Here is a 57671-nt window from a genome sequence, read left to right on the forward strand (position 1 = left end):
TACAAGAGGTGAACAATATGGACAAAATAGCGAAAATTCACGACTTACTTAACAAACAAGATTTAGATGCTTTAGTGATTTTATCAGATTATAACCGTAGATATATTTCTGAATTTACGGGGACAAGTGGTGCACTTCTCATATCAAAAAATGAGAACAAATTAATCACAGATTTCCGTTATATTGAACAAGCGACTAATCAAGCTACTAATTTTGAAATTATCAACAGAAGTGGAAGTATTAATGATGAAATTATTTCAATCATAAATAGTCAAAATTTTCAAAAAGTAGGTTTTGAAGGTCATTTAGTGAGTTATGATACATATCAAAACCTTAACAAAGCTACGGCTCAATTGGTTAGTATTGGAAATGAAATTGAACACATCAGAGAAATTAAGACTCCTGAAGAAATAGAGAAAATTAAAGTTGCCGCTAAAATTGTTGACGACACTTATAATTATCTTTTAGAAACAGTTAAAGCTGGAATGACTGAAAGGGAAGTAAAAGCGTTATTAGAAAGTAAAATGTTAGAACTTGGTGCTGACGGTCCTTCGTTCGACACTATTGTAGCTTCAGGTTACAGAGGCGCTCTACCTCATGGGGTAGCAAGTGATAAAGTCATTGAACAAGGTGACATGATTACTTTAGACTTTGGTGCATATTATAGAGGCTACTGTTCAGACATTACACGTACTTTCGCTATAGGTGAACCTGACGCAAAATTAAAAGAAATTTATGATATCGTTCTTAAATCTCAAATTAAGGCTATTAATGAAATTAAACCTGGTATGAGCGTAGAAGAAGCTGATGCATTATCCAGAGATTATATAGACGCACATGGTTATGGTGCAGAATTCGGACATTCTTTAGGTCATGGTATTGGATTAGAAATTCATGAAGGGCCATTATTGTCTAAAAATGCAAATGGTACAATTGAAGTAAATAACTGTGTTACTATTGAACCAGGTATTTATGTCGACGGTCTTGGTGGGGTACGTATAGAAGATGACATTTTAATCACTGAAAATGGTTGTGAAGTCTTTACTAAATGTACGAAAGACCTTATTATTTTATAGTAAGCGTATAATTGAGGAGGAAACTGAATGATTTCGGTTAATGATTTTAAAACAGGTTTAACTATTTCTGTAGATAATGGTATTTGGAAAGTTATTGATTTCCAACACGTAAAACCAGGTAAAGGTTCTGCCTTTGTACGTTCTAAATTACGTAACTTAAGAACTGGCGCTATTCAAGAAAAAACATTTAGAGCTGGTGAAAAAGTAGAACAAGCTATGATTGAAAACCGTCGTATGCAATACTTATATGCTGATGGCGACAATCATGTATTCATGGATAATGAAACATTTGATCAAACTGAGTTATCAGGTGATTACTTAAAAGACGAATTAAAATTCTTAAAAGCTAACATGGAAGTTCAAATCCAATCATACGAAGGTGAAACAATTGGAGTTGAATTACCAAAAACTGTTGAATTAGAAGTTACTGAAACAGAACCTGGTATCAAAGGTGATACTGCAACAGGTGCTACTAAATCTGCTACAGTTGAAACAGGTTATACTTTAAACGTACCTTTATTCGTAAATGAAGGTGACATTTTAGTTATCAACACTAGCGATGGTAGCTATATTTCAAGAGGTTAATAGTTAACTTTATTTTTTATAAACTCTAAGACATAATCTTTGTCTTAGGGTTTTTTATTTTCTTAAAAGTAACTAATTATTTTGAAAATGTACTTGTACTTCATTTTCAAACAAAAAAATGACACAAATTATCTCTAAGCGTTTGAATTGAAAATGACACATGCTTGAATTGGTTGTAACAGTCAAGTAAAATAGATTGGTAGATGAAAACAAAGTCAAGGAGTTATCCACTTATGAATTTTAAAGAAATAAAAGAATTAATCGAAATTCTTGATCAATCAAGTTTAACTGAAATTAATATTGAAGATAATAAAGGTAGCGTAGTTAACTTAAAAAAACAAAAAGAAACTGAAATCATTACCCCTCAATACGCTCAACCACAAGCACCTGTAGCTGCACCTCAACCTACAGTTTCTCAACCGCAAACTACAACAGAAGCTACATCATCAACAAGCTCTGAGAGTGCTTCTGATGCAGATGCTAACTATCAAACAATTAATGCGCCTATGGTCGGTACATTCTATAAATCACCGTCTCCTGAAGAAGATGCATATGTTAAAGTAGGCGATAAAGTATCTGATGATTCAACAGTTTGTATTTTAGAAGCTATGAAATTATTTAATGAAATACAAGCAGAGATTTCTGGTGAAATCGTAGAAATATTAGTAGAAGACGGACAAATGGTAGAGTATGGCCAACCGTTATTTAAGGTGAAATAATGAAAAAGATATTAATTGCTAACCGTGGGGAAATTGCGGTTAGAATTATTAGAGCATGTCATGATTTAGGTATTCAAACTGTTGCAATCTATTCTGAAGGAGATAAAGACGCGCTACATACTCAAATTGCTGATGAAGCATATTGCGTCGGTCCTACACAGTCTAAAGATTCATATTTAAATATTCCTAATATCTTATCTATAGCAACGTCTACAGGTTGTGACGGTGTTCATCCTGGTTATGGATTTTTAGCTGAGAATGGCGATTTCGCTGAATTATGTGAAGCATGTCAATTGAAGTTTATTGGTCCAAGTTATGAATCTATTCAAAAAATGGGTATTAAAGACGTAGCTAAAGCGGAAATGATAGCAGCTAACGTTCCAGTTGTGCCTGGTAGCGATGGTTTAGTTGAAACAGTAAGTGATGCTAAAAAAATTGCTAATGAAATTGGATATCCAGTGATTATCAAAGCTACTGCTGGTGGTGGCGGTAAAGGAATTCGTGTCGCTCGTGATGAAAAAGAATTAGAAAATGGTTTCCGTATGACACAACAAGAAGCTGAAACTGCATTCGGAAATGGTGGATTGTATCTTGAGAAATTCATCGAAAACTTCCGTCACATTGAAATTCAAGTGATTGGTGACCAATTTGGTAATGTCATTCATTTGGGTGAACGTGATTGTACGATCCAAAGACGTATGCAAAAGTTAGTAGAAGAATCTCCTTCTCCAATTCTTTCTGAAAAAACACGTCAAGAGATGGGAAATGCTGCTGTCAGAGCTGCTAAAGCAGTGAATTATGAAAACGCAGGTACAATTGAATTTATTTATGATTTAAATGACGATAAATTCTACTTTATGGAAATGAATACGCGTATTCAAGTAGAGCATCCGGTAACTGAAATGGTAACAGGTATCGACTTAGTTAAACTTCAATTAAAAGTAGCTATGGGTGAACCTCTTCCTTACAAACAAGAAGACATTTCAATTAGTGGTCATGCAATTGAATATAGAATTAACGCTGAGAATCCATATAAAAACTTTATGCCTTCTCCAGGAAAAATCACACAATATATAGCGCCGGGCGGATATGGTGTGCGTATTGAATCAGCATGTTATACAAATTACACTATACCTCCATATTATGACTCAATGGTAGCTAAATTAATCGTTCATGAACCAACTAGAGATGAAGCGATTATGACTGGTATTAGAGCATTAAGTGAGTATCTAATTTTAGGAATTGATACAACAATTCCATTCCATTTAAAATTAATGAATAACGATATATTTAGAAGTGGTAATTTTAATACAAATTTCTTAGAAAAGTATAATATTATGGGTGATACTGAGTAGGAGGTTAAATCAAATGGTAAAAGTAGCAGATTATTCAAATTCTAATTTAGGTAAAGTTGAAATAGCGCCTGAAGTTATCTCAGTTATTGCGAGCATCGCAGTATCTGAAATTGAAGGAGTAACAGGACACTTCGCCGACTTAAATAACACTAACTTAGAAAAAATCAGTAGAAAGAATTTAAGTAAAAATTTAAAAATTGAAGCAAAAGATGATGGTATTCACATTGATGTCTACTGTTCAATTAAACATGGCGTTAAAATCTCTAAATTTGCAAGTAAAATCCAAGCAAATATTTTCAATTCTATTAAAACAATGACTGCTATTGAACCTAAAGAGATTAACATTCATATCATGCATATTACTGCTGAATAGATTAGAACAAATATTAAAATAAGGAGTTTGTTATGAGTCGTAAAGAAGCTAGAAAACAAGCATTTCAAACATTATTTCAATTAGAAATGAAAGATACGGATTTGACTATTAATGAGGCAATTAACTTTATTAAAGATGATTACCCAGATTTAGATTTTGATTTCATTCACTGGTTAGTTACGGGTGTCAAAGATCATGAACCAGTACTTGATGAAACAATCGAACCTAAACTTAAAGATTGGTCAATCCAACGTCTATTAAAAAGTGATCGTATCATTTTACGTATGGCTACTTTTGAACTTCTTCATAGTGAAACACCTCCAAAAGTAATTATTAATGAAGCTGTCGAACTTACTAAACAATTTAGTGATGACGATCATTATAAATTTATCAACGGTGTATTAAGTAATATAAAAAATTAGTATTGAGTGATGTCTATGTCTGAATATCTAAGTGTTTCAACTTTAACTAAATATATTAAATACAAATTTGATCAAGATCCGCATTTAAAATCAGTACTTCTTAAAGGTGAGTTATCAAATTTTAAAAAACATTCAAGTGGTCATCTGTATTTTAATGTTAAAGATAAAGATAGTGTTATCAGTGCAATGATGTTCAAAGGGAACGCTTCTCAACTTACATTTGACCCTAAAGAGGGCGATGAAGTATTACTTGAAGCTAGAGTTTCAGTATATGAACGTCGAGGGAATTATCAAATCTACGTTAATAAAATGGAACTGGATGGTATTGGTAACCTCTATCAAAAATTAGAAGAACTTAAACAAAAGTTAGCTAAACAAGGCTTTTTCAATAAAGAATATAAAAAAGCGATACCTAAATACCCTAAAAAAATAGCAATTTTGACTGCAAGTACTGGGGCGGCTATTCGTGATATTCATTCAACAATTGATAGCCGTTATCCTCTTGTAGAGAAGATTTCAATTAGTACTTTAGTGCAAGGAGCCCAAGCTAAAAATGATATTATCGAAAAAATTGAATATGCCGATAGTTTAAATGTATATACTATTATTTTGGGTCGTGGCGGAGGTTCTATAGAAGATTTATGGAACTTTAATGAAGAAGAAGTCGTCAAAGCTATTTTCAATTGTCAAACACCTATCATCTCAGCGGTCGGTCATGAAACTGATTTTACATTGAGTGACTTTGTGGCCGATGTTAGAGCTGCTACGCCTACCCAAGCGGCAGTAATTGCCACACCAGATCAGTATGAATTATTACAACAAATTAAGCAGTATCAATTTTCATTAACGAAATTTATTAAACAATACGTTGAAAAGCAATATAAACATTTAGATTATTTAGCGTCATATTACAAATTTAAGCAACCATCATTACTATATGACCAACAAATTCAACGACGAGATGATTTAGAGAAACAATTAAGACAAAAATTATTATTAAGTATTGAAAGTAAGAAAAATAGCATAAAATTATTGCAAAATCATTTTAATTTAAAAAATTTCAATCGCACTATTTTACAAAATCAAAAAACAGTTTCTAGTCATCGTCATCGTTTAATAAATGTAACCACTCAAACTATTGAACATAGTAGAGTTAAATTACAAAATAAAGTAGAACAACTTAATAATTTAAGTCCTACTAATATCATGTTAAGAGGTTATACAATTGTTAATAAAAATGATAAAGTCATAACAAGTACACATGATTTAAAAGAAAACGACGAGATTACATTATCTATGAAAGATGGTAGCGTCAATGCTACTGTTAAGAAAGTTAGGTGTAAAGATGAGTAAAGAACAACAAAGTTTTGAAGAAATGATGCAAGAATTAGAGAATATAGTTCAAAAATTGGATAATGAAACAGTATCATTAGAAGAATCATTGAATCTATACCAACGTGGAATGAAATTATCTGCTGCTTGCGAAACGACTTTAAAAGATGCTGAAAATAAAGTAAATCAATTAATTAAAGATGAAACAGAGGGTGCCGATAATGAGTAAATTATCAACAAATGAATTAATTGAACAAATTAATACTTTACTTAATGAGAGAATTGAAGATTCTTCACTTAATACAAATTTAGAAGAAAGTATGCGTTATTCTCTAAATGCTGGCGGTAAACGTATTCGTCCTTTACTTGTTTTATTAACGCTTAATGTTTTAAATGAAGATTACAATAAAGGGATTCAAACAGCATTAGCGCTTGAAATGATTCACACTTATTCACTTGTACATGATGACTTACCTGCTATGGATAATGACGATTATAGACGAGGTAAACTGACAAATCATAAAGTTTATGGTGAATGGAAAGCTATACTTGCTGGTGATGCTTTATTAACTAAAGCATTCGAAGTCGTAGCAAATGATAAATTACTTAAGCCTGATGTAAAAGTAAAAGTCATCTCTCGTTTAGCTCATGCTAGTGGTCACTTAGGTATGGTAGGTGGTCAAACACTAGATATGGAAAGTGAAGAAGATAGCTCAGTAGATTTAACTACATTAGAGCAAATTCACAGAGCCAAAACAGGTGCATTATTACAGTTTGCTATTTTAAGTGCTGCGGATATTGCTGAAGTAAGCGACAGCACTTCAACTGCATTAGAAAAATTTAGCGACAATTTAGGATTAATGTTCCAAATTAAAGATGATTTATTAGATATCTATGGTGACGAACAAAAATTAGGTAAAAAAGTGGGTAGCGACTTAGAAAATAATAAAAGCACTTACGTTTCTTTATTAGGTAAAGATGGCGCTGAAGAAAAATTAGAATGGCATAGAAATGCAGCAATTGAAGCGCTAAATTCGCTTAAAACTCATTATGATATTACACCTTTATTAGACATAGTTGAATTATTTTATAATAGAGATCACTAAACGATAAAGTATAAATTTAAAATAAATCCTTCTAAGCATCTATTCTTAGAAGGATTTTTCAATTTTATAAAATAGATAGATTTGTTATAAATAAAAGGAAATATTGTTTTAATATGTATAAGTTTATACATTTAGATGTAATAAATATATTCTTACGAACACAAATCAACATGAAAATCAACCTTGAATATCTGATATGACAACCTTTATAAGTAGTTAACTTTAGTAGTAGTTCCAAAAGGGTTGTGTTAAAATCATTGTATAAATATTCGAAACTAGGAGTGTTCACAATGGCTAAAAAATCAGTGAGACATATAAAAATCCGAGAAATTATCTCAAGTGAACAGATTGAAACACAAGATGAACTAGTTAAGCGTCTTAATGAATATGATTTAAATGTTACACAAGCAACCGTTTCACGAGATATAAAAGAACTACAATTAATTAAAGTACCTACACCTTCAGGTCAATATGTTTATAGCTTGCCGAATGATCGTAAATATCATCCGCTTGAAAAACTAGGCCGTTACTTAATGGATTCATTTGTTAACATTGAAGGTACAGGAAACTTACTTGTTTTAAAAACACTTCCTGGGAATGCCCAATCTATCGGTGCTATTTTAGACCAAATCGATTGGGATGAAGTTTTAGGAACAATTTGTGGTGATGATACTTGTCTTTTAATTTGTAAAGATGAAGAAGCAAGTAATACAATTAAAACTAGAATTTTTAATTTATTATAAGGATGCGATGAATTCATGTTACAAACCTTATCAATAAAACAATTTGCTATCATTGATGAACTGGAAATCCAATTTTCAGATGGCTTAACTGTCTTAAGTGGGGAAACTGGTTCCGGTAAATCGATTATTATTGATGCAATCGGACAATTGATTGGTATGCGTGCTTCATCAGACTATGTAAGGCATGGAGAGAAAAAAGCGATTATTGAAGGTATATTCGATATCGATAATAGTAAAGATGCTATATCTGTTCTGAAAAGCTTAGATATCGACATAGATGAAGACTTTTTATTAGTTAAAAGAGAAATTTTTAGTTCTGGAAAAAGTATATGTAAAATCAATAATCAAACTGTTACCCTTCAAGACTTGCGTAAAGTCATGCAAGAGCTTTTAGATATACATGGGCAACATGAAACACAAGTATTATTAAAACAAAAATATCATCTCCAATTACTGGATGATTATGCTGAAGATAAATATTTAGATACTAAAGAAAAATATCATCATTTATTTAATGAATATAAAAATAAAACTAGAGAATTAGAAGAACTCGAATCAGCAGACCAAGCTTTATTACAACGTTTAGATTTAATGAAATTTCAATTTGAAGAATTAAAAGAAGCTTCTTTAAAAGAAGGGGAAACTGAGCAACTTGAAGTTGACATTCGTCGAATTCAAAACTCTGAAAAGTTAAGTTTGGCATTAAATAACGCACATGTCGCATTAACTGATGAACATGCTATTACTGATAGACTGTACGAATTTAGTAACCATTTACAGGCTATTAATGATATTCTTCCAGATAAATATAATAAATTAAAAGAAGAAGTCGACCAATTCTACTATACTTTAGAAGATGCTAAGCATGAGTTATATGATGAAATGTCTAATACAGAGTTCGATGAGCAAGTGTTAAATGAACTGGAATCTAGAATGAATTTACTTAATAATCTTAAACGTAAATACGGAAAAGATATCAGCGAATTAATCACTTATCAAGATAAACTTGAAAGTGAAATTTCTAAAATCGAAAATTACGAAGAAAGTACTTCACAATTAAAAGAAGAAATTTCACAGCTTTATAAAGAAGTAATCAGCGTTGGTAAAGCACTTTCTAAAGAACGTCGTAAAGTTGCACGTGAATTAAGAGATCACATCGTTAAAGAGATTCAAAATTTACAAATGAAAGATGCAAATCTTGAAATTTCTTTCCAACCTCTTGATAAACCGACAATAGAAGGTATAGAATTTGTAGAATTCTTAATTAGCCCAAATAAAGGTGAACCACTTAAAAGTTTAAATAAAATCGCTTCAGGTGGGGAACTGTCGCGTATTATGTTAGCGCTTAAAAGTATCTTCGTTCAGTCCAGAGGCCAAACAGCAATTTTATTTGACGAAGTAGATTCAGGTGTATCAGGTCAAGCAGCACAAAAAATGGCTGAGAAAATGCGAGATATAGCACAATATATTCAAGTTATTTGTATCTCACATTTACCTCAAGTTGCCTCTATGAGTGATCATCATTTATTAATTAGTAAAGCTTCTAATGAAGATCGAACTACGACTCAAGTAAAAGAACTTGAAGACGGCGATAAAATAGATGAAATTGCGCGCATGATTTCAGGTGCCAGCGTGACTGATTTAACGCGTGAAAATGCTAAGGAAATGATTGAACAAAATCGTAGAAAATAGTAAGGATTATGTTCAGAATTTATAAATTTGATGTAAAATAACTAAGTATAAATAATTTCAACTTATAAGAGGGTGTGAACTGAATCGTTTCACGCTCTCTATCTAAGTTTAGACAAGTTAGGAGTAAGAACATGTCTGAAAAACAATATGACCTAGTTGTGTTAGGTGGAGGAACTGCAGGATATGTAGCAGCCATCCGTGCCTCACAATTAGGTAAAACAGTAGCTATCGTTGAACAATCTTTGTTAGGTGGCACATGTTTACATAAAGGGTGTATCCCAACTAAAGCGCTATTAAAATCGGCTGAAGTGACACGCACAGTTAAAGAATCTTCAAACTTTGGTGTGAATGTGGACGACTTTACGATTGATTATTCAAAAATGATGGCAAGAAAAACCGAGATTGTTGAACAAATGCATAAAGGCGTCAATGCATTAATGCAAACAAATCATATTGATGTTTACAATGGGACTGGCCGAATTATGGGCACTTCAATCTTTTCTCCACAAAGTGGTACAATATCAGTGGAATACAATAATGGAGAATCTGAGTTATTGCCAAATCAATATGTATTGATTGCTACTGGTACGAGTCCTAGACCATTGCCATTCTTAGACTTTGATAACGAACATATTATTTCAAGCAATGACTTATTAGAGATGACGGAATTGCCTGATAGTATGGCTATTATTGGTGGGGGCGTAATTGGACTTGAATTCGCTTCACTTTTAATTGATTTAGGTGTAAAGGTTTCAGTTATTGAAGCGAATGAACGCATCTTGCCTACTGAGAGTAAACAAATCGCTAAATTCCTTAAAGATAATTTAGAGCAGAGAGGCGTAACATTTTTTGAAAATTGTCAATTAGATGAATCTTCAATTTCAATTAATACGGACAATGTATCAATAACGGTGAATAATGACCAATCTGTTGAAGCTGAAAAAGTTTTAATAGCTATAGGACGTATGCCTAATACATCTGACATTGGCTTTAATAATACAAAAATTAAAACAGATCATGCTGGCTATATCGAGGTTAATCATTTTCAACAGACAGAGGATGCACATATTTATGCTGCTGGTGATTGTATCGGAAAATTACAACTTGCACATGTCGCTTCAAAAGAAGGTGTGATTGCAGTTGAACATATGTTCAGTACACCACCAATACCGTTAGATTATAATTTAATGCCGAAATGCGTATATACTTATCCTGAAATAGCATCCATTGGGATGAACAATGAAATGGCTAAAACTCAAGGAATAAATACACGTACATATAAAGCATCATTTAACGCAATAGGAAAAGCAGTTATCGATGAAGAGGCAAAACAACGAGGATTTTGTGAAGTTGTCATCAATCAAGATAACGAAGAAATTATTGGTTTAAGTATGGTAGGACCGCATGCTTCTGAATTAATAAACGAAGCAGCATTATTACAGTTTATGAATGGTTCTGCATTAGAATTAGGTCTAACCACACATGCACATCCTTCCATATCTGAAGTATTAATGGAATTAGGATTAAAAATAGAAAATAGAGCAATTCACGTTTAACAGGGAGGAAAATATAGGATGATTGATTATAAATCTGTCGGCCTTACAGAAGAAGACCTCAAACAAATTTATAAATGGATGGATTTAGGAAGAAAAGTAGATGAAAGATTATGGTTGCTTAACCGCGCAGGTAAAATACCATTTGTAGTAAGTGGTCAAGGTCAAGAAGCAACACAAATTGGTATGGCTTATGCTATGCAAGAAGGAGACATTTCATCACCTTATTATAGAGATTTAGCGTTTGTCACTTATATGGGCATTTCACCACATGACACAATGCTAGCTTCATTTGGTAAAAAAGATGATATCAATTCTGGTGGTAAACAAATGCCCTCGCATTTTAGTCATCGTGAAAAAGGCATATTATCACAAAGTTCTCCAGTAGCGACGCAAATCCCACATTCAGTTGGAGCTGCTTTAGCTTTGAAAATGGATGGAAAATCAAATATCGCTACAGCAACTGTAGGTGAAGGTAGTTCAAACCAAGGTGATTTCCATGAGGGATTAAACTTCGCAGGTGTTCATAAATTACCATTTGTTTGCGTCATTATAAATAATAAATATGCGATTTCTGTACCTGATTCTCTGCAATATGCTGCAGAAAAATTATCTGATAGAGCTGCTGGCTATGGTATTTATGGAGAAACTGTAGATGGTAATGATCCTATTGCTATGTATAAAGCAATGAAAGAAGCTAGAGAAAGAGCTCTAAACGGAGAAGGTGCAACGCTAATTGAAGCAGTTACTAGTCGTATGACACCTCATTCTTCAGACGATGATGATACATATCGTACTAAAGAAGAACGTGAATCTTTGAAAACATTGGATTGCAATTTAAAATTTAAAGATTATTTATTAGAACAAGGCATTATTGATGAAGAATGGTTAAGTGAAGTTGAAGAAGAGCACAAAGCTATCGTGAATAAAGCAACTAAAGATGCTGAGCAAGCACCTTATCCTTCAGTAAATGAAGCGTATCAATATGTATATGACCCTGAAGGAGGTATAACTAATGACTAAAATGAGCTATATTGAGGCCATTCAACAAGCACAAGATTTAGCAATGGAACAAGACAAAAACGTCTTCATTTTAGGTGAGGATGTAGGTCGTAAAGGTGGCGTATTTGGTGCTACTCGTGGTTTACAAGAAAAATATGGTGCTGAACGTGTAATAGATACACCGTTAGCTGAATCAAATATCATTGGTACTGCAATCGGAGCTGCAATGTTAGGAAAACGTCCGATCGCGGAAATTCAATTTGCTGATTTCATTTTACCTGCAGTAAATCAAATTATCAGTGAAGCTGCTAAAATGCGCTATCGTTCAAATAATGACTGGCAATGTCCTTTAACAATACGAGCACCATTCGGCGGTGGCGTACATGGCGGTTTATACCATTCACAAAGTGTCGAAAGCATTTTTGCCTCTACACCTGGATTAACTATTGTTATCCCATCTTCACCATATGACGCTAAAGGACTATTATTATCATCTATTGAATCAAATGATCCCGTGTTATTCTTTGAACATAAGAAAGCATATCGTTTCTTAAAAGAAGAAGTACCAGAAGATTATTATACTGTACCATTAGGAAAAGCAGATGTTAAACGTGAAGGCGAAGATATTACTGTGTTCACATATGGTTTATGCGTAAACTACTGTCTTCAATCTGCAGATATTTTAGCTGCAGATGGTATTAGTGTAGAAGTGGTTGATTTACGTACTGTTTATCCATTAGATAAACAAACGATTATTGAACGAGCTAAAAATAATGGCAAAATTTTACTTGTTACAGAAGATAATCTTGAAGGTAGTATTATGTCAGAAGTTTCAGCTATTATTGCTGAGAACTGCTTGTTTGATTTAGATGCACCAATTATGCGTCTAGCTGGACCTGATGTGCCTTCAATGCCATTTTCACCTAATCTTGAAAATGAAGTAATGATGAATCCCGACAAAATCTTAGATAAAATGCGCGAACTTGCGCAATTTTAAGGAGGCAATATTATGGATATTAAAATGCCAAAATTAGGGGAAAGTGTACACGAAGGTACGATTGAACAATGGTTAGTCTCTGTGGGTGACCACGTTGATGAATATGAGCCACTATGTGAAGTAGTTACTGATAAAGTAACTGCAGAAGTGCCTTCTACTAGTTCAGGTATCATTACTGAGCTATGTGTAGATGAAGGTGAAACAGTCGAGATTAATCATGTGATTTGTAAGATTGAAAGTGCAAATGAAGCAGAGTCGAATGATAATGAAGACCAACAACTTAATGTGAATTTGAGTGGTGATGATCAACTTACAATCAATGATGAAAATAGCGATCAGCACGATAACTCAAATGCGCCTCAACAATCGCTTCAATCTCAGTCACAATCTCAATCGCAATCATCTGCACCAAAAAATAATGGTCGTTTTTCTCCTGTAGTATTTAAAATTGCTTCAGAAAATAACGTAGATTTATCATTAGTACCTGGTACTGGCTTTGAAAATAGAGTAACTAAAAAAGATATCGAAGCTTATATTAAATCAGGCCATAATAATACTTCTCATCAAACTCAATCATCTACGGCAAAAGATGAATTAAAAACTCAAGATGTCCCTGTTACATCTCAATCATCAACTCAAAATGACCAAGTCATTCCAGTAAAAGGTGTGCGTAAAGCAATTGCGCAAAACATGGTGACAAGTGTTACTGAAATTCCACATGGCTGGATGATGGTTGAAGTAGATGCTACTAATCTTGTAAAAACTAGAAATTATCACAAAAATAGTTTTAAAGAAAATGAAGGATATAACTTAACGTATTTTGCTTTCTTCGTAAAAGCAGTGGCAGAAGCACTTAAAGCAAATCCATTCTTAAATAGTAGTTGGGATGGCAACGAAATTGTATTGCATAAAGAAATCAATATTTCTATTGCGGTAGCTGATGAAGATAAGTTATATGTCCCTGTCATTAAAAATGCAGATGAAAAATCTATAAAAGGCATTGCTAGAGAAGTTAACGAATTAGCACTTAAAGCACGCAATGGTAAATTAACTCAAGAAGATATGTCAGGTGGTACATTTACTGTTAATAATACCGGAACATTTGGTTCTGTATCGTCAATGGGTATTATTAATCATCCTCAAGCTGCTATCTTGCAAGTGGAATCGATTGTCAAACGACCTGTCGTTATTGATGACATGATAGCGATTAGAAGCATGGTGAATTTATGTATCTCTATTGACCATCGAATTCTTGATGGCGTACAAACAGGTTGCTTTATGTCTCAAGTTAAACAACGTATTGAGAATTATTCGGTTGAAAATACTAATATCTATTAAATTTAATGAAAGAGTTATATAACTGCTAGACAAGCTATTTGAACTCTGATTATTAAATTAGTAGAATGACAATAACTAAAGAAATGATAGAAAGGTGATTCTCATGGACTTAAATTTTGATTTATATATGAATGGCGTGGTAGAGCAAGCACGTAATGAAATTGAATCTGCAGGTTATGAACAATTAACAACTGCAGAAGAAGTAGATAAAGTTTTACAACAAAACGGTACATCTTTAGTTATGGTTAACTCTGTTTGTGGTTGTGCAGGTGGTATTGCACGTCCTGCTGCTAGTCACGCATTACATTATGATAAATTACCAGATAGATTAGTAACAGTATTTGCTGGTCAAGATAAAGAAGCAATGCAACAAGCACGAGATTATTTTGAAGGCTATGCTCCATCAAGTCCATCTTTTGCTCTAATTAAAGATGGTAAGATTACTGAAATGATAGAACGTCATCAAATTGAAGGTCATGACGTTATGGATGTTATTAACCAACTTCAAAGTCTTTTCGAAAAATATTGCGAAGAAAGATAAGAGGAACTACCCATGTTAAAGTTAAATCCTTATAAGATTGGATTTAGAACTCTTAAAACAGCGGTAGGGATAACGCTAGGCGTTATCTTAGCGAAATGGATAGGGCTTGATAATTATGCTTCAAGCGCTATCCTTATTGTTTTATGTATTAAACACACTAAAGTACATTCTGTTCAGGCCATTGTATCACGAGTCGTTTCTTGTGTTTTGGTCCTCTTAATTGGCTCACTTATTTTTAGTTTATTAGGGCAAAATGCGGTAGTGCTTGGTTTAATCGTCTTATTATTTATTCCATTAACCGTTATGCTTAACGTTCAAGAGGGCGTCGTGACGAGTTGTGTTATATTGCTACATGTATTTAATGCAAAAACAATTAATCTACATCTAATCATCAATGAACTACTCCTATTGACTATTGGCTTAGGAATTGCATTTATATTGAATTTAATTATGCCTAGTCTAGATAAAAAATTACTTGATTTTAAAAGAGAAGTGGAATCAGGATTTAAAGAAATATTCAAATCCTATAGTGAAGCTTGTACCCATTATAATAATGATTTAGTTATGTCTTTTGAAAAGATACAACTAGATATTCGAAAAGCTAAATCAATTGCTTTTAGAGATGTAAAAAACCACTTTGGTCGTAATGAAAATTCGTATTATCACTACTTTGATATGAGACAAGAACAACTTGAGCTCTTACGTAGAATCCAACCTTTAATCCATCAGATTACAGTAGACGATCCTTTAATAGAAGATATAGCTAATTTGTTGGCTGAAATTGGTGAAAACGTCAATAGTAATGATTATACCGCTTTAAGGTTGCATTCTTTATATGAAATACGCTTATCCTTAGATGAATTGCCTTTACCAAAGACGCATCATTCTCTAAGATCACGCGCAAGTATGATGCAAATCCTTAATGAATTAGAAGAGTATTTGAATATCAAGTCTCAATTTGGTTCATTAAGATTACACAGTGAAATTTAAATTATTTACTTAAAAATAAAGGGTGAAATGTTGAATTTTAACATTTCACCCTTTATTTCGTACTTAATTTCATTAGTGCATTAATGGCACTAAACTTGTTAATAATAATGCTGCGACAACAGCAATTAACATTATGATAATAATCACTTTTAAAACTTTATTATTCAACTTAGCCGCTCCTTAAATTTCAAGTTTCCACTTAAGAACTTTAATTATAGTTAAATTATAGTATATAAATTAACCTTAAATGATTTTAATACAAATGGCAATCAATTTATTTTTGATATCGATGAAAGTCAGTTAAAATAATAATTATATGAGAAAGGGGTTTTTACGTATGGTAAACAGTCAACGCTTATTAAATACATTTTTAGAATTAGTTCAAATTAATTCTGAAACGGGTCACGAAGAAGTTATTCAACCCATTTTAAAAAAACGATTTGAAGATCTAGGTTTACAAGTAAAAGAAGATAATGCATCGGAGAAAGAGTGGTTAGGTGCCAATAATTTAATTTGTACATTACCAAGCACAACGACTAAAGAAGATGTTTCTAAAATTTACTTTACGAGTCATATGGATACTGTGGTTCCAGGTATTGATGTGAAACCGCAAGTTAAAGATGATGGCTATATTTATTCTGATGGTACAACTGTACTTGGCTCTGATGATAAAGCCGGGTTAGCAGCAATCATTGAAACAATTGAAGTACTAAAAGAAAATAATATTCCTCATGGCCAAATTCAATTTGTGATTACTGTTGGAGAGGAATCTGGATTAAAAGGCGCTAAAGAATTAGATCCATCTATGCTTGATGCTCAATTTGGTTATGCAGTAGATGCTAGCCAACCAGTAGGTACAACTGTAGTGGGCGCGCCAACACAAATGGTATTGAAAACAACTATTCATGGTAAAACAGCGCATGCTAGTACACCAAATGAAGGCATCAGTGCAATCAATATTGCAGCTAAAGCGATTAGTAAAATGAGTTTAGGTCAAATTGACGATTATACAACAGCGAATATTGGTAAATTCCATGGTGGCTCAGCTACTAATATTGTAGCTGACGAAGTAGTTATTGAAGCTGAAGCACGTTCACATAATGATGAAAGTATCGATAAACAAGTCGCTCATATGAAAGAAGTATTTGAAACGACTGCTCAAGAATTAGGTGGACAAGCTAAAGTTGAAATAGAAAAAAGTTATCCAGGTTTTAAAATTGAAGATGATAATGAAGTGACACAATATGCAATTAATAGTGCACATAAACTTGGTCTTAGTGGTAATACTGTTATTGCTGGTGGTGGTTCAGATGGAAGTATCATAAATACGTATGGCATTCCAACAGTCATCCTTGGCGTAGGATATGAGCATATTCATACTACTTCTGAACGTATAGCTGTTGAGTCTTTAAATCAATTAGCACAGCAGTTATTAAAAATCATTGAATTAGTCAGTGAATAGTTATTAGTTTAGTGAAGTCTTTTCAAGTTTTGTGATACAATACTATTGAAAAAATCGAATGAGAGAGGTAAGTAATATGACTCAACAAATAGGTGTAGTAGGATTAGCTGTAATGGGTAAAAACCTAGCATGGAATATTGAATCTCGTGGTTACAGCGTATCAGTATATAATCGCTCAAGCGAAAAAACTGACGAAATGGTGAAAGAATCAGAAGGTAAACAAATTCACCCAACATATTCTTTAGAAGAATTCGTTAATTCATTAGAGAAACCACGTAAAATTTTATTAATGGTTAAAGCTGGTCCAGCTACTGACGCAACAATTGACAGCTTATTACCTTTATTAGATGACGATGATATTTTAATCGATGGTGGTAATACAAATTACCAAGATACTATTCGTCGTAACAAAGCGTTAGCAGAAAGTGGTATTAACTTTATTGGAATGGGTGTATCTGGCGGTGAAGTTGGTGCGCTTACTGGTCCTTCATTAATGCCAGGTGGTCAAGAAGCTGCGTACAATAAAGTAAGTGATATTTTAGATGCTATCGCTGCGAAAGCTAAAGATGGCGCTTCATGCGTAGAATACATTGGTCCTAATGGTGCAGGTCATTATGTAAAAATGGTGCACAATGGTATCGAATATGCAGATATGCAATTAATTGCTGAAAGTTACGCAATGATGAAAGATTTACTAGGTATGTCTCATGAAGAAATTTCTAAAACTTTCAAAGAATGGAATGCTGGTGAATTAGAAAGTTATTTAATTGAAATCACTGGTGACATTTTCACTAAATTAGATGAAAATAATGAAGCTTTAGTTGAAAAAATTCTTGATACAGCCGGTCAAAAAGGTACTGGTAAATGGACTTCAATCAACGCATTAGAATTAGGTATTCCTTTAACAATTATTACTGAATCTGTATTCGCACGTTTCATTTCTTCAATCAAACAAGAACGTGTAAATGCATCTAAAGAATTAAACGGTCCTGAAGTTAAATTCGACGGTAATAAAGAGGAATTCTTAGAAAAAATTCGCAAAGCTTTATATATGAGTAAAATTTGTTCATATGCGCAAGGTTTCGCTCAAATGCGTAAAGCAAGTGAAGAAAATGAATGGAACCTTAAATTAGGCGATCTTGCTATGATTTGGCGAGAAGGTTGTATCATCCGTGCTCAATTCTTACAAAAAATTAAAGATGCTTACGATAATAATGCAGAATTACAAAATCTATTATTAGATCCTTACTTCAAAGGCATCGTTACTGAATATCAAGATGCGTTGAGAGACGTTGTTGCAACTGGTGTTCGCAATGGTGTACCAACACCTGGTTTCTCTGCAAGTGTAAACTATTATGATAGTTACCGTTCAGAAGATTTACCAGCTAACTTAATTCAAGCTCAACGTGACTATTTCGGTGCACATACTTATGAACGTAAAGATAAAGAAGGCGTATTCCATACTCAATGGGTAGAAGAATAAACCTCTTTAAAATATAAAAATTAATATATTTTGATGAAGTAGTAGCAATTCAAGTTACTACTTCATTTTTTATAATTAATTGTGCAAACGATTGCACAAAATCATTGACTTTGCATTAATATATTTTTAAGATAAATATATAGCTTATTTGTAAGCGCTTACCCATTTTTAACAGAAAGTGTGGTTTCTCATGAGGACAACCATTAAAGATGTAGCTTCTGAGGCAAATGTATCCATATCAACCGTTTCAAGAGTGATTCGTAATAATCCTAAGATCACTGAAGCAACTGCAAACAAAGTTAGAGAAGCGATGGATAAATTAGGATATATTCCAAACCAAGCTGCTCGAACATTAATTACAAATAAAACTTTAACAATTGGTTTAATTATTAAAAGTTCTTCATCAGATGTAAGGCAAAATCCGTTTAATAGTGATGTGTTAAATGGCATTCATCAAGAATGTAATCGTCACGGCTATTCAACCAAAATGACGGTATCTGAACATTCAAATGAGCTATTTACCGAAGTTAAACAAATGGTTCAATCGAGAAGTGTAGATGGTTTTATACTCTTATATTCTAAAGAGAATGATGAAATAGAAAGACTTCTTCATGAACATAGTCTTCCTTATATAGTTGTTGGTAAACCACTTAACTTTGATGATGTAATTCATATTGACAACGATAATATTAATGCTTCTCAACGATTAACAAAGTATTTATATGACTTAGGCCATAGACACATACTTTTTCTCAAAGAACCAGGAAATTTTGCGGTGACAAATGATAGGGAACTTGGTTTCAGAGATAGTTGTGAAGCATTTAAAATTCAATATGCAGTTGAAGAAGCAGAGTCACGACATTCAATACATAAGATTGTTGAACACTATTGCATTAAAGATCATTCCCTGAAACCTAGTGTGATTATTACTTCTGATGCGATGTTAAATCTTCAAGTTCTTAGTGTTTTATATGATTTTAACCTTCATATACCTGATACTATTCAAACTTGTACTTTTAATACATCTTTTTTGACTGAAAATGCAGCACCACCACAAACTAGCGTCTGCATTAACCCTGATTTGTTAGGTAAAGAAGCTGGCGCAACAATAATTAATTTATTAAAAAGTTTACCTGTTTCATTTTCAAAAAAAGAAATAGAAACACATTTAGAAATTAGACAATCAACTAAAAAGTTAGCAAAGGAGAATGAAGAATGACTAAAAATTGGTGGAAAGAAGCAGTAGCGTATCAAGTTTACCCAAGAAGCTTCAATGATAGTAATAATGACGGGATTGGCGATTTACCAGGCGTGATTGAAAAGTTAGATTACTTAAAAGACTTAGGTATCGATGTGATTTGGCTAAGTCCTATGTATCAATCACCAAATGATGATAATGGATACGATATTAGTGATTATCAAGAAATTATGGATGAATTTGGCACAATGGAAGATTTCGATCGTTTGTTAAAAGGCGTGCATGATAGAGGCATGAAACTCATCCTAGATTTAGTTGTCAATCATACGTCAGATGAACACCCTTGGTTTATTGAGTCGAAATCAAGTAAAGATAATCCTAAAAGAGATTGGTATATTTGGGCAGATCCGAAACCTGACGGCTCAGAACCTAACAATTGGGAAAGCATCTTTAATGGTTCCACTTGGCAATTTGATGAAGTCACAGATCAATATTACTTCCATTTATTTAGCAAAAAACAACCTGATTTAAATTGGGATAATCCAGAAGTACGTGAAGCTGTGTTTGATATGATGAATTGGTGGTTTGAAAAAGGTATCGATGGATTCCGAGTAGATGCAATTACCCATATTAAGAAAACGTTTGAAGCCGGTGATTTACCAGTACCTGAAGGAAAAAAATATGCACCAGCATTTGATGTAGACATGAACCAACCTGGTATTCAAGATTGGTTACAAGAAATGAAAGATGAATCTCTAAGTAAGTATGACATTATGACTGTAGGAGAGGCGAATGGCGTCAATCCAGATAATGCGGAAGAATGGGTTGGAGAAGATAAGGGTAAATTTAATATGATCTTCCAATTCGAACATTTAGGTTTATGGAGTACAGGCGACTCACAATTCGATGTTAAAGCGTATAAAGATGTATTAAATCGTTGGCAAAAAACATTAGAAGGTGTGGGTTGGAATGCTTTATTTATTGAAAATCACGACCAACCACGCAGAGTATCTACATGGGGTAATGATACCGAATATTGGTATGAATCTGCTACGAGTCACGCAGTAGTTTATTTCTTACAACAAGGTACACCATTTATATACCAAGGCCAAGAAATTGGTATGACCAATTATCCGTTTGAAAGTATAGAAACCTTTAATGACGTTGCGGTTAAAAACGAGTATCAAATTGTAAAAGAACAAGGCGGAGATGTTAATCAATTATTAGATAAATATAAAATGGAAAATCGTGATAATTCACGTACGCCAATGCAATGGAATGATTCTACTAATGGTGGATTTACTGAAGTTGAACCTTGGTTCCCAGTCAATCCAAATTATAAAGAAATCAATGTAGAACAACAATTAGAAGATAAGAAATCGGTACTTAATTTTTATAAAAAATTAATTCAATTGAAGAAATCAAACGAAATTTATACTTATGGCGAATTTGATTTAGTCGATGCCGATAATGAAAATGTGTTTGCTTATACGCGTAAATTAGATGGTAAAACAGTAGTCGTGGCAGGTAACTTAACAGATAAATCCGCACCATTATCATTACCATTTGAGGTGGATAGTGAAGCAATTAAACTACACAACTATGATGGTACATCAGACGTGACATCTCTAAAACCATTTGAAGCTTTTGTAGCTGAGATATAATACACATACGAGAGCCTGGACATTATTAAATGTCACAAACTCATATCACATTTTGGCAGTAGCTAACTGAGTTGAAATTGCGCTTAAATCGAGCTTTTTTCAAATTTAGTCATCCTTGCCTGGGTTAGGGCCCCTAACATAGAGGCTTTCGAAAAGAAAGTCTACTAAGTGATAAAATTTTATAGAGAAAATTATCTATTACATGATAATTAGAGATGATATAATATTAAAGTCGCCTATCTCTCAGGCGTCAATTCAGACGCAGAGAGGGGGTGCATATAAGATGGTCGAAGCTCTTGTTCACATCACGACCACAGTCATAAGTGGTTGTATTGTTACGTTATTTGCGCAATGGTTACGCACACGTAATAATAAGAAAAAATAGGCGATGTTAACCATCACCTAAAAAATCCCCTCACTACTCGCAATAGTGAGGGGATTGGTGCATAAAATGCACGAAGCTCTTGTTGAATAAATTATAACACTAGAGCATCAAATAATGCAAAAAGTTTCTAAAACGAATTGCGATTAATGAACTATAGTTAGTAGCTCGTTAATCGCATTTAATCTTATTTAATAATTTATATATCGTAATTTTCTTGTTTAATAGGTAACCAAAGTTGAATTTTAGTGAATGGGTCCTCAAATGAGAAATCAAAAGGATAAATTTCTACATACAAGCTGTCTCGTTCATATGGTAAAGTGAGTTGCAAACTTGATTCTATATAATACCAAGCCTCATTAACTGCATAATCAATTTCGCCTTTTAAATTGAATTTAGCGTAATGTCTACCCGGTAACAATCTACTTTCTAAATGTGCTGGATAGCGTTCACTTGGGACGCCAACAAATATTTCTACACCTTCGTCTAACGGGCAAGTTATGACAAATATCTCATACGGGCTTATATTATTATATCTTTTCAATTCTTTTAATCTACCATCGTTGAATAAATCTTCTAAAAAATCAGGGACTTTATAGGGGTTAGATAAGTTATCCGCTTCAACAAATCGAGCATATCCAACTAATGGTATATCATCAGTAGTATCTAATCTATATGGATAGGGTGCACGTTCAGTAGTGGTTAATTTAATATACAGTCGTTCTTGCAATTTTAACTCATCTTTTTTTGCAGATGCTTGAATAGGTGAGATTCCATGAAAATCACTAAAATCATTAGCAAATTCATTTGAACTTGCATAATTGTATTTTTTAGCTACATCAACTAATCTTGAAGCACTTAACATCATTTCTCTAGCTGCTACAGTCATTTTTCTAGCATGTGCATAACTCTCTGGCGATTGTCCTACAATCATTTTAAATGATTGATCTAGATGGTAAGGAGAAAGACCAACGTAATCACTTAAATCTTGCAAATTAAACGGCTCTAATAAACGATCCTCAATATATACGATTGCCTGTTGTATCTGCTTGATAACGTCCAAAACTTTCACTCCAATAATTTTACAATCAATTAATACATATTTTACCTTATTTTATAAAAATATACATCTTAACGTGTGCTATCTTTAAAAACTTTTTCAAAAATAATGGAAAAAGGACAGAATATGAGTTTAAACCATTCAGATTTAAACATCATATTGTGTCCTCCTTTAAAACAATATAGCTGTTTCGCTTTATTGAATATCGTCCCACCAATGATTGCCATCGCGGCTTAACAATAAATCACTTTCTAATGGGCCGTTCGTACCAGATTTATAGTTAGGGAAGCATGATGGTTCATTCATTGACCATTCATCTTGGATGATATCAACAAATTTCCAAGTTGATTTTAATTCTTCCCAGTGAGTAAAGTTTGTCGCATCACCTTTAAGACAATCGAATAATAGGTTCTCATAAGCGTCTACAGTGTTCATTTTATCTTGTGCACTTAATGCATATGATAATTGTACAGGTTCAGTATCAATGCCTTGAATATTTTTCTTAGCATTTAAATGAAGTGAGATACCTTCATTTGGTTGAATATTGATAACTAGTAAATTAGAATCAAGTAATTTGTCAGTTTGATAATATAAATTCATAGGAACTTCTTTGAATTCTACAACAACTTGAATTGTTTTAGACTTCATACGTTTACCTGTTCTAATATAGAATGGCACACCTGCCCAACGGAAATTATCAATCGTTAGACGACCAGAAACGAATGTAGGTGTATTTGAATCTTCAGCTACGCGGTCCTCTTCACGATAAGCTTTTACTTCTTCGCCGTTTATATAACCTCTATCATATTGTCCTCGAACAAAGTTCTTTTTCACTTCTTCAGGTTTTAATTGTCTAAGTGATTTTAATACTTTAACTTTTTCAGCACGGATATCTTCACTCTTAAGACTAATAGGGGCTTCCATTGCTAATAATGCGACCATTTGTAACATATGGTTCTGTACCATATCTTTTAATGCGCCACTTGATTCATAGTAGCCACCCCGATCTTCAACTCCAAGTATTTCGGAAGATGTAACTTGGATATTAGAAATATATTTATTGTTCCATAATGGTTCAAACATGGCATTAGAGAAACGTAATACCTCGATGTTTTGCACCATATCTTTACCAAGATAATGGTCAATACGATAAATTTCTTCTTCTTTAAATGATTGACGAAGTTGATTATTTAATTGTTCTGCTGATTTCAAGTCGCTACCAAATGGTTTCTCGATTACAAGACGTTTGAAGCCATTAGTTTCAGTAAGACCAGATGATTTTAAGTAATCAGAAATAATACCAAAGAATTGAGGTGCCATCGCTAAGTAGAATAGGCGATTACCTTTTAGTTGATATTGAGTATCTAACTGATTAGAAAAATCTAATAAATCATGATAACTTTGTTCATCACTAACATCATGTTTGAAGTAATAAACATGTTCCATAAATTCATCAATTTGAGTAGTATCTTCAACATGTGATTGAATAGATGCCTTCACTTGTTCACGGAAAATTTCATTAGTGTAATCACGACGTCCAATTCCTATAATAGCAATATGTTCATCTAAATTATCTTGTTGGAATAAGTGGAATAAAGACGGAAATAACTTTCTATGACTTAAATCTCCAGTAGCACCGAAGATAGTAATTAAACAAGGGATATGTTTCGTTTGTTTACTCAAGTTCAAAACCTCAATTCTTTAATTGCTATGATTTATTTATTATAAAATAAATTGTTGGTACTTCCTATATATTTGCTTTAAAGAGGTACTACAATTCAAATTTACATTCAAAATGAATAATACGCAATTTAATATAATATAAATATCATTATACCTTAAATCGTTTCATTTTTATTTATTTTATTTCTCATTATAACAATCACTTCGACATATGATAAAATATATTGAAGAAAAAGGAGGCATATGCATGGAAGTTACATTTTTTGGAACGAGTGCGGGTTTACCGACTAAAGAAAGAAACACTCAATCCATCGCTTTAAATCTTGAGCCATATTCAAACGCGATTTGGCTTTTTGACGTTGGCGAAGGCACTCAACATCAAATCTTACATCATTCAATTAAGCTAGGTAAAGTCGATCACATATTTATCACGCATATGCACGGCGATCATATCTTTGGCTTACCTGGATTATTGACTAGTCGTTCCTTCCAAGGTGGAGAAGATAAGCCTCTTACTATCATTGGACCTAAAGGTATACGAGCTTATATAGAAACTTCACTTAAATTATCAGAGTCTCATTTAAATTATCCAACTACATTTATTGAGATTGATAATAATTTTACATATCATCACAAAGGTTTTTCGGTATCAGCTAAGTTATTAAATCACGGTATACCTTCTTATGGTTACCGTATTGAATCACCGACAACACCAGGGACAATTGATGTTCAAGCATTAAAAGCAATTGGCTTAGAACCAGGACCTAAATATCAAGAAGTTAAAATGTATGATACCTTTGAACATAATGGTCAAGTATTTAATTCTGATGATTTCAAAGGACCTGCAAAACCTGGCCCGGTTATTTCAATTTTTGGTGATACTAAGCCTTGTAAGAATGAAATGATAATTGCCCAAGATTCAGAAGTAATGATTCACGAAGCAACCTATATAGAAGGGGACAAAACGTTGGCTAACAATTATCATCATAGTCATATTGATGATGTTTTCACTCTAATCAAACAAGCTAATGTAAGCAGAAGTTTGATTACGCATTTAAGTAATCGTTATAACTATGAAGATATCGACAAAATTAAGTCTGAGTTAAAACAGTTAGAAGATACGCCAAACTTCGAATTTGTAAAAGACTTTGAAACTTATAAAATTTAAATATTGCATTTGAAACCCCTATCCAAATGATAAAAGTGGATAGGGGTTTTCAATGAGATTTTAGTATTAATTATCTTCGTTTTTAGAAAGTTCCATACTTCTTTCTACAGCAGCGTTTAAACAGTCTTCAAATATGCCTTTAATATCGTGTTGTGCTAATGCATCTAAACCTGCTTGCGTTGTACCACCTTTAGAGGTGATGTTTTTACGTAATTGTTCCATGCTTAAATCAGAACGCTCTATCATTTTACTTGTTCCAATAATTAAATTCTTGATAGATTCTTCAACTTGACCTTTTTCAAGACCTATTTCAGTTCCAGCTTTAACATATTGTTCAAATACATGATATAAGAAAGCAGGACCGCTTCCTGTAATAGCTGTCACTTGATGTAAGTGGTCTTCGTCAACCTCGATAACTGAACCGAATGCGTTTACTAATTCGATAACTTCATCTTTAGCTTTAGGTCCAAAGTTTCCTGAAAAGCTTATGCCTGTTACTGAATGTCCAACTTGCGCATTAGTGTTAGGCATAATACGTGCAATAGGATTGGTTACTTGAAGTTGTTCATGAATATAGTTAATTGGTAAACCAGCCATAATGGAAATAAATCGATTGTCATCCGTAATATGTGGTTGAATTCGTTTTGCGACTTCTTCAAAATCGTAAGGTTTAGTTCCTAAAAATACATAATCCGCATCTTTTAATAATGCTTCATCATCATAACTGTATTCCACACCTAACTCTTCAGCAAATTGCTTAAGTCTCTCTTCATTAGACTTATTAGTTAGATAAATATCATTTGAATTAAGCGTTTTAGAATCGATAATTCCTTTAAAAATCGCTTGTGCCATATTACCAGCACCATAAAATACTAATTTCATTAACAACATCACCCTCACAATTAATTTTATACCACCATAGTAACATATAAGAGGCACTTATTTTTAAGATTAAAAATTTAGTGCCTCTATACGCATGAGCTTCAGCTTAGGTGATCCTTTAAGTAGATTTTTAAGAATAAAAATTTAGTACTTTTCGCAAACATTAAACATCTTCTAAAATTCCGTTTCATTTATAAATAGGTAAAAATAAGTTACTATAATAACAAAGTTTAAAAAGGGGTTCGAAGAAATATGATTGGTCAGCATTATATTGTCACTGGAGGCACAAGTGGGCTAGGTTTAGAAATAGTGAAACAGTTATTAGAAAAAGGTGCATTTGTTACAGTAATAGCTCGAAATAAAGTAAAGTTTAATAATATTCATTTCGGTTCTCATCAATCTAAAGTTTCAATGATTCATTGTGACTTACAAGATAGGGAAGCCATCGCTAACATAGCCTCTAGCATCAATTTTCCAATTAATGGTCTGATTTACAGTTCAGGTTTAGGCTATTTTAAATCTGTTGCACATCATACTGCTAAAGAGATGATTGAAACTTACGATGTAAACTTGATTAGTTTCAATTTACTATACAATGTTTTGCGACCTTACTTTTCAAAAAATGCAACTATCGTAGGCATTTCAAGCCAAGCTGCTTTCGTTACACAAGCTCATGCTGCACATTATGGCGCTTCTAAAGCTGCACTTAATGGCATCTTAAATGCTCTACGTCTTGAAGAACCGCAATTACATTTTATGGCAGTAAATCCTGGCCCAATCAAAACGCCTTTCCATGAAAAGGCTGATCCAAGTTTGATATATGCCCAAAAATACGAATCAATCATGATTGACCCTCAACAATTAGCTAAAGATATCGTGGAAGGTATCATTAAGCGAAAAAAAGAAATTAACCAACCGAAATGGATGCACCACTTATTAAAAATTTACCAGTTAGCGCCTAGAACGCTTGAACAATGGTTATCTCCTTTATTTAAAAATAAAATTTAATGCAAAGGCGGGAATGACTATGATTTGTTGTGTGAATAAACATGTCAAATATGCTGTTGAAAACTTGCAAACTATTTCACCACAAACTTCTTTTCAACTTAAAGATTTATTGGGAAGTTCATACTATAATTCTTTAGATAGTAGTGAACAAGAATTTATTGAATTTAAATTCCATGAGTTGGTTTTAAGAGGGGAAATAATGAATGTATCAATAAAAGGTATGTCCAATGAAGGGATATATCACTATTTAAAACAATATTAATAAAAATCGGAATAGCACGTTAGTATATAACGTATTGCTACTCCGATTTTTTAATTTAATTTATTTTGTATTTAGATGTTGAGTATACTCTAAATTTTTCACGCGTTCACGTGCTGCTTTAATACGATCAAGACTTACTGTTTTTTTATAATTTTCAACATTGTCTTTCAATTGTTCTACAGAACTAGCACCGACTATGATTGAACCAAGTGCATCGTGAGAAGTTAAGTATTCAAAAGAAAGGGCACTTAAATTACTTTCGATTTCTTTGATTGAAGCAATTGTTTCGCCTAATTCATGATAATCATAATCAAAGATACCATCTTTAAACTTCTTATCTAACACATCGACGCTTTTTGAAGTTAGCAATCCTTTAAATACAGGACCACGTGCTAAAACTTTTACGTGATGCGCATGTATATCATTGAGTAATTTTTCCGGACGATTATCAATTAAATTAAACTGAGACATAATTGTTTCAATCTCACTGTGTTTTAAATAATAATCAATTACATTTGGACGAATTGAAGAAATACCATACGCTCTGATAATCCCTTCTTGTTTAAGCTCGTTAAATGCACTGAGTGTCTCATCTAGTGGGTCATCTATTGTTCCACCATGTAATTGGTATAAATCTAAATGATCTAAACCAAGGCGTTGTAAAGAGCCTTTTACGCTTTCTTTAATATATTTTTTCGAAGGATCCCAAGTCGTACCACCATCTTCAGTAGGACGGTTTCCCACTTTTGTACCAATTACTATGTCATCTCTATTTTGATATTTCTTCAACGCTTTTCCAACAATTTCTTCATTTACACCACGATCATAGATATCTGCAGTATCGAAATAAGTGATACCTTGTTCAATCGCAGTTTCAATAATTGGTTCAGCTTCTTGATAATTTGTACCTAAACTCATACATCCTAAACCTAATTCCGAAATTTCTATGCCGCTTTTTAATATATTCCTTTGCATGTCCAATCTCCTTTCGATACACTTTAGGTAACGCATTCATCTTATCAATTTATATAAAGAATTAAAAGGGACGTGAATATAATGGAATTTAATGAAAAAACATTTGATAGAACGGTAATTTACAATGGTAAAATTATTGATTTAGAAATTCATGATGTAGAACTACCAGATGGTAAAACATCTAAGAGGGAGATCGTTAATCATAATGGGGCAGTAGCTGTTTGTGCGATTACTCCTGAAAATGAAGTACTCTTAGTCAAACAATACCGTAAACCTGTTGAAAAACCATTACTTGAGATTCCGGCTGGCAAATTAGAAGAAGATGAAGAAAGAGAAGAAGCAGCTAAACGTGAATTGGAAGAAGAAACAGGCTATATTGCTAACGACTTAAACTTTATTACTCATATGTATGGATCACCTGGCTTCTCTAATGAAAAATTATCAATTTATTTCTCAGACAACCTAAGTGAAGGGGAAATGAACTTAGATGATGATGAATTTGTAGAGGTACACAAAGTACCAATTGATAAAATCAAAGATTTACTTGATAGCGATGAAATCGAGGACGCTAAAACAATCATTGGCCTACAGTATATATTATTAAATTATAATCATTCTAAATAACTACCGTTTTAAGCTTGCCTTTTATTGAGAATATTGTTAATTTAGTAAGTGAGATATTATCACTTTAAAATGATTATAATTATTAATAGAGGAGTGTCGCTCCCATGGAAGAACGATTAAACAGAGTAAAACAACAATTACAACAATCATCTTACAAATTAACACCTCAACGTGAGGCAACGGTTCGAGTTCTAATTGAAAATGAAAAAGACCATCTTAGTGCTGAAGATGTCTATTTAAAAGTTAAAGACAAAGCACCTGAAATTGGATTAGCTACTGTTTATAGAACACTAGAATTATTAGCTGAATTAAAAGTAGTAGATAAAATTAATTTCGGCGATGGGGTAGCACGCTTCGATTTGAGAAAAGAAGGCGCCAAACATTTTCATCATCACCTCGTATGTATGGAATGTGGTAAAGTAGATGAAATCCACGAAGACTTACTACCTCAAGTAGAAGAACGTGTTGAATCAGAATACAATTTTAGAATTTTAGACCATAGATTAACATTTCATGGCGTCTGTGCCGAATGCCAAGCTAAAGGGAAATAATTTAGTTAAATTGAACGAATTTTAGACGTCGGAGTGAAACAAGCACTTAGAATTTGTTTCACTCCATTTTTCTATATAAATGAAGGTGGAAATATGAATACGATTATTGAAGAATATTTGAAATTTATACAAATTGAAAAAGGTTTAAGCGAAAATACAATCGGTGCCTATAGAAGAGACTTAGCTAAATACGAAGCTTATATGAAAGAGCATAAAATAGCGCATATTGATTTTATTGACCGACAAGTGATTCAAGAATGTCTTGGTCATTTTATTGATGAAGGTGCATCATCAAAATCTATTGCTCGTTTTATCTCAACCATTCGCAGTTTTCACCAATTTGCATTACGTGAAAAATATGCAGCTAAAGATCCAACTGTATTGATTGAAACACCTAAATATGAGAAAAAACTGCCCGATGTATTGGAAGTAGAAGAAGTAGAGCAACTTCTTGAAACGCCTGATTTAAATAAAAATAACGGTTATCGCGATCGTACAATTTTAGAACTTTTATATGCCACAGGTATGCGTGTATCAGAATTAATAAATATAGAAATTGAAGATATTAATTTAATAATGGGATTTGTAAGAGTGTTTGGTAAAGGGAATAAAGAAAGAATTATACCTTTAGGTGATACAGTAATAGAATTTTTAGATACTTATTTAGAAAAAGTACGTCCTCAATTATTGAAAAAGACAATAACTAATGTATTATTTCTCAATATGCATGGTCGACCTTTGACACGCCAAGGTATCTGGAAAATGATTAAACAATATGGTTTAAAAGCTAACATTAATAAAACATTGACACCACACACACTTCGTCATTCATTTGCTACACATTTACTTGAAAATGGTGCTGATTTACGTGCAGTACAGGAGATGTTAGGTCATTCAGATATTTCAACAACTCAACTTTATACACATGTTTCTAAATCTCAAATACGTCAAATGTATAATCAGTTTCATCCAAGAGCATAATTATTGTTAATAATAAAGAAGTATAATGTATTTTATATTTCTTTATTTTTTTTATTTAAAATGGCTTGTTGTCTGGCAGCAATTACTTCACTGCGATCTCTGCGCAAGTGGTGATGTACGATGTAATCATCTTTAATTACAAATTCATTAAATTCATAATCTGGCATTTCAGTATAGATTTTATTTTCAAATTGCTTGTTAATAGGTAACTTTACAGGAGTAAATTGTTCGTGTTGTGTAATCTTTTCAATTTGAATGTTCAATAATGCTTCATATTTTTCTTCCTGTAAACCAACACTTGATTTATCCTTAGCATTTTGAAATGTAATTAATGCTTTTTTACAACTTTTTAATGCCCCAATATAATTCTCTCTTCTATAATGATACATAGCAGTAGCAAACAATATAAGGCTTACAATTGCTTCATTTTTAGAAAAATAAGGATTAGCTTTCCAAGCATCTTCTAAAATATCATGACATAAAAAATAATGTTGATGCTTATGAAATTGATAATAAAAATCGATTAATGCGTGTTCCATACTACTTCAACCTCAATTTAAATGTTTATGATATTCATGCTATAATACTTTAGTAAATTATGCACGATAGAGAATTAATATAAGGACGATAATTATGTATGAAGTTAAGTTAGATGCCTTTAATGGCCCTCTAGATTTATTATTACATTTAATACAAAAGTACGAAATTGATATTTACGATATACCAATGAAAGCTTTAACAGAACAGTATATGCAATATGTACATGCAATGAAACAATTAGAAATTAATGTAGCAAGTGAATATTTAGTTATGGCTTCAGAACTCTTAATGATTAAAAGTAAATTATTGTTACCTCAACATGACACAGTAGAAGAGTTAGAAGAGGACCCACGAGAAGACTTAGTGGGAAGATTAATTGAATATCAAAATTATAAAGAATATACAATGCTATTAAATGCTAAAAAAGAAGAACGTGAATTATACTTTACTAAACATCCTACCGATTTATCACATCTTGAAAAAGACACAACTTGGGATAGTAACCAAACGATAGATTTAACTGATTTAATTGTTGCTTATCAACGTGTAAAAAATAGAGTGGCTTTAAACACACCAAAGACAGTGGAAATTACAAAAGAATCTTTCACAATACAACAAGCCACTGAAAAAGTATCTCAACAATTACGTAGTAAAGCTTCATTAAACTTCTTTAGCTTATTTACATTTCATGAGCCTATTGAACATGTAGTGACACATTTTTTAGCTATTTTAGAAATGTCAAAAGCTGGTTTAATCAACATAGAGCAGTCTAAAAGTTTTGACGATATTAACATCATTAGAGGAGTGAATTTCAACATTGGATAATATAGGTATTTTAGAAGCATTATTATATACAGCAGGCGATGAAGGCCTTGAAGCTTCTCAGTTAGCTGAAATCCTGGATATCGATTTAAATACTTTATCCGATCTTATTGAGTCATATCATTCAGCAGGACTTGCTATCCAAAAATATGGAAATATTTATATTTTAACTTCAAAAAAAGAAGCTGCTTCTTATATAGAACAGTTGGTTGAACAAAAATCTAATATGAAACTTTCACAAGCTGCTATGGAAACTTTATCCATTATTGCTTATAATCAACCTTTAACTAGAAGTGATATAGAATTAATTAGAGGAATCAATTCAGATGGTGCTGTTCGTACACTTATCGCACGCGGGTTAATAGAAGCTAAAGATAATGAACAATCACGAAGCCATCTTTTAAATACGACTGATCTATTTTTAAATGTATTTGGACTTGAAAAAATTGAAGATTTACCAACTACTGAGGAAGATGAAGAAGAAATGGAAGATTTCTTCAGTAACCTTGTAAATCAAAAAGGAGACTCAAAATGAGCAAAGAATTAGAAAGATTACAAAAAAGAATTGCTAATAGTGGTTATACGTCACGCAGAAAAGCTGAAACTTTAATTGTTGATGGAAAAGTAAAAGTAAACGGCGAAGTGGTAACTGAACTTGGTACAAAAGTGAAATCATCAGATACAGTAGAGGTTGAAGGCATTAAAATTGAACAAGAAGATAAAATGTATATTTTATTTTATAAACCAACTCAAGTTATTACAAGCGTTTCAGATGATAGAGGACGTACAGTAGTTACTGATTACTTCGATGACTTAGAAACACGTATTTATCCAGTTGGGCGCTTAGATTATGACACATCTGGATTATTATTGTTAACAAATGATGGGGAATTCACTAATTTAATGACGCATCCGAGATATCATATTCAAAAAAAATATGTGGCTAAGTTAAAAGGTTATCTTATGCGTGAAGAAGTAAAAGCATTGGAGCACGGTATTGAACTTGAAGACGGCTTCACACAACCAGCGCAAGTTAAAGTCAAAAAACAAGATAAAGAGAAGAATACGACACTGGTAGAAATTACTATTAGTGAAGGACGTAATAGACAAGTAAGACGTATGTTCGAACATTTCGGTCATAAAGTGGATAAGTTAACTAGAATTGAATTCGGAAACTTAAATCTTAAAGGTTTAAACGCAGGTGAAGGTAGAGTTTTAACACCGCATGAAGTTAAAGTACTAAGACACATGGCTGAAAACGGAAAATAAAATATTTCTAATTCAAATATCAAATGAAATTAATTACGCAAAATTTCATTTGATATTTTTTTCACAATATGGATGGTAAAATAGAGAATTGAATAGGGCTATGTGCTATAATATAAAGAGTAAGAGCATGTGTAGGAGGTAGAGAGCAAAATGACGAATGAAATTTTAATTGTAGACGATGAAGATAGAATTAGAAGATTATTGAAACTCTATTTAGAAAGAGAATCGTTTACTATCCATGAAGCAAGTGATGGCAGAGAGGCTTATGATCTTGCTATGGAACATGACTATGCGTGCATTCTATTGGACTTGATGCTTCCAGAAATGGATGGAATTGAAATGGCATCTAAATTGCGTGAGCATAAAGATACACCTATTATTATGCTTACAGCTAAAGGAGAAGAAACGAATAGAGTTGAAGGCTTTGAATCAGGTGCAGATGATTATATCGTTAAACCATTTTCTCCAAGAGAAGTTGTATTAAGAGTTAAAGCATTATTGCGCAGAACTCAATCTTCTAAACCTGAACAAAGTGAACCTCACGCAAGAGATATTATCGAATTTAATCATTTAGTTATTGATAATGACGCTCATAGAGTGTTAGCCGATAACCAACAAGTTAATTTGACGCCTAAAGAATATGAATTGCTTATCTATTTAGCTAAAACACCTAATAAAGTATTTGATCGTGAACAACTTCTTAAAGAAGTTTGGCACTATGAATTTTATGGAGACTTAAGAACTGTTGATACACACGTAAAACGTTTAAGAGAAAAATTAAATCGCGTTTCTGCAGATGCTGCTCATATGATTCAAACCGTTTGGGGCGTTGGTTATAAATTTGAGGTTAAAACAAGTGACGAACCGACTAAATAGTGTAGTTATAAAACTGTGGTTAACTATAATTCTTATAGTGACGACAGTTTTAATTTTATTAAGTGCTGCTTTAATCACCTTTATACAATATTATTATACTCAACAAACGGAAAATGAAATCAGATCAGATGCTTCTAGAATAAGTCATTTGGTAGAGCATGCAGATAATAAAAAGTTAGCCATTGAACATAGTCAGCAACTCATCGATGGGTCTGGTGGCGTAATTATCATGGCTGATAAAAATATGAAATCAGAAACGACAAATACGCCATTAAAAAACAAAATGTTGAAAGAAATTCATAATGACAGTCATTTTAATCAAGTATTTACTCGAGGAGAGTCTGCTACTCAGAATGTAACAATTAATGACAATGGAAACTCTCGTTCTTATATATTATTAGGATATCCAATGCAACCTCAAGATCATAGTAATTCCAAATATAGTGGTGTGTTTATTTATCAGGATTTAAAATCAATTGAAGACACTAATAATGCAATCACCATTATTATTTTAATTACTGCCATTATTTTCTTGGCGACTTCAACTGTGTTTGCTTTCTTTTTATCAAATAAAATTACTAAACCATTACGACAATTGCGAACTCAAGCATTTAACGTATCAAAAGGGGATTATTCTCAAAAGACGACCGTCTCAACTAAAGACGAAATCGGAGAATTATCACGCACTTTTAATCACATGAGCTATGAGATTAGAGAACATATTGAAGCTATTTCAACTCAACGAAATATTCGTGATAGTTTAATCAATTCAATGGTAGAGGGCGTATTAGGCATTAATGACAATAGAGAAGTGATTTTATCTAATAAAATGGCAGATGACATTATCCCAACTATTGATAAAACGACCTACCATAAAATTGAGAAACAAATTGAAGTCACATTTACATCTAAAACTACTGAATTTCAAGAATATGAATTTAATGGTAAATTTTATGTATTTATTATGAGTTATATTCCTCGTATTCAACAGGATGGACGCAGTGGTATTGTAGTTATCATTAGAGATATGACAAATGAGCATAATCTAGATCAAATGAAAAAAGATTTCATTGCTAATGTATCTCATGAATTACGTACACCTATCTCCTTATTACAGGGTTACACTGAGTCTATTGTAGATGGTATCGTAACAGAACCTGATGAAATTAGAGATTCACTATCAATTGTATTAGATGAAACAAAACGATTGAATCGTCTTGTTAATGAATTACTCAATGTAGCTCGTATGGATGCTGAAGGTCTAACTGTTAATAAAGAAGTACAGCCTATTAAACCGTTGCTATCTAAAATGCAAATGAAATATAGACAACAAGCTCAAGATTTAGAAGTTGATATGGATTTACTTCCAACTGTGGATGAAGAACCATGGGAATATGATGCTGATCGTATTGATCAAGTACTGACTAATTTGATTGATAACGCTACGCGTTATACTAAACCAGGTGACAAAATCAGTATTACAACCTCAGAAGATGAAAATTATCAAATGCTATATGTAAATGATACCGGTAGTGGCATTGCCCCTGAACATCTTGATTTAGTGTTCGATAGATTCTATAAAGTTGAAGCATCAAGAACACGTGGCAAACAAGGCACTGGTTTAGGATTATTCATTTGTAAAATGATTATTGAAGAGCATGGGGGTGACATTTCAGTAGAAAGTACATTAGGTGAGGGCACAACCTTTATTATTAAATTACCTAAACCTGAATAATCATTAGTATTACCCGCTTAACCTTTATAAGTAAGTTAAAGGTTAAGTGGGTTTTTATTTTGAATTGAGCATGAGTATTGCACAAACTTTTTCCTTATTGTAATATTTAATTTAAATTAATAAATACGAAATTCATCTTCGGGGTAGGGTGAGAGTCCCGACCGGCAGTAAAATAAGCCTGCGACCCGCTTCATTGAAGTGGCTGATTCAGTGTAAATCTGAAGCCGACAGTATAGTCTGGATGGGAGAAGATGGAGGTTTTTTGTTGTGCAAAATTATCCTCCTATTCTATGCAAGATGAATGGAAGGAGAAAATTGAATATGCAACAAAATAAACGCCTCATTACTATAAGTATGTTAAGTGCAATTGCTTTTATATTAACATTTATAAAATTTCCATTGCCTTTTTTACCACCATACTTAACATTAGACTTTAGTGATGTGCCAACATTACTAGCTACGTTTACATTTGGCCCATTGGCAGGTGTCATAGTAGCTTTAGTAAAAAATATATTGAACTTTATTTTTAATATGGGAGATCCAGTAGGTCCCGTGGCTAACTTTTTAGCTGGTGTAAGTTTCTTATTATCTGCTTATTATGTTAGTAAGAAAAAGTATACTCATTCTAATCGTTCCTTAATCATAGGTTTAGCAGTAGGTACGATTGTTATGACAATTATTTTAAGTATTTTAAATTACTTCGTCTTATTACCTTTATACGGTATGATTTTCAACTTAGGCGATGTCTTTACAAATTTAAAAATTATCATTTTATCTGGAATTATTCCTTTTAACATCATTAAAGGAATTATCATTTCTATTATTTTTATACTTTTATATAAACGTTTGAAGAGAGTACTTCAATAGAATATAAATTTATCTACGATTTAAGCTGGCAACCATAGGGTGCCAGCTTTTTTCAATTTCGAAAATTATTTAGAGTGAAATAATTGCGAGATATAAATAAAACCGACAAAGCGTAAAACTTTGTCGGCTATCTATATATTATAGTGATATAATCAGATTAAATTTACTATTCAAATTTTAATGCATCGCCATCGAATGGTTCCTCTTCGATTTTAATTGAATCTGTTGGACAACCTTCAAGAGCGTCTTCCATATCTTCATATAATTCTTCTGGTACTTCTGCAGTACCTTGATTATCATCAAGGATTACGAAAGCAATACCTTCGTCGTCATAATCATAAATATCCGGTGCTGCTGCGCCACATGCACCACAAGCTATACAGGTATCCATATCAACGATTGTATACTTTGCCAATTTCTTCGCCTCCTTTGATAAAAATGCTACACTAGTATAACAAATGTTAATTCAGACATCGATTATTTTAATTTCCAATTTATAAGTTTCATAAAGTGAGGATTCACCTATGTACGATATCTTTTCATATGCGTATAAACACACATTTAATTATAAAACTAATAAAAGTATTTACAATATATTATACGGTAAAAAATCACATCAAACATTCTTTGATGCTTGTTCTCAACAACTTTTATCATTATATCACAGTTTTCCTAAATTAAAATATCCGTCTTTTGAGCGATATATTCAAAATAATGAAAGTAATCATATTCAACTTAAAATCCATCCGCGATATACATATGATAGTTTGATCAATACTTATAGTTGTATTCAATTATTAGTTCAATCAATCACTCAGTATCTTAATAATGAATTGAATTTTATTCCTATTTCTCAACAACTAAAAGTTCAACAACGTGTTAAACAAGTTTATTCAGATATTATGAAGCATGATTTAATTGAAGATTTCCAAGATGAATTATCGCAATTGTTTCATACTATTTATACTCAAAATGACAATCATTCTTATATCCATTATTATTTACAAGGTTATGATGAGCCTATGTACACGCGTCAACAAGTGAGTTTGATTGAAGATAAACCTGTAACTGATTTATTCACGTTAGAGCTAAATGATTTAGTTGAAGTTATGTATGCTCTTGAACAAAAAGAACAGTTTCCAATACTTTCTAAATTAATTATATTGCCTCCCTTATTGAATAAAACTGCATTATCCCATCAGCAATTGCTTCGAGGCATTACAATGGACGAAGCTGCAGTCATACAGAATGTGAAGGTTAATACTATAGAAGATCATGTTTTGGAATTATTTATTAAAGGATATTTTCATGAGTATACTGATTTCGTTGATGAAAGTTCAATTACTGATTTTGAAAAATTTTATGTTGATAATAGAGGTGAACGTTTAAAAATATATAAAAATCAATTCGAACATTTATCATATTTTCAAATCAAATTAATTATTGTAGGTATCGAAAGAGGTGATTTAAGTGTTGGAAGATAAACTAAAAGAATGGTTTGGGTATGATGATTTTAATCCTGGGCAACGTGAAATAATTGAAAGCATTCTTAATGGACAACATACGCTAGGCGTTCTGCCAACAGGTAGTGGTAAGAGCTTATGTTACCAATTTCCTACTTATATGAAACAACAGCCTACGCTTATCATTTCTCCCTTAATATCATTAATGGATGACCAAGTCATGCAACTGAAAGCGCAAGGGGAGAAGCATGTCAGTTATATTCATTCTGGTATGGAAGAACAAGAAAAAAAAGAGAATATTAACTTATTAAAGAAAAGTCGATTTATATTTTTAAGTCCAGAATTTTTATTACAATCAAATCATTTTGAACTTATCAATCAAATAAACTTTGGTTTAATTGTATTAGATGAAGCGCATTGCTTATCTGAATGGGGCTACGATTTCCGTCCACATTATGCATTAGTAGGACAGATTACACAATTTTTCAAATCTGCAACTATATTAGCGCTCACAGCGACAGCACCGCCACATCTACCAGAAGATTTAGAAACGATTTTAAATATTAAATTTAAAACTATTAAAACTACAATGAATCGAGATAATATTTCATTTTCTCATATCAACTTTGACAGTGATGATGATAAAATCAGTTGGTTACTTGATTTCTTAGAAACTTCAGGACCTACGATTATTTATGTTTCCTCCAAAAAAATGTGTTTCGAGTTGGCCAATCTCATCTATCAACGAGGTTATCTAACTGGAATTTATCATGGTGATTTGTCTTATCAAGAACGTCATACTGTGCAACAACAATTTATTGATAATTTTATCCCTGTCATTGTTGCAACAAGTGCTTTTGGTATGGGGGTTAATAAAAAGGATATTCGTACTGTGATACATTTTCACTTATCAACGAGTCCGTCAAATTATTTACAAGAAATCGGCCGAGCGGGAAGAGATGGTAAACAAAGCCAAGCCATCAGTCTTTTCCAACCAGATGACAGTTTTATTCTTGAAACGCTGTTATTTAACGATGCAATTTTAGTTGAAGATGTAGAAGCTTATGATTTAGGTGCCTTTTTACCTCCTAATAAACAAGAAATACTTGAAGTTTTGCATCAAAGATACTCAATTATGCAGCTTAAACATATATTTAAAACATCATTAATCCGTAAAAAATTGGGTTATCAACGTATGGTTGGCTACACAAGTCTCGATCAATGTCGAAGAAGTTATTTACTGGAGTTTTTTGGAGAAGTGCCCGATAAACCTACTCAATGCTGCGACATTGATACAAACATAGCACCACTTAGTTATTTTAATAGAAAAAAAGTAAAGAGAAAATTTAGTTATAATGAAAAACTTAAAAATTTATTCAAATATTAAGTGCTTTTCTTTACTATAATATTTTATACAGGATATAATTAAATCATCAAATGTTTTATAAAAAATGTTAAAAATGATACATATTTGTTACATTCAAGGGTATAAAGTATGTGACAATTAAATAATTGAAAAGAAAGGATGTTAGCCGTGTCTAAAAATAATTTTAGAGATGACTTCGAAAAAAATCGTCAGTCGATTGATTCAGACGATCAATTCGAACATACAAACCGCAACTCTGATGAAACTATCGATGAATTCGATAATCAATCAGATCAACAATTCCCACCAAGAAATGCTCAAAGACGTCAAAGAAGACGTAATCAAGCTACAAATCGTAGCAAGAAATTTGATGACCAACCAAATGATTACAACAACGAAGGTTCATTAGATGATCGCTATGATGAAGAATCTTTCGAGGATGTACATAATGATCACTTAGAGAATGAATCAGATTACTCAAACAGAAATAATCGTAAAAATGATAGACGTTCTAACAATTACGATGAATACGAAGACGATTTTGAAAATGATCGCTTAAATGATAATAATCGTCGTCATCGTGACTTCGATCAAGAAGAAGATGGTCATAGAAATCGTAGAGATGATAGAAGAGACCATCGTCGCGATGAAAATCTTGACCGCGACAACGATGACCGCTTAGTTAACGGTAAAGATGCTGCAATTGCTGGTGGCGCAGGTGCTGCTGGAGCTGCTGCAGGTCACAATAAAAATAAGAAGAAAAATCGTCAAAACAATCGTGTAGATTCTCGTGATAATAGAAATGATTATCGTGATGATAGAAACAATTTAGATAACGATAGAAATTCTCGTGTTCGTGAAAATGACAAATACGAAGACGACAAATTTGATGATAAAAATCGTGCACATGATGATCATAAAAAGCACAGCAAAGGCAAAAAAGCTGCTGTTGGCGCTGGTGCTGCTGGAGCTGCTGGGGCTGCAGGCGTAGCAGCTTCTAAAAATAAAAAACATCACTCTAAAGATAATGATTTAGAGCGTCGTAATACACGTGATGACCACCATCAGGATACACGTAATCACCGTGACGATTATCGTGATAATGATAGATACGATAATCACGATAGTTTCCAAGCTCACGATGGTAAGAAAAAACGTGGTTTAATGGGTATCTTATTACCATTACTTGCATTGTTATTAATCTTAGCTGCTTTAGCTATCTTTATTGGTATGTATTTAAACAACGACCATAAAGATAAAGATGGTACTAAACAAGAGAATACTACAGAACAAACTTCTAATAAATCAGACAAAAAAGATAATGATAAAGATAAAACTACTGAAGATAATAAAGCTGACAAATCAAGCGAAAAATCTACAGTAAACGACAATAAATCAGACGAAAACGCAACAACTGAAAATAGTTCTTCTGAAAATAGTGCATCTAAAGACAAAGATAATAGCGCTTCAACTGGCGCAGCAACTAATGATAATAATGGTGCAACTTCTTCAGAAAATAATTCAAATAATGCTTCTGATAATAACAGTAATAGCGATAATAACAATGGTAATTCACAGGCTACTCAAAATAATAGCCAAAATTCAAATGGTAATAACAATCAATCAAATAATTCTACTTCTGGTCAACAAACACATGTAGTATCTGGTAATGAAAACTTATACCGTATTGCTATTCAATATTATGGCCAAGGTACAGTAGAAAATGTTAATAAAATTAAACAAGCTAATGGTTTAACAAGTAACAATATCACTAATGGTGAAAAATTAGTTATTCCTCAATAAGCCATTTAAATTACTTTTAAATAAAGGCTGGGACATATATAATGTCTCAGTCTTTATTTACGTTTGACAGTAGCTGACTGATTTGAAAATGCGCTTTAATTAAGCTTTTCTCACATCTAGCCAACCTTACAAGGGTAAGACAATGAAATCATTTTAATTTCTGTTCTGCACCTTTCTTTTTTTATTGTTTAATTTATTATTTCACTATCGTATATCTGGAAAATATTTTTCTATTTAGAAAAATAGACTTAACTGCTATAATATATTGGTGATTAAAGGAGGCCAAAAACATGCAAAGCGTTGAAAGTATTATTATCGGTGGAGGCCCATGTGGTTTAAGCGCTGCAATTGAACAAAAGAAAAAAGGTATTGAAACACTTGTAATTGAGAAAGGGAATGTAGTGGATGCAATTTATAAATATCCAACACATCAAACATTCTTCTCTTCAAGTGATAAATTAAGCATTGGCGATATACCTTTTATCGTTGAAGAAAGTAAGCCACGTCGAAATCAAGCACTTGTATATTATAGAGAAGTAGTTAAACATCATAATTTAAGAGTTAATGCTTTCGAAGAAGTTTTAACTGTTAAAAAAATTGATAACAAATTTACAATTACTACTACTAAAGATGTCTACGAATGTAAATTTTTAACTGTTGCGACTGGATATTATGGCCAACACAATACGTTAGAAGTTAAAGGGGCAGATTTACCTAAAGTTCAACATTACTTCAAAGAAGCACATCCATATTTCAATCAACATGTTACAGTGATTGGTGGTAAAAACTCTGCAGTTGATGCCGCACTTGAATTAGAAAAAGCTGGCGCTAAAGTGACAGTACTTTATAGAGGCGATCGCTATTCAGCAGCTATTAAGCCATGGATTTTACCGAACTTCGAATCATTAGTAAATCATGAAAAGATTACAATGGAATTTAATGCCAACGTAAATGAAATTACTGAAGATAGTGTTATCTATGAAAAAAATGGTAAAACTATTGAAATTCCAAATGATCATGTATTTGCGATGATAGGCTATCATCCAGATTATGACTTTTTACGTTCTATTGGTATTGAAATTAATACAAACGAATTTGGTACAGCACCTGTTCATAACAAAGAAACGTTTGAAACAAATGTAGAGAATTGTTATATAGCAGGGGTTATCGCTGCCGGAAATGACAATAACTCTATTTTCATTGAAAATGGAAAATATCACGGCGGTATTATTACTCAAAGTATATTAAGTAAAAAACAAACACCTCTAGAAAGCTAAACAAGATGACGAAAGCGGAACAGAAATCTTCTAACAAAGTTAATTTCTGTTCCGCTTCTTTTTATCAAATTACTGTTCAAAATAAGTTTTTAGCATTTCTAAAGTCATATCATTACTTAAACCGACTAATAGTTTTAATCTTGCTTTAGGTCCATTTAAACCATTTGAAAAGATTAATCCTTTTTGCGCTAAGTAATATCCGCCACCTTCATAAGCATAAACGGGACTTACTATTCCATTAAATGAGCGCGATACAATAACGATAGGGATATTTTTATCCAAGCAAGCCTCGATGCCTTCTAAACAACTTGGTGGTAAATTTCCTTGTCCAAGTGCTTCAATAACAAGTCCGTCCACATTTTGCTCGGCGTAAAATTTTAAAACATCACTTTGCATACCCATATAGACTTTTAATAGTGGCACGTTCAGTTGCGTATTAATATACTTGAATGATTGTTGTTGATACGGACGACTATAAAAATGAATATTGTCCTTTGTGATAATTCCTAATGGTCCTTGATTTGGACTTTGGAATGTATTAATGTTCGATGTATGTGTTTTAGTAACATTTCTAGCCGTATGTATTTCATCATTAAAGACTACCATTACACCATTTTCAAAAGCTTCATCCGAAGAAGCTACTCTAATAGCAGAAATGAAATTATATAAACCATCCGCACCTATTTCATTTGAAGATCTCATTGCACCAGTAATAACAATCGGTTGTTTAATATCAATGAGTAAATCTAATAAATACGCTGTTTCTTCTAAAGTATCAGTGCCATGTGTAATGACAAAACCATCATATTTATTCTCTTCAGAAGACTGTAATATGAGGTTGCGTAGTTCAATAATATGTTGGATTGTAATATGTGGAGAAGGGATATTAAAAGGATGAATTTCATTTACATGAGCATATTCATTAATAATATCTTTATGTAAAGAGATGGGATTCACCTCATTAGTCACGACCTGACTAAATTGATTTTGGGACATGCTAATGGTCCCGCCTGTATGAATAACAAGAAGATGTTTCATTAAATTCCTCCTATTTTTAATTTACATATTTATGATAAAATAATACAAATAAAACAACAAGGAAGGAAAAATAACCATGGAGTCAATTAATATTGCTTTGGACGGCCCTGCAGCTGCAGGTAAAAGTACAATCGCTAGACGAGTAGCTAGTAAATTATCAATGATATATGTGGATACTGGAGCAATGTATCGCGCTATCACTTATAAATATTTACAACAACAACGTCCAGAAGATTTTCAGAAACTTGTTAATGACACAACTTTAGAATTAAAATATGACGATACAAAAGGGCAACGTATTATTTTAGATAATCAAGATGTTACAGATTATTTACGTGAAAATGACGTTACACAAAACGTCTCGTATGTAGCATCTAAAGAACCTGTTCGTACGTTTGCAGTGGAAAAACAAAAAGATCTAGCAGCTAAGAAAGGTATCGTTATGGATGGAAGAGATATTGGTACAGTAGTCCTTCCTGATGCAGAATTAAAAGTATACATGATTGCTTCTGTAGAAGAGCGTGCTGAAAGACGTCAAAAAGAAAATGAAGAGCGCGGTATACCTTCAACTTTAGAACAGTTAAAACAGGAAATTGCAGATAGAGATCATTACGATATGAATCGTGAAATTTCACCTTTAAGAAAAGCAGATGACGCGATTACTCTAGATACAACTAGTAAAACAATCGAAGAAGTTACCACAGAAATTATGACAATGGTAGACAATCTAAGAAAATAATGTGAACGGCTATTTAAAATAATTTGTGTTATCCACTCTTGATAATGCGAAATATTTTAAATAGCTTTTTTTGTCTTATATAATTACTAATGAGAAAGAAAATGATAAATAACTATAATCTAAAAATATCATATTGATGAAAAATTATTTTAGATAATCAATAATACGAATAACTGATTGCTTAACATTAAATAATTTTAAAAATTGATATCTTTTTTAAAAACTTATGAAACTAAAGGGGAATTTCTTGACAATTCTGTTAGTTTATAAGATGTTATAGTTATGTAGTGTATAAGGAGGCAAACAAGATGACTGAAGAATTCAATGAATCAATGATTAATGATATTAAAGAAGGTGACAAAGTCACTGGAAAGGTTCAACAAGTTGAAGACAAACAAGTTGTAGTGCATATTGATGGTGCTAAATATAATGGAATTATTCCAATTAGCCAACTTTCAACTCATCACATCGAGAACCCTAACGAAGTGGTTAAAGAAGGCGATGACGTTGAAGCATATGTAACTAAAATTGAAATTGATGAAGAAAATGACTCTGGTGCTTACATCTTATCAAAACGTCAACTTGAAACTGAAAAATCATATGAATATTTACAAGAAAAACTTGATAATGATGAAGTGATTGAAGCTAAAGTTACTGAAGTAGTTAAAGGTGGATTAGTTGTTGACGTTGGTCAAAGAGGTTTCGTACCTGCTTCTCTAATTTCAACTGATTTCATTGAAGATTTCTCTGTATTTGAGGGACAAACAATTCGCATTAAAGTTGAAGAATTAGACCCAGAAAATAATAGAGTCATTTTAAGCCGTAAAGCTGTAGAACAAGCTGAAAACGATGTTAAAAAAGCTTCATTATTAGAATCACTTAATGAAGGCGATGTTATCAAAGGTAAAGTTGCTCGTTTAACTAACTTTGGTGCTTTCGTTGATATTGGTGGCGTTGATGGTTTAGTTCACGTATCAGAACTTTCTCATGAACACGTTGATTCTCCAGAAGATGTCGTTTCTGTAGGTCAAGAAGTAGACGTGAAAGTAAAATCTGTTGAAAAAGATGCTGAACGTATTTCATTATCAATCAAAGATACGCTTCCAACTCCATTTGAACGTATCAAAGGTGAATTCCATGAAAATGATGTTATCGAAGGTAAAGTCGTTCGTTTAGCAAACTTCGGTGCATTTGTGGAAATTGCTCCAGCTGTACAAGGTCTTGTTCACATTTCTGAAATTGACCATAAACACATTGGTACACCAGGCGAGGTATTAGAACCAGGTCAACAAGTAAATGTTAAAATCTTAGGTATTGATGAAGAAAATGAACGTATTTCTTTATCAATTAAAGCTACTTTACCTAAAGAAGACTTAATCGAAAGCGATGAAGCTACTACTCAAAGTTATTTAAGTAGTGATTCAGATGAAGATAACCCAACATTAGGGGACGTTTTCGGTGACAAATTTAAAGATTTAAAATTCTAATATGACATTTAAATTTTAACTAATGTTTCTCCCAATTAAAGTTTAATCCCTTTAATTGGGATTTTTTTAATATTTAATAGATAAATCATGCTAATGATAAGTGTGTTTGAAGAGAATTTAAAGACAGAGATTGTATAGTTAGTTTTAAAACAGTAGGTCATATGATAAAATTATATAGATTTTAGATAGAGAGGAAGTTAGCTTATGACGAAACCTATTGTAGCTATTGTAGGTAGACCAAACGTAGGGAAATCTACAATATTTAATAGAGTAGTAGGTGAGCGTGTATCAATCGTTGAAGATACACCTGGTGTCACTCGTGATCGTATCTATTCATCAGGTGAATGGTTAACACATGAATTCAATATTATTGATACAGGTGGTATTGAAATTGGTGATGCACCTTTTCAAACCCAAATAAGAGCGCAAGCAGAAATTGCTATAGATGAAGCTGATGTTATTATCTTCATGGTTAATGTACGTGAAGGTTTAACACAAAGCGATGAAATGGTCGCTCAAATGTTATATAAATCTAAAAAGCCAGTAGTATTAGCAGTTAATAAAGTTGATAACCCTGAAATGAGAAATGATATTTTTGACTTTTATTCATTAGGATTTGGCGATCCATATCCAATTTCTGGTTCTCACGGATTAGGATTAGGGGATTTACTAGATGAAGTCGTAAAACATTTTAAAGAAGAAACGGAAGACCCTTATGACGAAGATACAATTCGCTTGTCAATTATCGGTCGTCCAAATGTAGGGAAATCTAGTTTAGTCAATGCGATATTAGGCGAAGAACGTGTTATTGTTTCTAATGTTGCAGGTACGACACGAGACGCTGTAGATACAGAATATAGCTATGATGGTCAAGATTATGTCTTGATAGATACGGCTGGTATGCGTAAAAAAGGTAAAGTGTATGAATCAACTGAGAAATATTCAGTATTACGTGCGCTAAAAGCGATTGAACGTTCTAATGTTGTATTAATCGTTATCGATGCCGAAGAAGGTATTATTGAGCAAGATAAACGTGTAGCTGGTTATGCCCATGAAGAAGGTAAAGCTATCGTTATTGTTGTTAATAAATGGGACACTGTTGAAAAAGATAGTAATACGATGAAAAAATTTGCGGATGATGTTCGAAATCAATTCCAATTCTTAGATTATGCTCAAATCGCCTTTGTATCTGCGAAAGAAAGAACACGTTTACGTACGTTATTCCCTTATATTAATGAGGCAAGTGAAAATCACAAAAAACGTGTTCAAAGTTCTACACTTAATGAAGTAGTCACTGACGCGATTTCAATGAACCCAACGCCAACTGATAAAGGTCGCAGATTGAATGTATTCTATACAACTCAAGTTGCTATTGAACCTCCAACGTTCGTTGTTTTTGTTAATGATGTAGAATTAATGCATTTTTCTTATAAACGTTATCTTGAAAATCAAATCCGAAATGCATTTGGATTTGAAGGAACGCCTATTCACATCATTCCACGTAGAAGAAATTAAAAAGGAGATTTCATTATGACTAAGATTACTGTTTTTGGTATGGGAAGCTTTGGTACTGCACTTGCTAATGTACTAGCTGAAAATGGTCACACTGTTTTAATGTGGGGAAAAAATGAAACAAGTGTCGATGAATTAAATAAACATCATCAAAACAAACGATATTTAAAAGAAGCTAAATTAGATGAAAGTATTCGAGCAACTTCTGATATTAAAGAGGCTGTAGATTTTACTGACATATATTTAATCGCTCTCCCTACAAAAGCAATTAGAGAGATTACAAGTCAAATTGATCAACTTATTGATTCTAAGAAGATATTTATTCATGTTGCCAAAGGTATTGAAAATGATACCTTCAAACGTGTTTCTGAAATGATTGAAGACTCTATTTCAGAAAGTCACAATGGCGGTATTGGCGTATTATCTGGCCCTAGCCATGCTGAAGAAGTAGTCATTAAACAACCGACTACTGTAGCAGCTTCTTCTAAAGATGAAAAAATTAGTAAGCTAATCCAAGATTTATTCATGAACGATTATTTACGTGTATATACGAATAATGATTTAGTAGGTGTAGAATTAGGCGGCGCACTAAAAAATATTATCGCTGTAGCTAGCGGGATTGTTGCCGGTATGGGCTATGGAGATAATGCTAAAGCAGCTTTAATGACTAGAGGTTTAGCTGAGATTAGTAGACTAGGAGAAAAATTAGGTGCCGACCCAATGACATTTTTAGGTTTAGGCGGTATTGGTGACCTAATTGTAACTTGTACGTCTACACACTCTCGTAACTTTACACTCGGTTATAAATTAGGTAAAGGTCAAACGACTGAAGAAGCACTCAGTGAAATGAATATGGTTGTAGAAGGAATTTATACTACTAATTCAGTTTACCACTTAGCTAAAGAACAACATGTTGATATGCCTATTACAAATGCTTTATATAAAGTTTTATTTGAAAATAAACCCGTAAAAGATAGCGTTAAAGATTTAATGGGGCGCGATAAAAAAGCTGAATAAAGTGTTATATTACACTTTATTGTAAAATTTTTTTGAATTGAGTGTATAAATGCTGATATTTCAGTGTTTTAGGCGTTTAAATCGTTGCGGTAATGCCAATTCTTGTGTTAAAGTCATAGCATAATGATATAAAAAGATATCATTATCATTCATCTGGAGGTGAATTCATAATGAATAAAACTGATTTAATCAATGCGGTTGCTGAACAAGCTGATTTAACTAAAAAAGAAGCTGGTGCAGCTGTAGACGCTGTTTTCGAATCAATCCAAGGCTCACTTTCTAAAGGTGAAAAAGTTCAATTAATTAGTTTCGGAAACTTTGAGGTACGTGAACGTGCTGCACGTAAAGGACGTAACCCTCAAACAGGTAAAGAAATCGAAATTCCTGCAAGTAAAGTTCCAGCATTCAAAGCTGGTAAAGCATTAAAAGATGCTGTAAAATAATTTACTTAAAAAGCCCTTCGAGGGCTTTTTTATTTATACATATTAATTTTCTAAAGATATCGATATAGCAATATTAATACTTGATCCTTTTAATACATTTTCATGCATATGTATTTCTCTATAAAAAGCGCTTATTAATAAAGTTTTACTCCTGTGAAGTCGCTATATTTTATTTTTATGGATATAATGTTAAGATGTATAGTGATAATAACGTGAGGTGTGAACATGGAACGAACATTAAGCATATTAAATAGACAAATTGATCAAAGGCTTATGGGAGTCACTGACTATGAATCAATTAATATTAATAGTAATTTAAGTGATTTATTAGATAGTTACGATATTCCAGAGAATGCTAAACTTGCTTGCCTCACTATCGATACTTCAATGAAACATCTTGATGAAATTTCACATAATAAATTATCAAAGAAATCAATCTTAATTGGGGATTTATTAAGTGCTCATTTTTACACTTTATTAGCTGAAATTGATGATCCTGCATTTCAATTAGCTATAAGTCAGGCAATTGTTAAATCTAATGAATTAAAATCTTCGTTGCATCATCAATCCCTAGAAGTACAAGATATTTATGAAGCAATTATTAAAATAGAAACTATTTTTCCTGTTATTACGCTTTCACATTTTAGCAATCAATCAATATCAGAAATGGAGATTTTCTATTCTTTATTTGAAAATGTGGAAACGTATTATCCTTCATATTTAAAGATGTATACTGAAAATGAAGTAGAACAATTTTTTAAAACAATTAAACAAAGCTATATAGAAAAAAGTAGAGGTAATATAAATGGCTGAAAATAAAGCAAATAAAGAACAAGTCCATACAGTGTTCCAAAATATTTCTAAAAAATATGATCGATTAAATAATATTATTAGTTTCGAGCAACACAAAGTTTGGCGTAAACGTGTAATGAAAGATATGAATGTCAAAGCAAATAGTAAGGCGCTTGATGTCTGCTGTGGTACTGCAGATTGGACTATTGCGTTAAGTAAAGCAGTTGGACCTAAAGGCGAAGTAACAGGTTTAGACTTTAGTGAAAATATGCTTGAAGTAGGTAAAGAGAAAACGAAATCAATGGATAATATTCACTTAGTCCATGGCGATGCTATGGATTTACCTTTTGAAGATAATTCATTTGATTATGTAACTATTGGTTTTGGCTTACGTAATGTGCCCGATTATTTAGTGGCATTAAAAGAAATGAACAGAGTTCTTAAACCAGGTGGCATGGTTGTATGCTTAGAAACTAGTCAACCTACGATGCCTGTATTCAAACAAGTGTACAAATTATACTTTAAATTTGTAATGCCTATCTTCGGCAAATTATTTGCTAAATCTAAAGAAGAATATGAATGGCTACAACAATCGACATTTAATTTTCCTGATAAACAAAAATTAAAACGTCTATTTGAACAAGCTGGTTTTAATAATATCAAAGTCCGTAGCTTCACAGGGGGCGTTGCTGCAATGCACCTAGGCTATAAACAAAAAAGTTCTACAAAATAAAAGGTGATTAACGTGGCAAAGTTAAACATGAATAGTGAAATTAAGAATGTAGAGAAACGGCTTCAAAACGCTATCAAAAGTAATGATTCAGTATTACAAGAAGCTACTTTCCATTTGCTATCGTCAGGTGGTAAACGAGTAAGACCAGCATTTGTTATATTGAGTAGTCAATTTGGTCCAAAAAAGAATACTGAAGATACTTACCGTGTAGCTGTAGCGTTAGAATTAATTCATATGGCTACACTTGTTCATGATGACGTGATAGATAAGAGTGATAAACGTCGCGGCCGTTTAACTATTGTAAAAAAATGGGATGTTACCACTGCGATTTTAACAGGTAATTTCTTATTAGCTTTAGGTCTACAACATCTTTCTGAAATACAAGATAATCGCGTACATCATATTATCTCTAATGCAATAGTAGATGTGTGTAAAGGGGAACTTTTCCAATTTCAAGATCAATTTAACAGTAATCAAACTATCACAAACTATTTAAGACGAATTAATCGTAAAACTGCATTATTAATTCAACTTGCTACTGAAGTAGGGGCGATTACGTCTGAAGCTGATGATGAAACTATTTATAAATTAAAAATGATCGGACATTATATAGGGATGAGCTTCCAAATTGTTGATGATATATTAGATTTCACTAGTACTGAGAAAAAACTAGGTAAACCAGTAGGTAGCGATTTAATGAATGGTCATATTACATTGCCAGTATTGTTAGAAATGCGAAAAGACCCAGCATTTAAGCAACAAATTGCAGCTTTAAATCATCAAACAAATCCTGCAGAATTTGCGCCGATTATTACACGTATTAGAGAATCTGATAGCATTCAGCAATCTAAAGAAATCAGTGATAAATATTTAAATAAAGCACTAAATTTAATTGATCAATTAAATGAATCAAACGCGCAAAACCTATTTATTAAACTAATTAAAAAAATGGGTTCACGAAATGTTTAATTGGTATGAAAATATATTGAAAGCGCTTTATCAACCTGTTACTATTAAGTAGTAGCAGGTTGTTTTTCTATAAAAGCAAGCTTTATACATAATTAGTGCAAATTAAATAATCTGATTTTTTCAAATTTTTTAATGTTTATTGCTTAAAAACATAGGGGGAAGCATAATGGAAAGAACTTTTTTAATGATCAAACCGGATGCAGTACAACGTAATTTAATTGGAGAAATTATTACTCGTATCGAACGTAAGGGTTTAAAATTGGTTGGAGCTAAATTAATGACAGTGCCTCAATCATTAGCGGAAGAACATTACGCAGAACATAAAGAAAAACCATTTTATAATAAATTAATTTCATTTATTACATCAGCACCTGTTTTTGCAATGGTAGTTGAAGGGGAAGATGCAGTAGATGTATCTAGACATATCATTGGTAAAACAAACCCTTCTGAAGCAACACCTGGTTCTATCAGAGGAGATTTAGGCTTAACAGTAGGTAGAAATGTTATTCATGGTTCAGATTCAGTTGAGTCTGCAAAACGTGAAATTGGTTTATGGTTTAAAGAAGAAGAATTAAGTGATTACGAAGCAACTAGAGATACTTGGTTGTATGAATAATTATTAAATATAAATTTAGAATGATAAGAGTAACGCGCCTCCAAAGTGTGTTACTCTTTATTTTTTATAAAATAAGCACTCAGATAATTGTTTAAATATTCACACTAATTCAATTAATATACAAAACATTAGTTATGTTCTAACGTTGAATATGATATGATAACACATATTACAATTTAACGTAGTAAAGGAAAGGAGCGTATTCTCATGAGATATTTAACATCAGGAGAATCACATGGTCCTCAATTAACAGTAATTATTGAAGGTGTACCTGCAAATTTAGAAATTAAAGCTGAAGATATTAATACAGAAATGTTTAAACGTCAAGGTGGTTATGGAAGAGGCCGCAGAATGCAAATTGAAAAGGATGCTGTCGAAATTGTTTCTGGCGTAAGAAATGGTTACACATTAGGTAGCCCCATTACAATAGTAGTTAAAAACGATGATTTCACGCATTGGAGAAATATTATGGGTATTGAGCCTATAAGCGATGAAGAACGTAAAAACATGAAACGTACTATTACTAAACCTCGTCCTGGTCATGCTGATTTAATCGGTGGTATGAAATATAATCATCGTGACTTACGAAATGTTTTAGAACGTTCTTCTGCACGTGAAACAGCTGCCCGTGTAGCTGTAGGTGCTGTATCTAAACTTTTACTACAACAACTAGGTATTCATACTTATAGTCGTGTAGTTGAAATAGGTGGCGTTAAAGACGAAGGATTATACGATTCTGAAACATTCAAACAAAATATCGATAAAAACGATGTTCGTGTCATCGATGAAACTATTGCTCAAAAAATGCGCGATAAGATAGATGAAGCTAAAAAAGAAGGCGACTCTATCGGCGGTGTGGTACAAGTTATGGTGGAAAATATGCCTATAGGTATCGGAAGCTATGTGCATTATGACCGTAAATTGGATGGACGCATTGCACAAGGTGTAGTTAGTATTAATGCATTTAAAGGGGTTAGCTTCGGCGAGGGCTTTAAAGCAGCTGAAAAACCAGGCAGTGAGATTCAAGATGAAATTTTATATGATTCTGAACAAGGTTTTTACAGAGGTTCAAATCACTTGGGCGGATTTGAAGGTGGTATGACAAATGGTATGCCAATTATCGTTAATGGCGTAATGAAACCTATTCCAACCCTATATAAACCTTTAAATTCAGTAGATATTAACACGAAAGAAGACTTTAAAGCTACAATTGAACGCTCTGATAGTTGTGCAGTACCAGCAGCTAGCGTGGTATGTGAACATGTTGTTGCATTTGAAGTTGCTAAAGCATTACTTGAAGAGTTTCAATCAAATCATATTGATCAATTAAAAGAACAAATCTCTGAGCGTAGAAAACTTAATATTGAATTTTAAAAATATTATTTATTTGTAAGAATCGAGGTCTTTTTTATGCAATTACAAACGACATATCCTAATAATAATTATCCTATTATCGTTGAGCATCACGCTTTTAATTATTTAACAGACTACATCCAAGAATATGATAAAGTTTTTCTTATTGTTGATGAGTATGTAGATTTTAATTTTAAAAGTAAATTTGAATCTCTACTTACTAAATCTAATATTTTCAAAGTGACTGTACCTGCGGGTGAGAAAATGAAAACCTTCCACCATTATCATGAAGTGCTTGAAAAATTATTAGGTTACCAACTTACTAGAAATACATGTTTAGTAGCTATTGGTGGCGGAGCAACTGGTGATTTCACTGGATTTCTTGCATCTACGCTTTTACGAGGTGTAGATTTTATCCAGGTCCCAACGACTATACTAGCGCACGATTCAAGCGTTGGTGGAAAAGTAGGCATTAATTCTTCACATGGGAAAAATCTTATTGGCGCATTTTATAGACCAAAAGCTGTTATTTATGATTTAGATTTCTTACAAACATTACCATATGAAGAAATATTAAGTGGTTATGCAGAAGTATATAAACATGCACTTTTAACAGGACAAGTAGCAGTAGACGATATTGAGAAACACTTTTCTAATAAAGAAAAATTGCAATCACTAGAAGAAATAGATCAATTTATATTTAAAGGTATTAAAACAAAATTAAATATTATTATTAAAGATGAAAAAGAACAAAACATGCGTAAATATTTAAATTTAGGACATACGTTTGGCCACGCCGTTGAATATAAACATAAAATTCCTCATGGACACGCTATTATGATAGGTATGATATATCAATTTATTGTATCTAATGCGTTGCTCAATGCTGAATTTGATGTACAGCATTATTGGAATTATATTAAACAACTTCATTATCCAGTATGCATTATCAATGATTTAGATTTTGAAGAAATGTATAATTACATGTTATCTGATAAGAAAAACAACGGTGAAGGTATCCAAATGGTGCTTCTAGAGGCCATAGGGAAACCTTCAGTTCGTCATGTCGATAAAGATGTTTTAATGAAGGCCTTTAATGAATTACAATCCTTAGCAAAGTAGGTGAAAGATTATGGCAAATGAACAAATTATAGACATACACGGTCCTTTAAAAGGAGAAATTGAGGTCCCTGGAGATAAATCAATGACGCACAGAGCGATTATGTTATCTTCTTTAGCAAAAGGTAAATCTGTCATTCACAAACCTTTACTAGGTGAAGACTGCCAACGCACAGCAGAAATCTTCAAATTACTTGGTGTTGATATTACGATTACAGATGATAAAATTATCGTGGATTCTCCGGGATATGAGAACTTTAAAACGCCTCATCAAACGTTGTATACTGGCAATTCCGGTACTACGACGCGTTTGCTTGCTGGTTTGTTAAGTGGGTTAGGTATTGAATGCGTATTATCAGGCGATAAGTCTATTGGTACACGTCCAATGAACCGTGTATTAAAACCGCTTCGTCTCATGGGCGCCAATATTCGTGGCATAGATGACAACTACACACCATTAGTGATTGAACCCGCTTCTATTAAAGGAATTACTTATCAAATGGAAGTAGCAAGTGCACAAGTTAAAAGTGCTATATTATTAGCAAGTTTATTTGCTAATGATACGACTACCATTACAGAATTAGACATAAGTCGTAATCACACGGAAACGATGTTTGAACATTACAATATTCCTATTACCGTCGATGGTAAAACGATTAAATTGGAACCGAACGCACTTCAAAACATTAAAGCAAGAGATTTTAATGTGCCAGGAGATATCTCATCAGCAGCATTCTTTATTGTCGCTGCATTAATTACACCAGGTAGTGACATTACAATTCATAATGTTGGCATAAACCCTACACGGTCAGGTATTATAGACATCGTTGAACAAATGGGCGGTAATATTGAACTATTTAATGTTACCAATACTTCTGAACCAACTGCGTCTATTAGAATCACTTATACACCAAACTTGAAACCAATCCACATAGAAGGGGATATGGTCCCTAAAGCAATAGATGAATTGCCAATCATTGCACTATTGTGTACTCAAGCCACAGGAACTAGTATTATAAAAGATGCAGAGGAATTAAAAGTTAAAGAAACAAATCGAATTGATACAACTGCTGATATGCTCGGCTTATTAGGTTTCGAACTTCAACCTACAGCAGATGGACTAATTATCCACCCATCTGAATTTACTACACCAGCTACAGTTGATAGTTTGACGGATCATCGCATAGGCATGATGCTTGCAATAGCAGGATTATTAAGTAGCGAACCCATTACAATTCGTCAGTTTGATGCAGTTAATGTATCATTCCCAGGTTTCTTGCCCAAATTAAAGCTTTTAGAAAATGAGGGATAATACACTATGGAGGATATCTATAAATTAATAGACGATATCAATCTTCAAAAATTAGATAATTTAGATACACGTGTCAATGAAGCATTAAATTCAAACAATGACGATGCTTTATTCATCTTAGGTGAAACCTTATATAATTTCGGTTTAACACCTCAAGGACTAGAAGTATTTAGAACACTTTATCATAAGTATCCTGATGAAAGTGAATTATTAATTTACGTTATCGAAGGACTTATGTCTGAGAATCAAACAGATGAAGCATTAGAATATTTAAGTCAAGTTGAGCTTTCTACTGAAAAATTAATGCTTGAAGCTGATCTTTATCAACAAATCAATATGATAGAAGTTGCGATTGATAAACTTACCGAAGCACGCGAACTTGAGCCTAATGATCCAATTATTCATTTCGCTTTAGCTGAGTTATTGTACTTTGATGGTCAATATTTACGCGCTACACGTGAATATGAAGTCGTCTTAGATACTGGCGAGTATGAAGTTAACGGCGTTAATTTATTCGCTCGCATGGCTGATTGTGCTCTACAAAGCGGTAACTATAGTGATGCCATCAATTTATTTGATGAAATAAATGAAGATGAAATGACATCAGAAGACTTCTTTAAAAAAGCGATTGCCTATGAAAAGAACGATATTACGCAAGAAGCAATTAAAATCATGACAACATTACTATCTAAAGACCCTGACTTTATTCAAGGTTACTTCTATTTACAATCTTTATATGAGAATGAAAAGAATTATGCTGATGCAATTGAAACCGGCAAAGAAGGTTTACGCTTAAACCAATTCTATAAAGAATTAATGGTCTCAACAGGTAGTCTAGAAATTGAACATGGTGATGCTAATGAAGGTGTCGCATTACTTAAACAAGCACTTGAAGTAGATAATGCTTATCATGAACCTCTATTAATCTTAAGTGACTTGTTCCGAAATGAAGAAGATTATGAAGCAATTATTGAATTATTATCTTATGTAGATGAGGAAGATTTAGATCCAGTATTTATGTGGCATTTAGCTCATGCTTATGGGGAAGAAGAACGAGACAAAGAAGCGCAACATTTCTTTGAACTTGCCTACCCAACAATGAAATCACAAAGTGCTTTCTTAAGTGACTATTATTTCTACTTAACTGAAATTGGTCATAAGGAAGAAGCTAAGTCTATACTAAATCAATTGTTAGAAATAGATCCTAGTAATGAAACTTGGCACGAAGAAGCAAACCGATTGGATTATTAAAGTAGGTGATCCTCTTGGAACATACACTTACTAATATGAAACAAAGCTATATTGAATATGCTTTG

Annotated in this window: 60 protein-coding genes and 1 riboswitch (1 of these 61 running past the window's edge); of the genes, 52 read left to right on the forward strand and 8 right to left on the reverse strand. The window is 32.6% G+C overall.

The window, feature by feature from the left end; all coding sequences use genetic code 11:
- The first annotated feature begins 17 nt into the window (after positions 1-17).
- The 17 genes from CD127_RS04400 (at position 18) to CD127_RS04480 (ending at position 15824) form a co-directional block, all read left to right on the forward strand.
- Positions 18-1076, forward strand: a complete 1059-nt coding sequence (locus CD127_RS04400) for a M24 family metallopeptidase (RefSeq protein WP_103365958.1) — start codon at positions 18-20, stop codon at positions 1074-1076.
- A 27-nt stretch (positions 1077-1103) separates the two neighbouring features.
- Positions 1104-1661, forward strand: a complete 558-nt coding sequence (efp, locus tag CD127_RS04405; RefSeq protein WP_103297141.1) for an elongation factor P — start codon at positions 1104-1106, stop codon at positions 1659-1661.
- Between the two features lie 233 nt (positions 1662-1894).
- Positions 1895-2380 carry an acetyl-CoA carboxylase biotin carboxyl carrier protein gene (gene accB, locus CD127_RS04410; protein ID WP_103365901.1) on the forward strand — a complete coding sequence of 162 codons (486 nt, stop codon included), beginning with the start codon at positions 1895-1897 and terminating at the stop codon, positions 2378-2380.
- Positions 2380-3735 (forward strand): acetyl-CoA carboxylase biotin carboxylase subunit, encoded by a 1356-nt coding sequence (gene accC, locus CD127_RS04415; RefSeq protein ID WP_103297139.1) that lies wholly within the window; start codon positions 2380-2382, stop codon positions 3733-3735. The genes accB and accC overlap by 1 nt, the downstream gene beginning before the upstream one ends.
- Positions 3736-3748: 13 nt before the next feature.
- Positions 3749-4108: an Asp23/Gls24 family envelope stress response protein gene (locus CD127_RS04420; protein WP_103297138.1), complete on the forward strand. Its 360-nt coding sequence runs from the start codon at positions 3749-3751 to the stop codon at positions 4106-4108.
- A gap of 32 nt (positions 4109-4140) precedes the next feature.
- The gene (gene nusB, locus CD127_RS04425; RefSeq protein ID WP_103297137.1) at positions 4141-4530 is read left to right on the forward strand and encodes a transcription antitermination factor NusB; all 390 of its coding nucleotides are present in this window, start codon (positions 4141-4143) and stop codon (positions 4528-4530) included.
- 15 nt (positions 4531-4545) lie between these two features.
- The gene (gene xseA, locus CD127_RS04430) at positions 4546-5883 is read left to right on the forward strand and encodes an exodeoxyribonuclease VII large subunit (protein ID WP_103365902.1); all 1338 of its coding nucleotides are present in this window, start codon (positions 4546-4548) and stop codon (positions 5881-5883) included.
- A complete protein-coding gene (locus tag CD127_RS04435) occupies positions 5876-6091 on the forward strand; it encodes an exodeoxyribonuclease VII small subunit (protein ID WP_103297135.1) in 216 nt (71 codons plus the stop codon). The genes xseA and CD127_RS04435 overlap by 8 nt, the downstream gene beginning before the upstream one ends.
- The gene (locus CD127_RS04440) at positions 6084-6968 is read left to right on the forward strand and encodes a polyprenyl synthetase family protein (RefSeq protein ID WP_103365903.1); all 885 of its coding nucleotides are present in this window, start codon (positions 6084-6086) and stop codon (positions 6966-6968) included. The genes CD127_RS04435 and CD127_RS04440 overlap by 8 nt, the downstream gene beginning before the upstream one ends.
- A gap of 290 nt (positions 6969-7258) precedes the next feature.
- The gene (gene ahrC / locus CD127_RS04445; RefSeq protein ID WP_103297133.1) at positions 7259-7711 is read left to right on the forward strand and encodes a transcriptional regulator AhrC/ArgR; all 453 of its coding nucleotides are present in this window, start codon (positions 7259-7261) and stop codon (positions 7709-7711) included.
- A 15-nt stretch (positions 7712-7726) separates the two neighbouring features.
- Complete coding sequence (recN, locus tag CD127_RS04450; RefSeq protein WP_103365904.1) at positions 7727-9403, forward strand: DNA repair protein RecN; 1677 nt, start codon at positions 7727-7729, stop codon at positions 9401-9403.
- A 131-nt stretch (positions 9404-9534) separates the two neighbouring features.
- Complete coding sequence (lpdA, locus tag CD127_RS04455; protein ID WP_103365905.1) at positions 9535-10959, forward strand: dihydrolipoyl dehydrogenase; 1425 nt, start codon at positions 9535-9537, stop codon at positions 10957-10959.
- An 18-nt stretch (positions 10960-10977) separates the two neighbouring features.
- Entirely contained in the window at positions 10978-11979 is a 1002-nt protein-coding gene (locus tag CD127_RS04460; RefSeq protein WP_103365906.1) for a thiamine pyrophosphate-dependent dehydrogenase E1 component subunit alpha, read from the forward strand.
- On the forward strand, positions 11972-12955 hold the full coding sequence (locus tag CD127_RS04465; RefSeq protein ID WP_103365907.1) for an alpha-ketoacid dehydrogenase subunit beta: 984 nt from the start codon (positions 11972-11974) through the stop codon (positions 12953-12955). The genes CD127_RS04460 and CD127_RS04465 overlap by 8 nt, the downstream gene beginning before the upstream one ends.
- A 12-nt stretch (positions 12956-12967) precedes the next feature.
- Positions 12968-14293, forward strand: coding sequence for a dihydrolipoamide acetyltransferase family protein (locus tag CD127_RS04470; protein WP_103365908.1), 1326 nt, complete (start codon positions 12968-12970; stop codon positions 14291-14293).
- A 103-nt stretch (positions 14294-14396) separates the two neighbouring features.
- On the forward strand, positions 14397-14834 hold the full coding sequence (gene brxB / locus CD127_RS04475) for a bacilliredoxin BrxB (RefSeq protein ID WP_103365909.1): 438 nt from the start codon (positions 14397-14399) through the stop codon (positions 14832-14834).
- A 12-nt stretch (positions 14835-14846) separates the two neighbouring features.
- Positions 14847-15824: an aromatic acid exporter family protein gene (locus CD127_RS04480; RefSeq protein ID WP_103365910.1), complete on the forward strand. Its 978-nt coding sequence runs from the start codon at positions 14847-14849 to the stop codon at positions 15822-15824.
- A gap of 72 nt (positions 15825-15896) precedes the next feature.
- Here the strand turns inward: CD127_RS04480 and prli42 are convergent, their stop codons facing one another.
- Positions 15897-15992: a stressosome-associated protein Prli42 gene (gene prli42, locus CD127_RS12635; RefSeq protein WP_160148974.1), complete on the reverse strand. Its 96-nt coding sequence runs from the start codon at positions 15990-15992 to the stop codon at positions 15897-15899.
- A gap of 169 nt (positions 15993-16161) precedes the next feature.
- Between prli42 and CD127_RS04485 the strand changes: the two genes are divergently transcribed.
- From CD127_RS04485 to CD127_RS12555, 5 genes are all read left to right on the forward strand, one after another.
- Positions 16162-17286, forward strand: coding sequence for a M20/M25/M40 family metallo-hydrolase (locus CD127_RS04485; RefSeq protein WP_103365911.1), 1125 nt, complete (start codon positions 16162-16164; stop codon positions 17284-17286).
- A gap of 76 nt (positions 17287-17362) precedes the next feature.
- Entirely contained in the window at positions 17363-18769 is a 1407-nt protein-coding gene (gndA, locus tag CD127_RS04490; RefSeq protein WP_103297772.1) for an NADP-dependent phosphogluconate dehydrogenase, read from the forward strand.
- 190 nt (positions 18770-18959) lie between these two features.
- The gene (locus CD127_RS04495; protein ID WP_103365912.1) at positions 18960-19988 is read left to right on the forward strand and encodes a LacI family DNA-binding transcriptional regulator; all 1029 of its coding nucleotides are present in this window, start codon (positions 18960-18962) and stop codon (positions 19986-19988) included.
- A complete protein-coding gene (locus CD127_RS04500; RefSeq protein ID WP_103365913.1) occupies positions 19985-21631 on the forward strand; it encodes a glycoside hydrolase family 13 protein in 1647 nt (548 codons plus the stop codon). Before CD127_RS04495 ends, CD127_RS04500 begins: the two co-directional genes overlap by 4 nt.
- A gap of 283 nt (positions 21632-21914) precedes the next feature.
- Positions 21915-22016 carry a type I toxin-antitoxin system Fst family toxin gene (locus CD127_RS12555; protein WP_115345438.1) on the forward strand — a complete coding sequence of 34 codons (102 nt, stop codon included), beginning with the start codon at positions 21915-21917 and terminating at the stop codon, positions 22014-22016.
- Positions 22017-22212: 196 nt separating this feature from the next.
- Here CD127_RS12555 and CD127_RS04505 read toward each other — a convergent pair whose 3' ends face one another.
- Complete coding sequence (locus tag CD127_RS04505; protein ID WP_103365914.1) at positions 22213-23076, reverse strand: AraC family transcriptional regulator; 864 nt, start codon at positions 23074-23076, stop codon at positions 22213-22215.
- Between the two features lie 192 nt (positions 23077-23268).
- Complete coding sequence (gene zwf, locus CD127_RS04510) at positions 23269-24756, reverse strand: glucose-6-phosphate dehydrogenase (protein ID WP_103365915.1); 1488 nt, start codon at positions 24754-24756, stop codon at positions 23269-23271.
- Positions 24757-25003: 247 nt separating this feature from the next.
- Between zwf and rnz the strand changes: the two genes are divergently transcribed.
- Positions 25004-25924: a ribonuclease Z gene (gene rnz / locus CD127_RS04515; protein ID WP_103365916.1), complete on the forward strand. Its 921-nt coding sequence runs from the start codon at positions 25004-25006 to the stop codon at positions 25922-25924.
- A 66-nt stretch (positions 25925-25990) separates the two neighbouring features.
- Here rnz and proC read toward each other — a convergent pair whose 3' ends face one another.
- Positions 25991-26806 carry a pyrroline-5-carboxylate reductase gene (gene proC / locus CD127_RS04520; protein ID WP_103365917.1) on the reverse strand — a complete coding sequence of 272 codons (816 nt, stop codon included), beginning with the start codon at positions 26804-26806 and terminating at the stop codon, positions 25991-25993.
- A 252-nt stretch (positions 26807-27058) separates the two neighbouring features.
- Here proC and CD127_RS04525 point away from each other — a divergent pair, with 252 nt between their 5' ends.
- On the forward strand, positions 27059-27814 hold the full coding sequence (locus CD127_RS04525; protein ID WP_103365918.1) for an SDR family NAD(P)-dependent oxidoreductase: 756 nt from the start codon (positions 27059-27061) through the stop codon (positions 27812-27814).
- Positions 27815-27833: 19 nt separating this feature from the next.
- Positions 27834-28076, forward strand: a complete 243-nt coding sequence (locus CD127_RS04530; RefSeq protein ID WP_103365919.1) for a DUF1413 domain-containing protein — start codon at positions 27834-27836, stop codon at positions 28074-28076.
- Between the two features lie 60 nt (positions 28077-28136).
- Here the strand turns inward: CD127_RS04530 and CD127_RS04535 are convergent, their stop codons facing one another.
- The gene (locus CD127_RS04535) at positions 28137-29051 is read right to left on the reverse strand and encodes an aldo/keto reductase (protein ID WP_103365920.1); all 915 of its coding nucleotides are present in this window, start codon (positions 29049-29051) and stop codon (positions 28137-28139) included.
- Positions 29052-29132: 81 nt separating this feature from the next.
- Here CD127_RS04535 and CD127_RS04540 point away from each other — a divergent pair, with 81 nt between their 5' ends.
- The 3 genes from CD127_RS04540 (at position 29133) to xerD (ending at position 31207) form a co-directional block, all read left to right on the forward strand.
- A complete protein-coding gene (locus CD127_RS04540) occupies positions 29133-29675 on the forward strand; it encodes an NUDIX domain-containing protein (protein ID WP_103365921.1) in 543 nt (180 codons plus the stop codon).
- 104 nt (positions 29676-29779) lie between these two features.
- Complete coding sequence (gene fur / locus CD127_RS04545) at positions 29780-30226, forward strand: ferric iron uptake transcriptional regulator (protein ID WP_103297783.1); 447 nt, start codon at positions 29780-29782, stop codon at positions 30224-30226.
- A 93-nt stretch (positions 30227-30319) separates the two neighbouring features.
- Positions 30320-31207 carry a site-specific tyrosine recombinase XerD gene (gene xerD, locus CD127_RS04550; protein WP_103365922.1) on the forward strand — a complete coding sequence of 296 codons (888 nt, stop codon included), beginning with the start codon at positions 30320-30322 and terminating at the stop codon, positions 31205-31207.
- 32 nt (positions 31208-31239) lie between these two features.
- On the opposite strand, the gene CD127_RS04555 is transcribed toward xerD, so the two are convergent.
- Positions 31240-31746 carry a DUF309 domain-containing protein gene (locus CD127_RS04555; RefSeq protein WP_103365923.1) on the reverse strand — a complete coding sequence of 169 codons (507 nt, stop codon included), beginning with the start codon at positions 31744-31746 and terminating at the stop codon, positions 31240-31242.
- 94 nt (positions 31747-31840) lie between these two features.
- On the opposite strand from CD127_RS04555, the gene CD127_RS04560 reads away from it, so the two are divergent.
- The 6 genes from CD127_RS04560 to CD127_RS04585 all read left to right on the forward strand — a co-directional run bounded on the left by CD127_RS04560 (position 31841) and on the right by CD127_RS04585 (position 37316).
- The gene (locus CD127_RS04560; RefSeq protein WP_103365924.1) at positions 31841-32572 is read left to right on the forward strand and encodes a segregation and condensation protein A; all 732 of its coding nucleotides are present in this window, start codon (positions 31841-31843) and stop codon (positions 32570-32572) included.
- Positions 32565-33104 carry an SMC-Scp complex subunit ScpB gene (gene scpB / locus CD127_RS04565; protein WP_103365925.1) on the forward strand — a complete coding sequence of 180 codons (540 nt, stop codon included), beginning with the start codon at positions 32565-32567 and terminating at the stop codon, positions 33102-33104. The genes CD127_RS04560 and scpB overlap by 8 nt, the downstream gene beginning before the upstream one ends.
- Positions 33101-33838, forward strand: a complete 738-nt coding sequence (locus CD127_RS04570) for a pseudouridine synthase (protein ID WP_103365926.1) — start codon at positions 33101-33103, stop codon at positions 33836-33838. Before scpB ends, CD127_RS04570 begins: the two co-directional genes overlap by 4 nt.
- 150 nt (positions 33839-33988) lie before the next feature.
- Entirely contained in the window at positions 33989-34714 is a 726-nt protein-coding gene (locus CD127_RS04575) for a response regulator (RefSeq protein ID WP_103297789.1), read from the forward strand.
- A complete protein-coding gene (locus tag CD127_RS04580) occupies positions 34695-36449 on the forward strand; it encodes a sensor histidine kinase (protein WP_103365927.1) in 1755 nt (584 codons plus the stop codon). The genes CD127_RS04575 and CD127_RS04580 overlap by 20 nt, the downstream gene beginning before the upstream one ends.
- A 130-nt stretch (positions 36450-36579) precedes the next feature.
- Positions 36580-36706: riboswitch (FMN riboswitch) on the forward strand.
- 64 nt (positions 36707-36770) lie between these two features.
- Entirely contained in the window at positions 36771-37316 is a 546-nt protein-coding gene (locus CD127_RS04585) for an ECF transporter S component (RefSeq protein ID WP_103365928.1), read from the forward strand.
- Between the two features lie 166 nt (positions 37317-37482).
- On the opposite strand, the gene CD127_RS04590 is transcribed toward CD127_RS04585, so the two are convergent.
- Positions 37483-37731, reverse strand: coding sequence for a ferredoxin (locus CD127_RS04590; RefSeq protein WP_002449743.1), 249 nt, complete (start codon positions 37729-37731; stop codon positions 37483-37485).
- Between the two features lie 109 nt (positions 37732-37840).
- On the opposite strand from CD127_RS04590, the gene CD127_RS04595 reads away from it, so the two are divergent.
- The 4 genes from CD127_RS04595 (at position 37841) to ypdA (ending at position 43225) form a co-directional block, all read left to right on the forward strand.
- Positions 37841-38800 carry a helix-turn-helix domain-containing protein gene (locus CD127_RS04595; protein ID WP_103365929.1) on the forward strand — a complete coding sequence of 320 codons (960 nt, stop codon included), beginning with the start codon at positions 37841-37843 and terminating at the stop codon, positions 38798-38800.
- Positions 38787-40166: a RecQ family ATP-dependent DNA helicase gene (locus tag CD127_RS04600; RefSeq protein WP_103365930.1), complete on the forward strand. Its 1380-nt coding sequence runs from the start codon at positions 38787-38789 to the stop codon at positions 40164-40166. Before CD127_RS04595 ends, CD127_RS04600 begins: the two co-directional genes overlap by 14 nt.
- Before the next feature lie 138 nt (positions 40167-40304).
- Positions 40305-41948 (forward strand): elastin-binding protein EbpS, encoded by a 1644-nt coding sequence (gene ebpS / locus CD127_RS04605; RefSeq protein ID WP_221270241.1) that lies wholly within the window; start codon positions 40305-40307, stop codon positions 41946-41948.
- 290 nt (positions 41949-42238) lie between these two features.
- Positions 42239-43225 carry a bacillithiol disulfide reductase YpdA gene (ypdA, locus tag CD127_RS04610; RefSeq protein WP_103298226.1) on the forward strand — a complete coding sequence of 329 codons (987 nt, stop codon included), beginning with the start codon at positions 42239-42241 and terminating at the stop codon, positions 43223-43225.
- A 69-nt stretch (positions 43226-43294) separates the two neighbouring features.
- On the opposite strand, the gene CD127_RS04615 is transcribed toward ypdA, so the two are convergent.
- The gene (locus CD127_RS04615; protein ID WP_103365932.1) at positions 43295-44263 is read right to left on the reverse strand and encodes an asparaginase; all 969 of its coding nucleotides are present in this window, start codon (positions 44261-44263) and stop codon (positions 43295-43297) included.
- Between the two features lie 76 nt (positions 44264-44339).
- Between CD127_RS04615 and cmk the strand changes: the two genes are divergently transcribed.
- The 14 genes from cmk to CD127_RS04685 all read left to right on the forward strand — a co-directional run.
- Positions 44340-45002, forward strand: coding sequence for a (d)CMP kinase (cmk, locus tag CD127_RS04620; protein WP_103365933.1), 663 nt, complete (start codon positions 44340-44342; stop codon positions 45000-45002).
- A 308-nt stretch (positions 45003-45310) separates the two neighbouring features.
- A complete protein-coding gene (gene rpsA / locus CD127_RS04625; RefSeq protein ID WP_103365934.1) occupies positions 45311-46489 on the forward strand; it encodes a 30S ribosomal protein S1 in 1179 nt (392 codons plus the stop codon).
- A 204-nt stretch (positions 46490-46693) separates the two neighbouring features.
- Complete coding sequence (gene der / locus CD127_RS04630; protein WP_103298230.1) at positions 46694-48004, forward strand: ribosome biogenesis GTPase Der; 1311 nt, start codon at positions 46694-46696, stop codon at positions 48002-48004.
- Between the two features lie 15 nt (positions 48005-48019).
- On the forward strand, positions 48020-49018 hold the full coding sequence (locus CD127_RS04635; RefSeq protein WP_103365935.1) for an NAD(P)H-dependent glycerol-3-phosphate dehydrogenase: 999 nt from the start codon (positions 48020-48022) through the stop codon (positions 49016-49018).
- Positions 49019-49188: 170 nt separating this feature from the next.
- Positions 49189-49461 carry an HU family DNA-binding protein gene (locus CD127_RS04640; RefSeq protein ID WP_103365936.1) on the forward strand — a complete coding sequence of 91 codons (273 nt, stop codon included), beginning with the start codon at positions 49189-49191 and terminating at the stop codon, positions 49459-49461.
- A 225-nt stretch (positions 49462-49686) separates the two neighbouring features.
- Entirely contained in the window at positions 49687-50274 is a 588-nt protein-coding gene (locus CD127_RS04645) for a heptaprenyl pyrophosphate synthase subunit A (RefSeq protein WP_103365937.1), read from the forward strand.
- The gene (locus CD127_RS04650) at positions 50267-50986 is read left to right on the forward strand and encodes a demethylmenaquinone methyltransferase (RefSeq protein ID WP_103365938.1); all 720 of its coding nucleotides are present in this window, start codon (positions 50267-50269) and stop codon (positions 50984-50986) included. Before CD127_RS04645 ends, CD127_RS04650 begins: the two co-directional genes overlap by 8 nt.
- 12 nt (positions 50987-50998) lie before the next feature.
- Positions 50999-51955 (forward strand): polyprenyl synthetase family protein, encoded by a 957-nt coding sequence (locus CD127_RS04655; protein ID WP_103365939.1) that lies wholly within the window; start codon positions 50999-51001, stop codon positions 51953-51955.
- A 166-nt stretch (positions 51956-52121) separates the two neighbouring features.
- Entirely contained in the window at positions 52122-52571 is a 450-nt protein-coding gene (gene ndk, locus CD127_RS04660; RefSeq protein ID WP_103365940.1) for a nucleoside-diphosphate kinase, read from the forward strand.
- A gap of 207 nt (positions 52572-52778) precedes the next feature.
- The gene (aroC, locus tag CD127_RS04665) at positions 52779-53945 is read left to right on the forward strand and encodes a chorismate synthase (protein ID WP_103297472.1); all 1167 of its coding nucleotides are present in this window, start codon (positions 52779-52781) and stop codon (positions 53943-53945) included.
- Positions 53946-53981: 36 nt separating this feature from the next.
- Positions 53982-55046: a 3-dehydroquinate synthase gene (gene aroB / locus CD127_RS04670; RefSeq protein WP_103297471.1), complete on the forward strand. Its 1065-nt coding sequence runs from the start codon at positions 53982-53984 to the stop codon at positions 55044-55046.
- A 10-nt stretch (positions 55047-55056) separates the two neighbouring features.
- Complete coding sequence (gene aroA, locus CD127_RS04675) at positions 55057-56355, forward strand: 3-phosphoshikimate 1-carboxyvinyltransferase (RefSeq protein ID WP_103365941.1); 1299 nt, start codon at positions 55057-55059, stop codon at positions 56353-56355.
- A 6-nt stretch (positions 56356-56361) separates the two neighbouring features.
- Entirely contained in the window at positions 56362-57606 is a 1245-nt protein-coding gene (locus CD127_RS04680; RefSeq protein WP_103365942.1) for a tetratricopeptide repeat protein, read from the forward strand.
- 14 nt (positions 57607-57620) lie between these two features.
- Positions 57621-57671, forward strand: partial view of a YpiB family protein gene (locus CD127_RS04685; protein ID WP_103297468.1) — the 5' end (the start) only. It continues 510 nt past the right edge of the window; only the first 51 of its 561 coding nucleotides appear in the window; it begins with the start codon at positions 57621-57623; the stop codon falls past the right edge of the window.

The sequence above is a fragment of the Staphylococcus petrasii genome (assembly GCF_002902565.1).
Classification (GTDB): Bacteria; Bacillota; Bacilli; order Staphylococcales; family Staphylococcaceae; genus Staphylococcus; species Staphylococcus petrasii.

Bases quoted from the DNA above. Each gene is read 5' to 3' on its own strand.
- CD127_RS04635 (WP_103365935.1), top strand. From the start codon at position 48,020: ATGACTAAGATTACTGTTTTTGGTATGGGAAGCTTTGGTACTGCACTT.
- CD127_RS04435 (WP_103297135.1), top strand. From the start codon at position 5,876: ATGAGTAAAGAACAACAAAGTTTTGAAGAAATGATGCAAGAATTAGAG.
- CD127_RS04680 (WP_103365942.1), top strand. From the start codon at position 56,362: ATGGAGGATATCTATAAATTAATAGACGATATCAATCTTCAAAAATTA.
- gndA (WP_103297772.1), top strand. From the start codon at position 17,363: ATGACTCAACAAATAGGTGTAGTAGGATTAGCTGTAATGGGTAAAAAC.
- recN (WP_103365904.1), top strand. From the start codon at position 7,727: ATGTTACAAACCTTATCAATAAAACAATTTGCTATCATTGATGAACTG.
- brxB (WP_103365909.1), top strand. From the start codon at position 14,397: ATGGACTTAAATTTTGATTTATATATGAATGGCGTGGTAGAGCAAGCA.
- CD127_RS04560 (WP_103365924.1), top strand. From the start codon at position 31,841: ATGTATGAAGTTAAGTTAGATGCCTTTAATGGCCCTCTAGATTTATTA.
- xseA (WP_103365902.1), top strand. From the start codon at position 4,546: ATGTCTGAATATCTAAGTGTTTCAACTTTAACTAAATATATTAAATAC.
- lpdA (WP_103365905.1), top strand. From the start codon at position 9,535: ATGTCTGAAAAACAATATGACCTAGTTGTGTTAGGTGGAGGAACTGCA.
- CD127_RS04640 (WP_103365936.1), top strand. From the start codon at position 49,189: ATGAATAAAACTGATTTAATCAATGCGGTTGCTGAACAAGCTGATTTA.
- CD127_RS04575 (WP_103297789.1), top strand. From the start codon at position 33,989: ATGACGAATGAAATTTTAATTGTAGACGATGAAGATAGAATTAGAAGA.
- CD127_RS04440 (WP_103365903.1), top strand. From the start codon at position 6,084: ATGAGTAAATTATCAACAAATGAATTAATTGAACAAATTAATACTTTA.
- ahrC (WP_103297133.1), top strand. From the start codon at position 7,259: ATGGCTAAAAAATCAGTGAGACATATAAAAATCCGAGAAATTATCTCA.
- CD127_RS04480 (WP_103365910.1), top strand. From the start codon at position 14,847: ATGTTAAAGTTAAATCCTTATAAGATTGGATTTAGAACTCTTAAAACA.
- xerD (WP_103365922.1), top strand. From the start codon at position 30,320: ATGAATACGATTATTGAAGAATATTTGAAATTTATACAAATTGAAAAA.
- CD127_RS04535 (WP_103365920.1), bottom strand. From the start codon at position 29,051: ATGCAAAGGAATATATTAAAAAGCGGCATAGAAATTTCGGAATTAGGT.
- der (WP_103298230.1), top strand. From the start codon at position 46,694: ATGACGAAACCTATTGTAGCTATTGTAGGTAGACCAAACGTAGGGAAA.
- CD127_RS04595 (WP_103365929.1), top strand. From the start codon at position 37,841: ATGTACGATATCTTTTCATATGCGTATAAACACACATTTAATTATAAA.
- accB (WP_103365901.1), top strand. From the start codon at position 1,895: ATGAATTTTAAAGAAATAAAAGAATTAATCGAAATTCTTGATCAATCA.
- cmk (WP_103365933.1), top strand. From the start codon at position 44,340: ATGGAGTCAATTAATATTGCTTTGGACGGCCCTGCAGCTGCAGGTAAA.
- CD127_RS04540 (WP_103365921.1), top strand. From the start codon at position 29,133: ATGGAATTTAATGAAAAAACATTTGATAGAACGGTAATTTACAATGGT.
- CD127_RS04485 (WP_103365911.1), top strand. From the start codon at position 16,162: ATGGTAAACAGTCAACGCTTATTAAATACATTTTTAGAATTAGTTCAA.
- ndk (WP_103365940.1), top strand. From the start codon at position 52,122: ATGGAAAGAACTTTTTTAATGATCAAACCGGATGCAGTACAACGTAAT.
- CD127_RS04400 (WP_103365958.1), top strand. From the start codon at position 18: ATGGACAAAATAGCGAAAATTCACGACTTACTTAACAAACAAGATTTA.
- ypdA (WP_103298226.1), top strand. From the start codon at position 42,239: ATGCAAAGCGTTGAAAGTATTATTATCGGTGGAGGCCCATGTGGTTTA.
- rpsA (WP_103365934.1), top strand. From the start codon at position 45,311: ATGACTGAAGAATTCAATGAATCAATGATTAATGATATTAAAGAAGGT.
- nusB (WP_103297137.1), top strand. From the start codon at position 4,141: ATGAGTCGTAAAGAAGCTAGAAAACAAGCATTTCAAACATTATTTCAA.
- CD127_RS04645 (WP_103365937.1), top strand. From the start codon at position 49,687: ATGGAACGAACATTAAGCATATTAAATAGACAAATTGATCAAAGGCTT.
- aroC (WP_103297472.1), top strand. From the start codon at position 52,779: ATGAGATATTTAACATCAGGAGAATCACATGGTCCTCAATTAACAGTA.
- ebpS (WP_221270241.1), top strand. From the start codon at position 40,305: ATGTTAGCCGTGTCTAAAAATAATTTTAGAGATGACTTCGAAAAAAAT.
- accC (WP_103297139.1), top strand. From the start codon at position 2,380: ATGAAAAAGATATTAATTGCTAACCGTGGGGAAATTGCGGTTAGAATT.
- aroA (WP_103365941.1), top strand. From the start codon at position 55,057: ATGGCAAATGAACAAATTATAGACATACACGGTCCTTTAAAAGGAGAA.
- CD127_RS04525 (WP_103365918.1), top strand. From the start codon at position 27,059: ATGATTGGTCAGCATTATATTGTCACTGGAGGCACAAGTGGGCTAGGT.
- CD127_RS12555 (WP_115345438.1), top strand. From the start codon at position 21,915: ATGGTCGAAGCTCTTGTTCACATCACGACCACAGTCATAAGTGGTTGT.
- CD127_RS04570 (WP_103365926.1), top strand. From the start codon at position 33,101: ATGAGCAAAGAATTAGAAAGATTACAAAAAAGAATTGCTAATAGTGGT.
- CD127_RS04495 (WP_103365912.1), top strand. From the start codon at position 18,960: ATGAGGACAACCATTAAAGATGTAGCTTCTGAGGCAAATGTATCCATA.
- CD127_RS04530 (WP_103365919.1), top strand. From the start codon at position 27,834: ATGATTTGTTGTGTGAATAAACATGTCAAATATGCTGTTGAAAACTTG.
- CD127_RS04460 (WP_103365906.1), top strand. From the start codon at position 10,978: ATGATTGATTATAAATCTGTCGGCCTTACAGAAGAAGACCTCAAACAA.
- CD127_RS04465 (WP_103365907.1), top strand. From the start codon at position 11,972: ATGACTAAAATGAGCTATATTGAGGCCATTCAACAAGCACAAGATTTA.
- CD127_RS04615 (WP_103365932.1), bottom strand. From the start codon at position 44,263: ATGAAACATCTTCTTGTTATTCATACAGGCGGGACCATTAGCATGTCC.
- CD127_RS04585 (WP_103365928.1), top strand. From the start codon at position 36,771: ATGCAACAAAATAAACGCCTCATTACTATAAGTATGTTAAGTGCAATT.
- aroB (WP_103297471.1), top strand. From the start codon at position 53,982: ATGCAATTACAAACGACATATCCTAATAATAATTATCCTATTATCGTT.
- fur (WP_103297783.1), top strand. From the start codon at position 29,780: ATGGAAGAACGATTAAACAGAGTAAAACAACAATTACAACAATCATCT.
- proC (WP_103365917.1), bottom strand. From the start codon at position 26,806: ATGAAATTAGTATTTTATGGTGCTGGTAATATGGCACAAGCGATTTTT.
- CD127_RS04420 (WP_103297138.1), top strand. From the start codon at position 3,749: ATGGTAAAAGTAGCAGATTATTCAAATTCTAATTTAGGTAAAGTTGAA.
- CD127_RS04500 (WP_103365913.1), top strand. From the start codon at position 19,985: ATGACTAAAAATTGGTGGAAAGAAGCAGTAGCGTATCAAGTTTACCCA.
- CD127_RS04470 (WP_103365908.1), top strand. From the start codon at position 12,968: ATGGATATTAAAATGCCAAAATTAGGGGAAAGTGTACACGAAGGTACG.
- CD127_RS04555 (WP_103365923.1), bottom strand. From the start codon at position 31,746: ATGGAACACGCATTAATCGATTTTTATTATCAATTTCATAAGCATCAA.
- efp (WP_103297141.1), top strand. From the start codon at position 1,104: ATGATTTCGGTTAATGATTTTAAAACAGGTTTAACTATTTCTGTAGAT.
- CD127_RS04650 (WP_103365938.1), top strand. From the start codon at position 50,267: ATGGCTGAAAATAAAGCAAATAAAGAACAAGTCCATACAGTGTTCCAA.
- rnz (WP_103365916.1), top strand. From the start codon at position 25,004: ATGGAAGTTACATTTTTTGGAACGAGTGCGGGTTTACCGACTAAAGAA.